At 56.8% G+C, this 56,978-nt stretch carries 55 protein-coding genes, 2 tRNA genes and 2 riboswitches (2 of these 59 running past the window's edge); of the genes, 36 read left to right on the top strand and 21 right to left on the bottom strand.

Going from position 1 to position 56,978, the window contains the following annotated elements; translation table 11 throughout:
* The 3 genes from ade to ACP0GE_RS12600 form a co-directional block, all read left to right on the top strand.
* A protein-coding gene (gene ade, locus ACP0GE_RS12610; protein ID WP_424832287.1) for an adenine deaminase crosses the window boundary here: on the top strand, window positions 1–983 show its 3' portion. It extends 820 nt beyond the left edge of the window; 983 of the gene's 1,803 nt are visible here — the last part of the coding sequence; its start codon lies beyond the left edge, outside the window; its stop codon occupies window positions 981–983.
* Window positions 980–2,443: an AMP nucleosidase gene (locus ACP0GE_RS12605; RefSeq protein ID WP_424832286.1), complete on the top strand. Its 1,464-nt coding sequence runs from the start codon at window positions 980–982 to the stop codon at window positions 2,441–2,443. Before ade ends, ACP0GE_RS12605 begins: the two co-directional genes overlap by 4 nt.
* A gap of 130 nt (window positions 2,444–2,573) precedes the next feature.
* Window positions 2,574–2,861, top strand: coding sequence for an HU family DNA-binding protein (locus ACP0GE_RS12600; protein ID WP_170453278.1), 288 nt, complete (start codon window positions 2,574–2,576; stop codon window positions 2,859–2,861).
* Between the two features lie 126 nt (window positions 2,862–2,987).
* Here ACP0GE_RS12600 and ACP0GE_RS12595 read toward each other — a convergent pair whose 3' ends face one another.
* A complete protein-coding gene (locus tag ACP0GE_RS12595) occupies window positions 2,988–3,476 on the bottom strand; it encodes an NUDIX hydrolase (protein WP_424832285.1) in 489 nt (162 codons plus the stop codon).
* A 222-nt stretch (window positions 3,477–3,698) separates the two neighbouring features.
* Here ACP0GE_RS12595 and ACP0GE_RS12590 point away from each other — a divergent pair, with 222 nt between their 5' ends.
* From ACP0GE_RS12590 to msrA, 3 genes are all read left to right on the top strand, one after another.
* Window positions 3,699–4,577, top strand: coding sequence for a DMT family transporter (locus ACP0GE_RS12590; protein ID WP_424832284.1), 879 nt, complete (start codon window positions 3,699–3,701; stop codon window positions 4,575–4,577).
* Between the two features lie 95 nt (window positions 4,578–4,672).
* Window positions 4,673–5,119, top strand: coding sequence for a peptide-methionine (R)-S-oxide reductase MsrB (msrB, locus tag ACP0GE_RS12585; protein ID WP_424832283.1), 447 nt, complete (start codon window positions 4,673–4,675; stop codon window positions 5,117–5,119).
* A complete protein-coding gene (msrA, locus tag ACP0GE_RS12580) occupies window positions 5,119–5,631 on the top strand; it encodes a peptide-methionine (S)-S-oxide reductase MsrA (RefSeq protein ID WP_424832282.1) in 513 nt (170 codons plus the stop codon). The genes msrB and msrA overlap by 1 nt, the downstream gene beginning before the upstream one ends.
* A 9-nt stretch (window positions 5,632–5,640) precedes the next feature.
* On the opposite strand, the gene ACP0GE_RS12575 is transcribed toward msrA, so the two are convergent.
* From ACP0GE_RS12575 to ACP0GE_RS12540, 8 genes are all read right to left on the bottom strand, one after another.
* Complete coding sequence (locus tag ACP0GE_RS12575; RefSeq protein WP_424833850.1) at window positions 5,641–7,644, bottom strand: hydantoinase/oxoprolinase family protein; 2,004 nt, start codon at window positions 7,642–7,644, stop codon at window positions 5,641–5,643.
* Between the two features lie 71 nt (window positions 7,645–7,715).
* A complete protein-coding gene (queG, locus tag ACP0GE_RS12570) occupies window positions 7,716–8,753 on the bottom strand; it encodes a tRNA epoxyqueuosine(34) reductase QueG (RefSeq protein ID WP_424832281.1) in 1,038 nt (345 codons plus the stop codon).
* A gap of 75 nt (window positions 8,754–8,828) precedes the next feature.
* Complete coding sequence (locus tag ACP0GE_RS12565) at window positions 8,829–9,494, bottom strand: glutathione S-transferase family protein (RefSeq protein WP_424832280.1); 666 nt, start codon at window positions 9,492–9,494, stop codon at window positions 8,829–8,831.
* 59 nt (window positions 9,495–9,553) lie between these two features.
* Window positions 9,554–10,294, bottom strand: coding sequence for a monofunctional biosynthetic peptidoglycan transglycosylase (mtgA, locus tag ACP0GE_RS12560; RefSeq protein ID WP_424832279.1), 741 nt, complete (start codon window positions 10,292–10,294; stop codon window positions 9,554–9,556).
* A gap of 39 nt (window positions 10,295–10,333) precedes the next feature.
* The gene (locus ACP0GE_RS12555; RefSeq protein WP_424832278.1) at window positions 10,334–11,287 is read right to left on the bottom strand and encodes a Hint domain-containing protein; all 954 of its coding nucleotides are present in this window, start codon (window positions 11,285–11,287) and stop codon (window positions 10,334–10,336) included.
* 185 nt (window positions 11,288–11,472) lie between these two features.
* Complete coding sequence (gene gltB / locus ACP0GE_RS12550; RefSeq protein ID WP_424832277.1) at window positions 11,473–16,005, bottom strand: glutamate synthase large subunit; 4,533 nt, start codon at window positions 16,003–16,005, stop codon at window positions 11,473–11,475.
* A complete protein-coding gene (locus ACP0GE_RS12545; protein WP_424832276.1) occupies window positions 16,002–16,436 on the bottom strand; it encodes a GFA family protein in 435 nt (144 codons plus the stop codon). Before ACP0GE_RS12545 ends, gltB begins: the two co-directional genes overlap by 4 nt.
* A gap of 29 nt (window positions 16,437–16,465) precedes the next feature.
* Window positions 16,466–17,899, bottom strand: a complete 1,434-nt coding sequence (locus ACP0GE_RS12540) for an NAD(P)-dependent oxidoreductase (RefSeq protein WP_424832275.1) — start codon at window positions 17,897–17,899, stop codon at window positions 16,466–16,468.
* 231 nt (window positions 17,900–18,130) lie between these two features.
* On the opposite strand from ACP0GE_RS12540, the gene ACP0GE_RS12535 reads away from it, so the two are divergent.
* On the top strand, window positions 18,131–18,934 hold the full coding sequence (locus tag ACP0GE_RS12535) for an undecaprenyl-diphosphate phosphatase (protein ID WP_424832274.1): 804 nt from the start codon (window positions 18,131–18,133) through the stop codon (window positions 18,932–18,934).
* On the opposite strand, the gene ACP0GE_RS12530 is transcribed toward ACP0GE_RS12535, so the two are convergent.
* Entirely contained in the window at window positions 18,935–19,918 is a 984-nt protein-coding gene (locus tag ACP0GE_RS12530) for a complex I NDUFA9 subunit family protein (RefSeq protein ID WP_424832273.1), read from the bottom strand.
* A 200-nt stretch (window positions 19,919–20,118) separates the two neighbouring features.
* Here ACP0GE_RS12530 and ACP0GE_RS12525 point away from each other — a divergent pair.
* The 11 genes from ACP0GE_RS12525 to ACP0GE_RS12475 all read left to right on the top strand — a co-directional run bounded on the left by ACP0GE_RS12525 (window position 20,119) and on the right by ACP0GE_RS12475 (window position 28,926).
* Window positions 20,119–20,205 (top strand) — tRNA-Leu (locus ACP0GE_RS12525).
* Between the two features lie 133 nt (window positions 20,206–20,338).
* Window positions 20,339–20,546, top strand: a riboswitch (cobalamin riboswitch).
* Between the two features lie 240 nt (window positions 20,547–20,786).
* Complete coding sequence (locus ACP0GE_RS12520) at window positions 20,787–21,143, top strand: DUF1636 family protein (RefSeq protein WP_424832272.1); 357 nt, start codon at window positions 20,787–20,789, stop codon at window positions 21,141–21,143.
* Window positions 21,140–21,946 carry an ABC transporter ATP-binding protein gene (locus ACP0GE_RS12515; RefSeq protein ID WP_424832271.1) on the top strand — a complete coding sequence of 269 codons (807 nt, stop codon included), beginning with the start codon at window positions 21,140–21,142 and terminating at the stop codon, window positions 21,944–21,946. The genes ACP0GE_RS12520 and ACP0GE_RS12515 overlap by 4 nt, the downstream gene beginning before the upstream one ends.
* Window positions 21,943–22,890: an ABC transporter substrate-binding protein gene (locus ACP0GE_RS12510; protein WP_424832270.1), complete on the top strand. Its 948-nt coding sequence runs from the start codon at window positions 21,943–21,945 to the stop codon at window positions 22,888–22,890. Before ACP0GE_RS12515 ends, ACP0GE_RS12510 begins: the two co-directional genes overlap by 4 nt.
* A gap of 1 nt (window position 22,891) precedes the next feature.
* Window positions 22,892–23,905: a FecCD family ABC transporter permease gene (locus ACP0GE_RS12505; protein ID WP_424832269.1), complete on the top strand. Its 1,014-nt coding sequence runs from the start codon at window positions 22,892–22,894 to the stop codon at window positions 23,903–23,905.
* Window positions 23,906–24,184: 279 nt separating this feature from the next.
* The gene (locus tag ACP0GE_RS12500) at window positions 24,185–25,369 is read left to right on the top strand and encodes a tyrosine-type recombinase/integrase (protein ID WP_424832268.1); all 1,185 of its coding nucleotides are present in this window, start codon (window positions 24,185–24,187) and stop codon (window positions 25,367–25,369) included.
* Between the two features lie 216 nt (window positions 25,370–25,585).
* Window positions 25,586–25,951, top strand: coding sequence for a hypothetical protein (locus ACP0GE_RS12495; RefSeq protein WP_424832267.1), 366 nt, complete (start codon window positions 25,586–25,588; stop codon window positions 25,949–25,951).
* Window positions 25,952–26,239: 288 nt separating this feature from the next.
* The gene (locus ACP0GE_RS12490) at window positions 26,240–26,908 is read left to right on the top strand and encodes a hypothetical protein (RefSeq protein ID WP_424832266.1); all 669 of its coding nucleotides are present in this window, start codon (window positions 26,240–26,242) and stop codon (window positions 26,906–26,908) included.
* A 103-nt stretch (window positions 26,909–27,011) separates the two neighbouring features.
* The gene (locus tag ACP0GE_RS12485) at window positions 27,012–27,236 is read left to right on the top strand and encodes a helix-turn-helix transcriptional regulator (RefSeq protein WP_117871481.1); all 225 of its coding nucleotides are present in this window, start codon (window positions 27,012–27,014) and stop codon (window positions 27,234–27,236) included.
* 132 nt (window positions 27,237–27,368) lie between these two features.
* Window positions 27,369–27,593 carry a hypothetical protein gene (locus tag ACP0GE_RS12480; protein ID WP_424832265.1) on the top strand — a complete coding sequence of 75 codons (225 nt, stop codon included), beginning with the start codon at window positions 27,369–27,371 and terminating at the stop codon, window positions 27,591–27,593.
* 181 nt (window positions 27,594–27,774) lie between these two features.
* The gene (locus ACP0GE_RS12475; protein WP_424832264.1) at window positions 27,775–28,926 is read left to right on the top strand and encodes a hypothetical protein; all 1,152 of its coding nucleotides are present in this window, start codon (window positions 27,775–27,777) and stop codon (window positions 28,924–28,926) included.
* 145 nt (window positions 28,927–29,071) lie between these two features.
* Here the strand turns inward: ACP0GE_RS12475 and ACP0GE_RS12470 are convergent, their stop codons facing one another.
* Entirely contained in the window at window positions 29,072–29,482 is a 411-nt protein-coding gene (locus ACP0GE_RS12470) for a hypothetical protein (protein ID WP_424832263.1), read from the bottom strand.
* Between the two features lie 315 nt (window positions 29,483–29,797).
* Window positions 29,798–31,291 carry a hypothetical protein gene (locus ACP0GE_RS12465; protein ID WP_424832262.1) on the bottom strand — a complete coding sequence of 498 codons (1,494 nt, stop codon included), beginning with the start codon at window positions 31,289–31,291 and terminating at the stop codon, window positions 29,798–29,800.
* A 321-nt stretch (window positions 31,292–31,612) separates the two neighbouring features.
* Between ACP0GE_RS12465 and ACP0GE_RS12460 the strand changes: the two genes are divergently transcribed.
* On the top strand, window positions 31,613–32,197 hold the full coding sequence (locus tag ACP0GE_RS12460) for an antibiotic biosynthesis monooxygenase (RefSeq protein WP_424832261.1): 585 nt from the start codon (window positions 31,613–31,615) through the stop codon (window positions 32,195–32,197).
* Window positions 32,198–32,492: 295 nt separating this feature from the next.
* Here ACP0GE_RS12460 and ACP0GE_RS12455 read toward each other — a convergent pair.
* Window positions 32,493–32,568, bottom strand: a tRNA-Lys gene (locus ACP0GE_RS12455).
* Window positions 32,569–32,779: 211 nt separating this feature from the next.
* On the opposite strand from ACP0GE_RS12455, the gene dapF reads away from it, so the two are divergent.
* A complete protein-coding gene (dapF, locus tag ACP0GE_RS12450; RefSeq protein WP_424832260.1) occupies window positions 32,780–33,622 on the top strand; it encodes a diaminopimelate epimerase in 843 nt (280 codons plus the stop codon).
* Entirely contained in the window at window positions 33,619–34,875 is a 1,257-nt protein-coding gene (gene mtaB / locus ACP0GE_RS12445) for a tRNA (N(6)-L-threonylcarbamoyladenosine(37)-C(2))-methylthiotransferase MtaB (protein ID WP_424832259.1), read from the top strand. Before dapF ends, mtaB begins: the two co-directional genes overlap by 4 nt.
* Before the next feature lie 138 nt (window positions 34,876–35,013).
* Here mtaB and ACP0GE_RS12440 read toward each other — a convergent pair whose 3' ends face one another.
* Genes ACP0GE_RS12440 through petA form a run of 3 tightly spaced genes read right to left on the bottom strand, consistent with a single transcriptional unit; the run spans window position 35,014 to window position 37,744 of the window.
* A complete protein-coding gene (locus tag ACP0GE_RS12440) occupies window positions 35,014–35,796 on the bottom strand; it encodes a cytochrome c1 (protein WP_424832258.1) in 783 nt (260 codons plus the stop codon).
* 17 nt (window positions 35,797–35,813) lie between these two features.
* Window positions 35,814–37,145 carry a cytochrome b gene (petB, locus tag ACP0GE_RS12435; RefSeq protein WP_424832257.1) on the bottom strand — a complete coding sequence of 444 codons (1,332 nt, stop codon included), beginning with the start codon at window positions 37,143–37,145 and terminating at the stop codon, window positions 35,814–35,816.
* Window positions 37,146–37,159: 14 nt separating this feature from the next.
* Entirely contained in the window at window positions 37,160–37,744 is a 585-nt protein-coding gene (gene petA, locus ACP0GE_RS12430) for a ubiquinol-cytochrome c reductase iron-sulfur subunit (protein ID WP_424832256.1), read from the bottom strand.
* 490 nt (window positions 37,745–38,234) lie between these two features.
* On the opposite strand from petA, the gene ACP0GE_RS12425 reads away from it, so the two are divergent.
* Window positions 38,235–38,681: a c-type cytochrome gene (locus ACP0GE_RS12425; protein WP_424832255.1), complete on the top strand. Its 447-nt coding sequence runs from the start codon at window positions 38,235–38,237 to the stop codon at window positions 38,679–38,681.
* A 43-nt stretch (window positions 38,682–38,724) separates the two neighbouring features.
* Here the strand turns inward: ACP0GE_RS12425 and ACP0GE_RS12420 are convergent, their stop codons facing one another.
* Both ACP0GE_RS12420 and ACP0GE_RS12415 read right to left on the bottom strand, forming a co-directional pair.
* Entirely contained in the window at window positions 38,725–39,333 is a 609-nt protein-coding gene (locus ACP0GE_RS12420) for a glutathione S-transferase (protein ID WP_424832254.1), read from the bottom strand.
* A 55-nt stretch (window positions 39,334–39,388) separates the two neighbouring features.
* Window positions 39,389–40,015 (bottom strand): FMN-binding negative transcriptional regulator, encoded by a 627-nt coding sequence (locus ACP0GE_RS12415; RefSeq protein ID WP_424832253.1) that lies wholly within the window; start codon window positions 40,013–40,015, stop codon window positions 39,389–39,391.
* 53 nt (window positions 40,016–40,068) lie between these two features.
* Window positions 40,069–40,218: riboswitch (FMN riboswitch) on the top strand.
* Between the two features lie 128 nt (window positions 40,219–40,346).
* On the opposite strand from ACP0GE_RS12415, the gene ACP0GE_RS12410 reads away from it, so the two are divergent.
* The 5 genes from ACP0GE_RS12410 (at window position 40,347) to cobO (ending at window position 44,317) form a co-directional block, all read left to right on the top strand.
* Complete coding sequence (locus tag ACP0GE_RS12410) at window positions 40,347–40,784, top strand: 6,7-dimethyl-8-ribityllumazine synthase (RefSeq protein WP_424832252.1); 438 nt, start codon at window positions 40,347–40,349, stop codon at window positions 40,782–40,784.
* A 140-nt stretch (window positions 40,785–40,924) separates the two neighbouring features.
* Window positions 40,925–42,025, top strand: coding sequence for a chorismate synthase (aroC, locus tag ACP0GE_RS12405; RefSeq protein WP_424832251.1), 1,101 nt, complete (start codon window positions 40,925–40,927; stop codon window positions 42,023–42,025).
* The gene (locus ACP0GE_RS12400; RefSeq protein ID WP_424832250.1) at window positions 42,009–42,671 is read left to right on the top strand and encodes an HD domain-containing protein; all 663 of its coding nucleotides are present in this window, start codon (window positions 42,009–42,011) and stop codon (window positions 42,669–42,671) included. The genes aroC and ACP0GE_RS12400 overlap by 17 nt, the downstream gene beginning before the upstream one ends.
* A gap of 54 nt (window positions 42,672–42,725) precedes the next feature.
* Window positions 42,726–43,661: a DMT family transporter gene (locus tag ACP0GE_RS12395; RefSeq protein ID WP_424832249.1), complete on the top strand. Its 936-nt coding sequence runs from the start codon at window positions 42,726–42,728 to the stop codon at window positions 43,659–43,661.
* A gap of 56 nt (window positions 43,662–43,717) precedes the next feature.
* On the top strand, window positions 43,718–44,317 hold the full coding sequence (gene cobO / locus ACP0GE_RS12390; RefSeq protein WP_424832248.1) for a cob(I)yrinic acid a,c-diamide adenosyltransferase: 600 nt from the start codon (window positions 43,718–43,720) through the stop codon (window positions 44,315–44,317).
* Between the two features lie 455 nt (window positions 44,318–44,772).
* Here cobO and ACP0GE_RS12385 read toward each other — a convergent pair whose 3' ends face one another.
* Both ACP0GE_RS12385 and ACP0GE_RS12380 read right to left on the bottom strand, forming a co-directional pair.
* On the bottom strand, window positions 44,773–46,341 hold the full coding sequence (locus tag ACP0GE_RS12385) for an alkaline phosphatase D family protein (protein WP_424832247.1): 1,569 nt from the start codon (window positions 46,339–46,341) through the stop codon (window positions 44,773–44,775).
* A gap of 155 nt (window positions 46,342–46,496) precedes the next feature.
* Window positions 46,497–47,363 carry a branched-chain amino acid aminotransferase gene (locus ACP0GE_RS12380; RefSeq protein ID WP_424832246.1) on the bottom strand — a complete coding sequence of 289 codons (867 nt, stop codon included), beginning with the start codon at window positions 47,361–47,363 and terminating at the stop codon, window positions 46,497–46,499.
* Between the two features lie 158 nt (window positions 47,364–47,521).
* Here ACP0GE_RS12380 and ACP0GE_RS12375 point away from each other — a divergent pair, with 158 nt between their 5' ends.
* The 6 genes from ACP0GE_RS12375 (at window position 47,522) to dxs (ending at window position 52,774) form a co-directional block, all read left to right on the top strand.
* Window positions 47,522–48,031 carry a MarR family winged helix-turn-helix transcriptional regulator gene (locus tag ACP0GE_RS12375; protein ID WP_424832245.1) on the top strand — a complete coding sequence of 170 codons (510 nt, stop codon included), beginning with the start codon at window positions 47,522–47,524 and terminating at the stop codon, window positions 48,029–48,031.
* Entirely contained in the window at window positions 48,028–48,729 is a 702-nt protein-coding gene (locus ACP0GE_RS12370; RefSeq protein WP_424832244.1) for a response regulator, read from the top strand. The genes ACP0GE_RS12375 and ACP0GE_RS12370 overlap by 4 nt, the downstream gene beginning before the upstream one ends.
* Before the next feature lie 69 nt (window positions 48,730–48,798).
* Window positions 48,799–49,725, top strand: coding sequence for a histone deacetylase family protein (locus tag ACP0GE_RS12365; protein ID WP_424832243.1), 927 nt, complete (start codon window positions 48,799–48,801; stop codon window positions 49,723–49,725).
* The gene (locus tag ACP0GE_RS12360) at window positions 49,722–49,964 is read left to right on the top strand and encodes an exodeoxyribonuclease VII small subunit (protein ID WP_424832242.1); all 243 of its coding nucleotides are present in this window, start codon (window positions 49,722–49,724) and stop codon (window positions 49,962–49,964) included. Before ACP0GE_RS12365 ends, ACP0GE_RS12360 begins: the two co-directional genes overlap by 4 nt.
* Window positions 49,965–50,831, top strand: a complete 867-nt coding sequence (locus tag ACP0GE_RS12355) for a polyprenyl synthetase family protein (RefSeq protein ID WP_424832241.1) — start codon at window positions 49,965–49,967, stop codon at window positions 50,829–50,831.
* Between the two features lie 14 nt (window positions 50,832–50,845).
* Entirely contained in the window at window positions 50,846–52,774 is a 1,929-nt protein-coding gene (dxs, locus tag ACP0GE_RS12350) for a 1-deoxy-D-xylulose-5-phosphate synthase (protein WP_424832240.1), read from the top strand.
* 55 nt (window positions 52,775–52,829) lie between these two features.
* Here the strand turns inward: dxs and ACP0GE_RS12345 are convergent, their stop codons facing one another.
* On the bottom strand, window positions 52,830–54,581 hold the full coding sequence (locus ACP0GE_RS12345; RefSeq protein ID WP_424832239.1) for an ABC transporter ATP-binding protein: 1,752 nt from the start codon (window positions 54,579–54,581) through the stop codon (window positions 52,830–52,832).
* Window positions 54,582–54,979: 398 nt separating this feature from the next.
* On the opposite strand from ACP0GE_RS12345, the gene ACP0GE_RS12340 reads away from it, so the two are divergent.
* From ACP0GE_RS12340 to glf, 3 genes are all read left to right on the top strand, one after another.
* A complete protein-coding gene (locus tag ACP0GE_RS12340; RefSeq protein ID WP_424832238.1) occupies window positions 54,980–55,780 on the top strand; it encodes a glycosyltransferase family 25 protein in 801 nt (266 codons plus the stop codon).
* Window positions 55,777–56,658: a hypothetical protein gene (locus tag ACP0GE_RS12335; protein ID WP_424832237.1), complete on the top strand. Its 882-nt coding sequence runs from the start codon at window positions 55,777–55,779 to the stop codon at window positions 56,656–56,658. Before ACP0GE_RS12340 ends, ACP0GE_RS12335 begins: the two co-directional genes overlap by 4 nt.
* A gap of 94 nt (window positions 56,659–56,752) precedes the next feature.
* Window positions 56,753–56,978 carry the 5' portion of a UDP-galactopyranose mutase gene (gene glf / locus ACP0GE_RS12330; protein WP_424832236.1) on the top strand. 932 nt of this gene lie beyond the right edge of the window, so only the first 226 of its 1,158 coding nucleotides appear in the window; its start codon is at window positions 56,753–56,755; its stop codon lies beyond the right edge, outside the window.

The raw sequence follows: 56,978 nt of genomic DNA, 5'->3' as shown, positions 1-56,978 counted from the left end.
CGGAAAAGGGTCTGGACCCGCGCAATTTCATCCTGTGCACTGATGATTGCCATTCTGGAACACTGGTAAATGAGGGGCATATGAACCGTGTCGTCCGGCACGCGATTGCCTGCGGGTGCGATCCGCTGATCGCCCTTCAGATGGTCACGATCAACACCGCCACCCATTTCGGGCTGGAGCGCGAAATCGGATCAATCACCCCGGGGCGGCGCGCCGATGTCATTTTGTCTTCGGATCTAAAGAAGCTGCCGATTGAAACAGTTATCGCCCGAGGCCAAATCGTGGCCGAAAACGGTGCCATCACAGTCGAGTGCCCGCATTTGAACTGGCCCGAAAGTGCCCGAAACACGGTACATCTGGGTCATACTCTTGGCGCTTCGGATTTTGAAATCCCGGCACCTTCCGGGGCAAATCGCGTACGCGCAAATGTGATCGGTGTCGTTGAAAATCAGGCTCCAACAAAGGCTCTAAAGGCAGAATTACCCATAATCGAAGGTCTTGCCGAAGGCGACGGAGATGTCTGTCAGATCGCCCTTGTCGAACGCCACCGCGCGACCGGAGGGGTTACGAACGCCTTTGTCTCAGGGTTTGGCTATCAGGGTAAAATGGCCATGGCCTCGACCGTGGCGCATGACAGCCACCATATGATTGTCGTTGGCACCGACCGCGAGCAGATGGCCTTGGCGGCCAACCGGCTTGCCGAAGTCGGAGGCGGCATCACCATTTTCCGTGACGGGCAGGAACTGGCGATGGTCGAATTGCCCATCGCCGGCCTGATGTCCGACAGCCCCGCTGCCGAGGTTGCCGCCAAGGCTGATGCCATGGTCGCGGCGATGCAGGCCTGCGGCTGTACGCTCAACAACGCATATATGCAGCATTCGCTGCTGGCCCTTGTCGTGATTCCGGAACTGCGAATCTCGGACCTAGGGCTGGTGGATGTGCGCACTTTTGAAAAGATCGATCTTTTGGAACCCCTTGCATGACAACAACAAAAACACCAGACGCGCCAAAGCCCGAACAGTTTACCGATCCCAAGGCCGCCGTTGCTCGGTTGGAAGACCTTTATAAGCAGGCCACCGAATTCCTGTGCGATTGCTTCGCCGACGCACTGAAGAATGGCACGTCCAGCACACGGTTCAGAGCATACTACCCGGAAATACGCATCAAAACTGCCTCATATGCTCAGGTTGATAGCCGGTTAAGCTTTGGCCATGTATCCGAGCCAGGCGTGCATGTCACAACTGTCACCCGCCCTGATCTGTTCCGGTCCTACCTGACGCAGCAGATCGCCTTGCTTATCAAAAACCACGATCAGCCGGTCACTATCGGCGCATCGGATACGCCAATTCCGGTACATTTCGCCGTCGCCAATAACCCTGACCTGGTGGTCCCCCATCAGGGCGCGGCCGGGTTCACTCTGCGCGACGTGTTCGACGTACCCGACCTGACGACCACAAATGATGACATCGTCAACGGAGTCCACGACGCCGAGGACGAGGTTGGCCCCCTGGCCCTGTTCACCGCCCAGCGCGTCGACTATTCACTGGCCCGCCTGGCGCACTATACCGCGACCGATCCCAGCCATTTCCAGAACCACGTGCTGTTCACCAACTACCAGTTCTATGTCTCGGAATTCGAATCCTATGCGCGGGAACAGCTGGCCGACCCAACCAGCGGCTACACCGCTTTTGTTTCCACCGGGAATGTTGAAATCACGGACCCGAAGGCGACGCTGGAACAACCGCTCAAGCTACCACAGATGCCGACCTATCATCTCAAGCGTGCGGATGGATCTGGTATCACTCTGGTCAATATTGGCGTTGGCCCGTCCAACGCCAAAACTGCAACTGACCATATCGCGGTGCTGCGCCCCCATGCGTGGCTGATGGTCGGCCATTGCGCCGGTCTGCGCAACACACAAGCCCTTGGCGACTTTGTCCTCGCCCACGCTTACCTGCGCGAAGACAAGGTGTTGGATGATGATCTACCAGTCTGGGTGCCGATCCCGCCATTGGCCGAGGTTCAGGTCGCACTGGAACAGGCCGTGGCCGAGGTCACCGAACTGGAAGGCTATGAGTTGAAGCGGATCATGCGCACCGGCACCGTCGCTTCGGTCGATAACCGTAACTGGGAGTTGCGCGATCAATCCGGCCCGGTGCAGCGGCTCAGCCAGTCGCGCGCCATCGCACTGGACATGGAAAGCGCCACCATCGCCGCGAACGGTTATCGGTTCCGGGTTCCTTATGGCACTTTGCTATGCGTTTCAGACAAACCATTGCATGGAGAATTGAAGTTGCCAGGCATGGCGTCATCCTTCTATACCACACAAGTCAGCCGTCATTTGGCGATCGGAATACGGGCGATGGAGCACTTGCGCGGCATGCCGTTAGAGCGTCTGCACAGCCGGAAATTGCGTTCATTTGATGAAACAGCCTTCCTCTGAAGCAAAAAAGCAACGATTTCCCCATATTTTTAGGGTTTTCCACGCTACTATTCGTTGTGTTCGCCCACAATATCCCGTTACAGTTACGCGGTGAGGCCCTATGTATCGGGCACGTTAAGGAGACCAAGAAATGGCAAAGCCTATGACAAAGACTCAGCTGGTTGCTGCTCTCGCTGAGGAAATGGGAACCGACAAGAAATCCGCGAACTCCGCGCTGGAGGCCATCACCGGCCTGATCACACGCGAAGTTTCGGCTGGCGGTGCTGTGACCCTGCCCGGCGTTGGCAAAATCTACTGCCGCGAGCGCCCCGAGCGCATGGTGCGCAACCCCGCCACCGGCGAGCAGTTCAAGAAAGAAGCGGACAAAGTGGTCAAGATGACCATTGCAAAAGCTCTGAAGGACAGCGTGAACGGCTGATTTCAGCTTTCACCGCGACATGATTGAGGGCCGCCGTTTGGGGGCCCTTTTTCTTTGCGCGTTTGAATGACAAAGTCGGCGTTCTCTGAACTGTCTTTTCGGCGCCGATGATGTCGTGCAATTCGATCAGCGCGCAGCTTTTGTACCCGCCTTGGAAATATCAATTTCGAAATGCTTGCTTGGGGAACGTTTCGAGAAATCCTCTTCAATCTGGCGCAGAATTCGCCTCTGACCACCATAGGGGACCATCTCAACAGCATCCTCAAATCGCACCCAGCGATAAGCGCTGTGTTCAAAGTTCAGGGTGACCTTGGCAGTTTCGTCGACGTAGGCAACAAACACAGGTGCGATGTTGATGACATTCTGGGTCGCCCCGTAGTATGTTTCGCAAATATCGCTGGAATAGAACCTTTGCGCCTCAAGCCCGGTTTCTTCCTTTAGCTCACGCAAAGCAGTTTCCCAGGCCTTTTCGTGATCCTCCATGCGCCCGGAGATATGCGACCATTCACCAGCCAATGTCTGAGTTCGCTTCAACAGCAATACTTCATGACCGTGATCACAGGCCCGCAAGGCAAAAAGAAATATGAGTGAAGACCGTACAGGAATTTCCGCCAACTTATTTCCTCACGTTGAGAAATCGCTTGAGCATTGCCTAGCTTGCGCTGGGGCAAACCTCAATGTCGGCTTTGCTCGCAAAACAATGAGCATTTGATCCTCGTTGGCAGCACCGCTTAGTGAAAGTTCAAACTCCGGTCTTCTTGCAGCCCATTTGCGCGCCATACTTGCGGCTTGTCGGAAAATCAGGAACAGTCCCGGCGACGGGACAAGGGGGGCTCCATGGATCTGCGCGCTATCGCCATGGGGCTGAGCTTTGCCCTGATCTGGTCTTCTGCATTTACGTCGGCACGCATCATTGTTGCAGATGCCTCGCCGCTATTTTCGCTGGCGCTTCGGTTTCTGATTTCAGGCGTGATCGGCGTCGCGATCGCACGGGCTATGGGGCAAAGCTGGCATCTGACGCGGGATCAATGGCGGGCCACGATCCTATTTGGAATTTGTCAAAATGCCCTGTATCTGGGTCTGAACTTCTATGCGATGCAAACCGTCGAGGCTTCGGTCGCAGCAATAATCGCCTCAACCATGCCTCTACTGGTGGCTCTGACCGGTTGGCTGCTGCTGGGTGAGAAGTTGCGTGCGATGGGAATCGCGGGCCTTTTGGCAGGCTTTGCAGGCGTTGCACTGATTATGAGCAGCCGAATCAGCGCCGGGGTCGACATGTTCGGTGTCGCGCTTTGCGGCATGGCAGCTTTGGCCTTGACCTTCGCCACGCTGGCAGTGCGCGGAGCGACATCAGGCGGGAATTTCATGATGGTAGTGGGCCTGCAGATGTTCGTGGGCTCAGCCACGCTGTTTGTCGCTGCTCCGCTGTTCGAGACGATCTATATCCATCCAACCGTTCCGCTTGCGCTGGCCTTCATCTACACGACGCTGTTTCCGGGCCTGTTGGCCACGCTGATCTGGTTCACGCTGCTGAACCGAATTGGCGCGATACGTGCCGCGACCTTTCATTTTTTGAACCCTGTGTTCGGTGTTGCCATAGCTGCCGCCCTGTTGGGTGAAAAGCTGGGTCCAATGGATGTAATCGGTGTTGGAATAACAACGCTGGGCATTCTTGCGGTACAACTTTCGCGGCAACCTGCGGCAAATCCTGCCTGACGATACGCACGACTCCGCGAGGCACCTGAAACAAGCCTTTGCTTTCAGCGCGCAATCACCATCTACTGTGCCAACCCAAATTCACCGGAGGAGCCATGACCCAGTATACCAAAGACCCCGAGGCCATCGCCGCCCTCTCACCCGAAGAGTTTCACGTCACCCAGCGCAGCGGCACCGAACGCCCCGGCACCGGGAAGTATCTGAACAACAAAGAACCGGGCATTTACGTGGACATCGTCTCAGGCGAACCGCTGTTTGCCTCGACCCATAAATACGAATCCGGTTGCGGCTGGCCCAGCTTTACCAAACCCATCATCCACGCGCATGTGGAAGAGTTTCGCGACGCCACCCTTGGCATGATCCGGACCGAAGTCCGCTCGAAACATGGCGACAGCCATCTGGGGCATGTGTTTCCGGACGGTCCGCGCGAACACGGTGGGCTGCGCTATTGCATTAACTCTGCCGCCCTGCGGTTCATCCATCGTGACGAGATGGAGGCCGAAGGTTACGGCGAATACCTGATCCATGTGGAGGATATCTGATGACCGAAGAACGCGCTGTTCTGGCCGGTGGCTGCTTTTGGGGCATGCAGGACCTGATCCGCAAACTTCCCGGCGTCTCGCGCACCCGCGTCGGCTATACCGGCGGTGACGTGCCCAATGCCACCTATCGCAACCACGGCACCCATGCCGAGGGGATCGAGATCTGGTTCGACCCTGCGCAGATTTCATATCGCAAATTGCTGGAGTTCTTCTTCCAGATTCACGACCCGACGACGGTAAATCGTCAGGGCAATGATCGTGGAATGAGTTATCGGTCCGCCATTTACTATGTGGATGACGCACAGAAACAGGTCGCTCTGGACACCATCGCAGACGTAAATGCCAGCGGCCTCTGGCCCGGCAGGGTCGTAACCGAACATGAGCCCGTCGGCGAATTCTGGGAAGCCGAGCCCGAGCACCAGGATTATCTTGAACGCATCCCCAACGGCTATACCTGCCACTTCCCTCGCCCCGATTGGGTTCTGCCCAAACGGGTGGACGCAGCCGAGTAAGGCCTGAAATCAACCGGCGGCCACCCTCGGGCGGCCGCTGGCTTCGATTGTAACAAGTGCTTCGACAAACACGTCTTTGCCTTCGATCTGTGCGGTACGAATATCCCGATCCACAATCACGTGGATGTCCTCGGCCCCCGCCTCGCGCACAGATTTCTCGGTTTCGTGGCGCAATACGGTTTCCAGCATATCAAGCGCCGAGTCCGCATCACCGAAATCCTGCGGGCCATCCTCAAGATGAACGCGAAAACGACCTTCGGACGGCACCGTGACCGTACCCGCGCGCCGCAAAGTCAGCCGCCCCACAACCGCCCCAATCGCGTTGGCCACCCCGGCATGTTCGGGAAGGATCATGTTGCAACGCAACCGATTGCCAACGGCCGTGTAATAGCTGGGGGCAGACGCGCCCAAACCCACCACATCCACATTCAGGGCCGCGTCCAGCGCCAGCAAACCGCGATGCCGCACCAAACCACGCTGCGTCAGCACATGGCGCGCCAATTCATGAGGATCGACGCCAAAATTGTCTGTTTCTTCGGAAAAAGCAGCCTCTAATAAGGTCAAACTGGTTTGCTCTGTAAGCTGATCAATGATCATCTGCGCCAATTGCTCTGGCGATTTCGCCAACAACTCACCCGAACCAACCCGCTTGCGCGCGATCAATTCCAGCGCTTTGGTTGCAGCCGCGCCATCCCATTCCGCTAAACGCCCCAGAACGTGGCTGGCATCCGATGGCGTCACACCCGAAACCTGCACAATCCCCCGATCCACCAACCGGTTTAACGCTCCGTTCTCCATGCGATTCTGCAACAGCTTGCTCAGCGGCAAGACTCGATCTCCGATGCGTTCCAGCAACATGGCTTCGCGGGCACCCACACCGTCGGCTGATACGCCCGGGACACAGCGCGCAAAGCGGGTATCATGCTCTCCTACCGTGGTCGCACGCAGTTGTTCATCCAGTGCGGCATGCACAACCTCGGGCGCCTCTACCGCAATCAGCGACACGGGCAGAACCCGGCGAGGGCCAAGAAACAAGCCCCCATTCAGACCCTGAACCTCAACATGGACCTGACTGTCGCCCCCCAGACCGTGCGTGCGCATCGCGACCGCTTCGACCATGGTGCGGAACCCACCTACCCGAGCTCCTGCCGGATCAATCGCCGGCTTGCCATCCCGGATCAAGGCCACGTCAGTGGTGGTCCCACCGATATCGGATACCAGAGCGTTCTCGACCCCGGTTAACCATCGCGCCCCGACAATCGAGGCCGCAGGCCCGCTTAGAATGGTCTCAATCGGGCGTTCCCGGGCCTGCTCGGCGCTCATCAGCGCGCCGTCGCCACGCACGACCATCATCGGTGCGGTGATTCCAAGCTCGTGCAACCTGTCCTGCGCCCGCCCGATCAATCGGTCGATCATCCCAATCAGGCGCGCATTCAACACCGCAGTCACAGCCCGTTTTGGTCCGTTCAACTTGGCCGACAATTGGTGTGAACAAGTGACCGGAACGCCCGTATGCTCTGCAATAATCCGAGCAACCTCTAACTCATGCGACGGATTCCGCGTCGCAAACTGCGCCGCGACGGCATAACCGGATATCCCAGAATGTGAGTCTAAAAAAGCCAACAAGGCAGCTGTATCCAACGACGCCGCCTCATTTCCCGCATGGTTATGGCCGCCCGACAAGATCAAAGCCGGGTCGCCCTTCAACGCATCCTTCAAGCCATGCTTTTCCAGATCACCGTCCCGGAAACCGACATAAACCAATGCCACGCGCCCGCCTTGCCCCTCGACCAAAGCATTCGTGGCCAATGTGGTCGACAAGGATGCCAACGCAATCTTGTCTGGCGCAACCTTGGCGTCCTCCAACACAGCAGAAATGGCATTGCCGACCCCGATCGCCAGATCTTCTCGCGTCGTCAAAGACTTGGCCGATGCCACGACCTCTTCTTCATCCCGAACCAGAACGGCGTCCGTATAGGTTCCGCCGGTGTCCACACCCAAAGCCAAAGCCATAGGGTCCTCCATCCATTCGCCTGGATCGGGTGTAGCGGCTAAACGCAGCGCGTCCAGCCTGTTTGCGGCATTTATTCCAGCTGTTCCACCGCCCAGCGTGCTGCATCAGCAACAGCCGGATCCCCGTCTTCGGTCAAACCCTGCGCAACAGGCAAAAGGCCGCGCTTGCCCGAGTTCCCAATCGCATACAGCACATTGCGCACAAATCGGTCCCGCCCAATCCGCTTGATTGGCGACCCCGAGAATTTCGCCCGAAACCCCGCATCATCCAAAACCGCAAGCTCAGAAAGCCTAGGCGCGATCAAATCCTCACGCGCCGCATAGCGCATGTCGCTGGCCTTGACGGCAAACTTGTTCCACGGACACGCGGCCAGACAATCATCGCAGCCGTAAATCCGGTTTCCCAGCTTGCCGCGTAACTCTTCGTCCACAGGCCCCTTATGTTCGATCGTCAGGTAGGAAATACAACGTCGCGCATCCAACTGATAAGGCGCCGGAAATGCATCTGTCGGGCAGACATCCAAACAGGCACGGCACGACCCGCAGTGATCCACCTCTGCCATGTCAGCAGGCAAATCCAAAGTGGTAAAAACAGACCCTAAAAAGGCCCAATTTCCCCAATCGCGGCTGACAAGGTTCGTGTGTTTACCTTGCCACCCCAACCCCGCCGCGTGACCCAGTGCCTTTTCGGGCACCGGCGCAGTGTCCACAAACACTTTCACCTCACCCCCGGCCTCGGCGATCAACCACCGCGCCAGCCGCTTGAGCCGCTTCTTGACCAGATCGTGATAGTCCTTGTTCTGCGCATAAACAGAAATCGCGGCGCGGTCCGGGTAGTCCAACACCTCCAGCGGGTCATGCTCAGGCGTATAGCTTTCGGCCAACATCACGACCGAGCGCGCCTCGGGCCACAACGCAGCAGGATCTCCGCGCCAATGCATCCGCTCAGCCATCCACCCCATCTGGCCGTGGAATCCGGACGCAACAAACGCCGCCAATCGTCTCGGAACCTCGGGCACATCCCATGGCCTGCACACCCGGCACGAGACAAACCCCTCGGACAGCGCCTGCTCCACAAGCCTGTCCTTCAACTCCGATCCATTCTTCATCTGGCCCAAAATATCCTCAGGGGTGAATTGGCCCAATGGGCCAAGAGGGGGCAGACAGCCCCCTCTACCACCCTATCAAAAATCAAGATCCGCGTAATGGGGCGGTGGCCGAAAGCCAGGCACCTGATCTGCCAGAATAGCCCGAAACGCCGGGCGGGACTTGATCTTGGCGTACCAATCCTTGACCGCGATATTCCGGTTCCAATCCACGTCAGATATGTAATCCAACGCCGACAGATGCGCGGCGGCAGCAAAATCCGCCAATGTCATCTGGTCTCCTGCCAGCCAACGCCGGTGATCCAGCAGCCAGGCCATGTAGTCCAGATGATACTTTATCGCCCGCGCGCCTTCCTTAACGTTCTTGCTGTCCGGATAACCCTGACCGGTTACTTTCTTGTTAACCCGCTCATATAGCAGCTTCGAGGTCACCTCGTGGTGAAACTTGTCATCAAACCAGCCCACCAGGCGCCGAACTTCGTACCGCGCTTCCGGCTGTTTCGGCATCAAAGGGGGCTCAGGGCGGGTCTCTTCAATATACTCACAAATCGCAGCGCTTTCCGACATGACACGCCCATCCAGGCGCAAAACCGGAACCTTTCCAGCCGGATTCCGGCGTAGAAAATCCGGATCCTGTTCCCAATACCTTTCCTCCACCAGTTCGACCTCGATCTTTTTCTCAGCCAGAGACAGGCGCACTTTGCGGCAATAGGGGGACAGGGGGACGTGAAACAGACGCGCCATGGATTTCCAATCGAACCAGAGACTACCTTTTCAGCTTTAGCCTCGGTCGGGGCCAGGTTTCAATCCTCGAAACAATCTGCGCGACCATCTGCGCGGATGGTGGCCGCCCCTTCCAGTATGGATGCAGCCCGCCTTCGCGTGAAAACCGAGGGGTCGGTCACCGACCGATTGCGCGGCGACGGTAGGATAGCTGCGATCCGGGCCGCCTGTGTTGGCGTCATATTCTCAGCACTGACACCGAAATTTTGCTGTGCCGCAGCCTCGACCCCAAAGACGCCATTCCCGGTCTCGGCCACGTTCAAATAGACCTCAAGAATGCGCTGTTTACTCCAAAACAGTTCCACTACCGGAGTCATCGACGTTTCCAGCGCCTTGCGTATCCAACTGCGCCCCTGCCACAGGAACACGTTCTTGACCACCTGTTGCGACAGCGTCGATGCCCCACGCGTACCACCATCCTCCAGCGCGTCCCGGATGGCCTCGACGTCAAATCCCCAATGCAGACAGAAATTCGCATCCTCGGCCGCGACAACCGATCGCGCCATGATGGGGGATATCTGTTCGATAGGCACCCAGTCCCGTTCAACCTTGCCAAGGCGGCGCCATTCCGTCCAGATCGTATGCGTGACCGGAGGGTTCACAACCGAATACAGTAAAACCAGCGCGACAAACACGGCAGCCACACCCAATACAGCCCGAATGGCCCAGCGCCGAATCCGTTGGCCAAGCGGCAGGGTCGATTTTGCCTTTGATGCCTTGTTTTTCTTTCCGCTTTTCTTGCGGACTGCTTTCTTTGCCATACCCAAGCTATACGCCGCACCGCGCCCGTTTGAAACGGCTTATATCGCGATCAACCGCCCCTCGCGCGGGTGAACAACCGGACGTGCGGTTTTCAGCTCTTGAACGCCATCCCGGTCGAGTTCCGGAAATAGCGCCAGAATTTCAGCCTGCGTTCTGCGTTCGGATTGCGTGACCGCATGACCGGGGAAATAGCTTTCGGTTTTGGCACCGTTGGCCGTAATGATTTCGTGCTGTGCAAACAGCAAATGAAAATACTCGACTGTGCCGCCTTCCACCCGAGTCACCGTTTCCCCGTTTACCATGCAATGAGCAGCGATCAGAACTTCCGGCTGGCCATAAAGATACTGCGCACGCCAGTCATCGACCAACATCCTATGTTGCGGAGACACCAATAGTGGCTCGGTCAAACCAAACATCCCGGCCTGAAACTGAATCGGCGCAAATTTCCCTTCGGCCGCAACGGTTGTGCTGCCGACCCATAGCAATGGCTGCGCCCCACGATCCTGAGTGATCACCAGATCCCCGACATTCAGCTCTTCGACCGCACGCGGCCCCTCGGGCGTATCGATCAGCGTGCCAGCGGTAAAGCAAGGCGGACCCAGATCGCCGCCGGTGGTGGGGTCAATCGACCCGAATGAACCACCGGAATCGCTGGTATCGGTAAAGGACGAGGATACAAACGTACCGTCCTGCAACACCGATCCATCCGTCGGCGTAAAGACTTCGCGACCATCCGCTAGATAGAAAGTTACCCCTGTATAGGTAACCTGGGTGCCGTTGGCCAATTGGATGGTGACCATGTCATTGAAATAGGACGCGGTGATGTCCGAGCCGTCGACCGAGTCGTTGTTCAACCGATTGATCAAGCCGTCATCGTTTTCATCAACAAGATTCAGGCTTGTGACACTCAGCGTCGATCCAGGCACCGTGCCATTGGCCCCCGGATTGGCAGGGTCAATGAGAAAGAACTGGTCCGTATAGGTGGTGGGCACTTGAATACTCCACTTCTATAACATCTCCCAGCACATAGAATGCCGGGAACTTCACAAGAAACTGTAAACGAAATTAGGCGGATTTTGCTCTGCCGGGCAAGAAATTGCGTGGAACGCCGCCAAAATGACCAAGCCCCGCGTGTCGATCAGGACACGCGGGGCCACAATTTTCAGCTAGGACAAGCTTATTCTGCCGGTACGGCCGCCGTTTCCACCGCCAAAGGATGAGGCAGCTTATTTAGCATCTCCTTCGGGCAGACCTGCAGGAAGTTGCTTTTCTCAACTTCCCAATGCTGCAGAATGTCAGCCGCCTTCCGGCTGCCGGTCTCTGCGGCGTGACGTTCGATGAGGGCTTTCAACTGGCCTTCCCAATGATCCACCGTCACCGGGCAGGTCACCAGTGTCTCCGTGTTCATCAGCCTTTCGGCCAATTCACCGGGGTCGTACAGATAGGCCATTCCGCCTGTCATGCCGGCCCCGAAGTTTGCGCCAATCTCTCCCAGAATGACCGCAATACCGCCGGTCATGTATTCGCACCCGTTCGAGCCGCAGCCCTCGATCACAACCGTCGCACCCGAGTTCCGTACCGCAAACCGCTCACCCGCGCGGCCCGCCGCAAACAGATGGCCATCGGTAGCGCCATAAAGAACCGTGTTGCCAATGATTGTGTTGTCATCCGCCTTCAGCGGGCTGACCTGCGGTGGGCGCACCACAATGGTACCGCCCGACAGGCCCTTACCGACATAGTCGTTGGCATCGCCAGAGACCTCCAGCTTTAGGCCCGGAGCGGCAAATGCCCCCAGTGACTGACCAGCAGAACCTTGCAGTTTCACATGCAGGTGGTCGTCCTGGAACGTGTTCCGCATCCCGAAATTCTGCACGATATGGCTGGAGACACGGGTGCCCACGGTCCGGTGGGTGTTCTGGATCGCATAGGACAGCTGCATCTTCTCGCCGTCTTTCAGGAAGCGCGCCGCATCGCGGACGATTTCGGCATCCAAGGTATCCGGCACCGCATTTCGATCCTTGTCACGGTCATAAACAATGTCATGCGCCCCATCGACCGTGATCAGCAGCGGGTTGAGGTCCAGATCGTCCAGATGCGCCGAGCCCCGGCTGACCTGAGCCAGCAGATCAGCACGCCCGATGATCTCATCCACTGACCGCGCACCGAGGCTGGCGAGGACTTCGCGCACTTCCTGCGCGTAGAACGTGATCAGGTTCACAACTTTGTCCGCGTTACCGGTGAACTTGGCACGCAGGCTTTCGTCCTGCGTACACACGCCAACCGGGCAGGTGTTCGACTGGCACTGACGTACCATGATACAGCCCATGGCGATCAGCGCGGCGGTGCCGATACCGTATTCCTCAGCCCCCATCATGGCGGCCATGACGATGTCACGCCCGGTGCGCAGACCACCATCGGTCCGCAAGGTCACGCGGTCGCGCAGGTTGTTCATCGCCAGAACCTGATGCGCCTCGGTTAGGCCCATCTCCCACGGCAGACCCGCATATTTGATCGAGGTCGCGGGCGACGCCCCGGTACCACCGTTGTGGCCCGAGATCAGAATGACATCCGCCTTGGCCTTGGCCACACCGGCTGCAATCGTGCCAACGCCCGAAGACGCCACCAGTTTCACCGTAACCTTACAGCGCGGGTTGATCTGCTTGAGGTCATAGATCAGCTGCGCCAGGTCCTCGATCGAATAGATGTCGTGGTGCGGCGGCGGTGAGATCAGTGTCACACCCTTGGTCGAATGCCGCAGACGCGCGATCAGGTCGGTGACTTTCATTCCGGGCAGCTGACCGCCCTCACCGGGTTTCGCGCCTTGGGCGACCTTGATCTCCAGCTCTTCACACTGGTTCAGATACTCGGCGGTCACGCCGAAGCGGCCCGAAGCCACCTGTTTGATCTTGGCCGACGGGTTGTCGCCATTTGGCTCCGGTACGAAGTGCGCAGGATCTTCCCCACCTTCACCCGAGTCAGACTTTGCACCAATCCGGTTCATCGCCACGTTCAGCGTCTTGTGCGCCTCGGGGCTCAGCGCGCCCAGCGACATGCCCGGGGTGACAAAACGTTTGCGGATTGAGGTGATCGACTCGACCTCTTCAATCGGCACCGGCTTGCCCAATGGTTTGAAATCCATCAGATCACGCAGGTGGATCGGCGGGTTCGATTGCATCTTGGCCGAATATTGCTTCCACAGCTCGTATGAGGCTCTGTTACAGGCCATTTGCATCATATGCATCGAGGTCGCTTCCCACGCGTGGGTCTCACCCGACTTACGCGCCTTGTAGAAACCGCCGATGGGCAATACGTCCAGACCGCTGTCCCAGCCCTTGGCGTGAATCTCTTCTGCCTTGACCCGGATACCGTGGATACCGATGCCCGAGATGCGGCTGGTCATGCCCGGGAAATACTCGGCCACCATGGCGCGACTAAGGCCTACCGCCTCAAAATTCAGGCCTCCTCGGTAGGAGGAAATCACCGAAATCCCCATCTTGGCCATGATCTTGAGCAAACCCTGATCAATGGCCTCGCGATAGCGTGCAACGTTCTCGGTCAAGGAACCGTCCAGCAACCCCCTCTCGATCCGGTCAGCCAGCGAATCCTCGGCCAGATAAGCGTTCACCACCGTCGCACCACAGCCGATCAGAACGGCAAAGTAATGCGGGTCAATGCACTCGGCCGAACGCACGTTGAGCGAGCAGAACGTGCGTAGCCCCTGACGGGTCAGGTGTGAATGCACGGCACTTGTTGCCAATATCATCGGCACCGCAACCTTGCCGGGGCCGGAATACTGATCCGTCAGCACCAGATGCCCGGCGCCCGAGCGCACGGCTTCCTCTGCTTCGGCTCTAATACGGATCAAAGCGGCATCCAGGTTACCTGCGCCCGGTTCAAAGCTGCAATCGATCACGGCCAGCGGGGCATCGAAATTCTCAACCAGAGTTTCCCACTGAGAGTTCCCGACAAAGGGGCTTTCCAGCACGATGATCTCGGTCTGGCTGCTGTCTTCGTCCAGCACGTTCTTGAGATTGGCAAACCGTGTTTTCAGCGACATCACGCGGTATTCGCGCAGACTGTCAATCGGCGGGTTGGTCACCTGACTGAAGTTCTGGCGGAAGAAATGGCTAAGCGGGCGGTATTGCTTGGACAGAACTGCCGAAGGCGTGTCATCCCCCATCGAGGCCAGCGCTTCTTTGCCATCTTCGGCCATCGGGGCGAGGATCTGCTCCAGTTCCTCAACCGAATAGCCCGCCGCGATCTGCCGTTTACGCAACTCTTCACCCTTGAACATGGGCTTTTCGGTCACGCCAGCCAGCGTATCGTCCAGATCATTGATCTTGCTGACCCAGTTGCCAAACGGCAAGGCGCGCGCAAGTTTGTTCTTGATTTGGGTATCCCGGTACAGCTTGCCCTTTTTCATGTCGACGGCCAGCATCTGCCCCGGGCCAAGCGCGCCTTTTTCGGCCACGCTGGCCTCATCAATGGGCACCATACCCGCCTCGGACCCGGCGATGACCAGACCATCGCCTGTCACCACGTACCGCATCGGGCGCAGGCCGTTCCGGTCGAGCCCGGCACACACCCAACGACCATCGGTCATGGCCAGAGCGGCAGGGCCATCCCACGGCTCCATCACCGAGTTGCAGTAGGAATACATGTCGCGCCATGCTTGCGGCAGCTCGACCGCCTGCTTGGACCAGCTTTCCGGGACCAGCATGGTCTTCGCCATCGGGGCAGAACGGCCAGCGCGCACCAGAACCTCAAAAACCGAGTCTAATGCGGCCGAATCCGACGAACCGCCCGCGATAATCGGTTTGATATCTTCGGCGTGGTCCCCAAAGGATGCCGAGGCCATGCGGATCTCATGGCTTTTCATCCAGTTTACGTTGCCTCTCAGCGTGTTGATTTCCCCGTTATGGGCAAGCATCCGGAAGGGTTGAGCGAGCCACCATTGCGGGAACGTGTTGGTCGAATACCGCTGGTGATAGATAGCAAAGGCCGATTCAAAGCGTTCGTCCATCAGGTCGGGGTAGAAGACGGCCACCTGTTCGGCCAGCATCATTCCTTTGTAGATAATGGACCGGCAGCTGAGCGAGGCGATATACAATCCGCCGACACCCGCCGCAGCCGCAGCCTTTTCGATGCGGCGGCGGATGACGTAGAGCTCACGCTCGAACGTGTCCTCATCCACGCCTTTGGAATTCGAGATCAGAATCTGCTCGATCTCGGGCCGGGTCGCGTTGGCCTTTTCGCCCAAACAGGTCACATCGACAGGCACGTGACGCCAGCCATAGATGTAATACCCCATCCGCAGAACTTCGGTCTCAACAATAGTCCGGCAGGTCTCCTGCGCGCCGAAATCGGTGCGCGGCAGAAAAACCTGACCAACTGCGATCAATTCGTTCAGATTGGGCTCATGCCCGGTACGGCGGATCTGATCATAGAAGAAACGTACAGGGATCTGCACATGGATACCGGCCCCATCACCCGTTTTGCCATCCGCATCCACAGCGCCCCGGTGCCAGATCGCCTTGAGCGCATCGATCCCTGCGTCAACAACCTTGCGGCTTTTCTTGCCGTCAACCGACACCACAAGCCCGACACCGCAGGAAGAATGCTCTTCTTCCTCGGAATAGAGACCGTTTTCCGCCATCCATTTGCGCTTGGTTTCTTCGGCGCGCACCCAATCGGCATCATATTTGGTCATTGGTTGTCTCCTTCTTCCGGCAGGGCAAACATGGCTTCGACCTCTGCTTTGGTCATTTGCCTGCGCTCGCCTGCGAACGCATACCCGTCGGGCTTCTTGTCGATATAAAGTTCCAGTTGCAGCGGGTTGCCTGTGTCTTCGAACAGACCCGCTGCGATTTGAGTATGTCCGTGCATCTCACCCGGAAGCGTGATCCGGTACCACAGCGCCGAGCCGCAATCCGCGCAGAAAGCGCGCTCGGCCCAATCGGACGAGGTGAAGGTTTTGACCGGGCCCAAAGCGGCATAGCCAGGCTCGGCCTGAAAGGTCACCAGCATCGAGCTGGTCCAGCGGCGACACTGGTCGCAATGGCACGCACCCAGCGAGTCTTTCGCCGGGGTGGCGGTTACGGTGACCGCACCGCACATACATTGGCCTTGCAATTCGGGCATATCTGACCCTCCTGTCGCTGGGCGTTGGGCTACTCGGCTGCGATGGCTGCCTTGGTATTGAACCGGTCAATGACCGCTTCGGCACAATCCCGACCGTCGCGGATCGCCCAGACCACCAGAGAAGCGCCGCGCACGATGTCCCCAATGGCGTAGACACCGTCCATCTCGGTCTCACCGGTCTGGAACGCAGCCTTGACGGTGCCCCAACGGGTCACCGGCAGGTCGGGTTGACCAAACAGGGTGGGCAGATCTTCGGGCTCGAAACCCAGCGCCTTGATCACAAGATCCGCTTCTTCGACGTAGTCCGCGCCCTCAATGACTTCGGGGGCCTGGCGACCCGACGCATCGGGCTGCCCCAGACGCATCTTTTGCACCATCACGCCAGAGACCCTGTCATCGCCGGTGAACCCCTTGGGCGCGCTCAGCCATTCAAAGATCACGCCTTCTTCCTCGGCATTCTGCGTTTCGCGCTGCGAGCCGGGCATGTTGGCACGGTCGCGGCGATACAGGCATTTGACCGAGGTCGCGCCCTGGCGGACCGAAGTGCGCACGCAGTCCATCGCGGTATCACCGCCGCCGATCACCACAACTTTCTTACCGGCTGCATTCAGGCGTCCGTTGTCAAAATCCTCAACCGCATCGCCAAAACTTTTGCGGTTCGAGGCGGTCAGGAAGTCGATAGCCTTTTCAATCCCGCCCAGCCCGCTGCCGGGCATGGACAGATCGCGCGACTTGTAGACCCCCGTTGCAATGATAACCGCGTCATGTTTGGCGCGAATCTCTTCAAACTTGCTGGCATCCACGTCGCAGTTCAGAACGAATTCCACACCACCATCAGCCAGCAAGTCGTTGCGGCGCTGGACGATGTCTTTCTCTAGCTTGAAGCCCGGAATGCCATACATCAAAAGGCCACCGGCCCGGTCATAACGGTCATATACTGTGACCTGCACCCCCGCACGGCGCAGCAAATCTGCGGCTGCCAACCCGCCGGGGCCGCCGCCGATGATGCCCACGCTTTCTCCACGTTCGGCTGCGGGCGTGGCGGGCTTGACCCAACCTTTGTCCCAAGCGGTGTCGGTGATGTATTTCTCGATGGTGCCAATGGTGACAGTGCCATGACCTGACTGCTCAATCACGCAATTGCCTTCGCACAGGCGGTCCTGCGGGCAGATGCGGCCACAAATCTCGGGGAAGGTATTGGTCGCCTGACTGGTCTGATACGCCTCTTCCAGCCGGCCTGTCGCAGTCAGGTTCAGCCAATCGGGAATATTGTTGTGCAACGGGCAATGGGATTGGCAATATGGAACCCCACACTGGCTGCATCGGCTGGCCTGTTCCGCTGCCTTCTCAGCGGCGAACTCAGCGTAGATTTCGTCAAAGTCTTCCTTGCGGTCACGTGCGGCACGCTTTTCAGGCATGACGCGGTCGATCTGCACAAATTTCAGCATCGGTTGCTTGGCCACGGGTCAGACTCCATGAATTGGCTTGATCGGACCTCTTTACGAGATGACCTTACAGATGAAAAGTCATATATGCTGACCTAAATGCCTAAAATTTATGCTGGCGCCCGAAATTCTAAAGGAATTGCCTTCGAAATTATGTCCGATACGGACCTATTTGAGCACTTCCCTTTCGGTCATCACGCTTATACCCATAAAAATCAAAGAATGCATGACAACGGCACGGCAGAGCAGATGAGTCTATTCCAGCTGATTCTCGTGGCAATCATTCAGGGAATAACTGAATTTTTGCCGATCTCATCCTCGGGCCACCTGATCTTGCTGCCCAGCCTGACCGGCCTGGATGATCAAGGGTTGGCCATCGATGTGGCAGTGCATGTCGGCACCCTCGGGGCGGTTATTCTGTATTTCTGGACGGACGTGAAACAGGCGCTTATCGGATTACCCAAAGCGCTAACCGGACGGATGGACACACCGCAATCCCGCCTTGCCTTGTCCTTAATCATCGCAACGATTCCCACCGTCGTCGCTGGCGCGATCCTGCATACCACAGGTCTAAGCCATGCCATGCGCTCTGTCGCGGTGATCGGCTGGACGATGCTGGGGTTCGGCCTTCTGCTTTACTGGATGGACCAAAGAGGCGCTCAGACCAAGAAGGCCGAAGACTGGGGACCAAAAGATGCCGTGATCATGGGGCTGTGGCAGGTCCTGGCCCTGATCCCCGGCACATCCCGTTCAGGCATTACAATCACCGGCGCACGGCAGCTTGGATACACACGGGAAGACGGGGCCCGGATTGCCATGCTGATGTCGATCCCGACGATACTTGCCTCGGGGGCGCTGCTGTCGCTGGATGTGATCCGAGAAGCTGACGCGCAACTTGCCAAAGACGGTGCGATCGCGGCCATCTTCGCCTTTTTCTCGGCATTGCTGGCCCTTAGCCTGATGATGCGCCTGCTGCGCAGTGTCAGTTTCACACCCTACGTGATCTACCGGGTCATTCTGGGTGTGATACTGCTGACGATCGCCTATGGCTGATCAGATTTTCAGGTTCTTGGCCGAGTTCTGAATGTCGTCATACTGACCCGACGGGCGGAACTTCCAAAGATACTCTGGCAGGACCGATTCCAGCGCTGTCGGTTCAATTCCCAAGTCCGCAAATGTTCTGGCATCTTCGGAAACGACATTATCGCGGCGCAGGTTCTTCAGTTGGTCCTTGGTCAGGATGTGGTTCGGGAAAAGCTGAAAGCTGACAAACTTCACGATATCCAGAACGCCGGCCATGATTTTGCCAACCCAGAATGGCAGGCCAACAATAATACGACGCCGGTGAATGACATCCAGCATCTGCTGCATCAACGCGCGGAAACTTTTGGTTTCGGGGCCACCCAGCTCATAGATGCCCGCAGTCGCCTGACCCAATACACCTTGAACGGCAGCCTGCGCGACGTCGTCCACGTAAACCGGTTGGAACCGGGTCTCAGCCCCGACCAGGGGCAGTAACGGCCCAAAACGTGTCATTGTGGCGAAGCGGTTGAAGAACTGATCTTCCGTTCCGAAAATCACCGACGGGCGCAGAATGACCGCATTCGGCATATGCTCCAGAACACAGGCCTCACCGGCCGCTTTGGTGCGGGAATAGGTGCTATCCGACTCTGCGTCAGCTCCGATTGCCGAGATATGCACCATCCGGGCCACACCCTGCTGCGCGGCCAAACGCGCAACACGCTCAGCCCCTTCGGCCTGTACGGCGTCAAACTCGTTCTTGCCCAATTCGTTCAGGACACCCACGCAGTTGACCACCGCATCAACGCCGTGCATTGCCGCCGCGACAGAGGCATCATCACGGATATTGCACAGAACCGGCTCGACCTGGCCAACAACACCATAGGGCTTGACGAACATCGCCTCATTGGGCCGCCGCACAGCGACCCGCACACGCCAGCCTTCGTTTGCCATGCGCCGCGTGATGTAACGGCCGACAAATCCTGATCCACCGTAAATCGTGACCATTTTGGACATGATGGGGCTCCTGCTGAGTAGGTCTTAGTTCGATCTACCGCTCCAGAACGCAGGGAACAAGGCGCAATAACGCCGCGCGCGCTGGAAAATATCCATGCAGAGCGGGGGCTTTTACAGGCAGGTCAAAAAACTTTCAAAATTCTGTCCGAATCCTGTTGACGCTTCTGGCCGGTGGGCTTAAACGCCCCTCCACGACACCTGCCCAGGTGGCGGAATTGGTAGACGCGCTAGCTTCAGGTGCTAGTGTCCGTATGGACGTGGAGGTTCGAGTCCTCTCCTGGGCACCAAATCCCCGAAATATCACTGCAATCTGATCGCTTTGCGGCTGCGCATCTGTATACGTCCGCAACAGGCCGCGATGGGAAATGGGTTAAATCAGAACTCCTCCAGGATTTTGCGTTGACGCGTCGGGTTAACTCAGGCAAGCAATCCCTTGATGGTTCCCGATGGTGCGCCCAAGGGATGAAAAGGGAATACGGTGAGGTTTGCCGATTGGCGCCAAGTCCGTGACTGCCCCCGCAACTGTAAGCGGTGAGCGACGCCAAACACCCACTGGCCCAGAGGGTCGGGAAGGATGGCCGAGCATCGACCCGCAAGTCAGGAGACCTGCCATCACATGTTCAACCAACCCGGGGCGGGGCGTCCTGGAAGGAGGCTTTGATGGCACGTTGCATACGTGTTGACATAACCTGCACCTTCTGCCCGCGCTTGGTACCAAGCGGAGAGGGCGATGCTAAGGGCGACTGATCACCTCTATTCCTTTTGCATTATTGGCAATAATGGGACATCCCAATACGAACCTAGGCTGATGCTTTGGTTACGTTATAACATTGCAATACCTGTAAATCGACGGTAAGCGAAGCACATCATGTCGAGTATTCCCGATCACTACCTGCTTGTTTGTGCGGCCTGCAAAGGGACGCTTCCGGTTGAAAATCTGCGCGACGGGTTAGCCGCGAATTTGCCCTCGGGCTTCGCCATTCGCATGGTTGACTGCATGGCAGGCTGCGACACGCCTAGAACGGTTGGGTTTCAGGCCTCCGGAAAAGCGCAGTATCTGTTTGGAGATATTCAGGACGCGCGAGACCTTGATGCACTGGCTGAGTTCGCGCAGCAGTATTGCGACAGCGCGGATGGCTGGACCAGCGCGACCGAACGTCCTCGAGCCCTGTACACAAAAACTCTGTCGCGCATGCCCCCGCTGGAAATGGAGGAGCTTCCATGACGAACCCGGCTTTCCTGATTGCGCTCGACCTTGAATATTATGCACTAAACGGGGACATGCTTCTGCAAGGCGCATCTTTCGAACTGGATGAAGGGGCCATATTGGCCATCGCCGGACCAAACGGCGCGGGAAAGACAACGCTTTTGAACCTACTGTGTGGTGCGGCCGAGCTGTCTCAGGGGGATGTGCTCGTGAACGGGCGCAGCCTCAAAGAGATGTCGGCACATGAGCGCGCGCGGGTGATGGCCACCGTCAGCCAACAGGAATTTCCGGACGGCAGGCTGATGCTGCGAGACTATGTGGCTCTGGGGCAGATTCCCATCAGGGCAGACCGCTCGGCCGAGGAGCACGCTGAAGATCTGGACAGGATTTTACATCTTACAGGGCTTGACCTGCTGGCGGACAAACGGATGGCCGTGCTGTCGGGGGGCGAGCGCCAGCGGGCGCATATTGCGCGCGCATTGGCGCAAAACCCGTCGCTTTTGTTTCTGGACGAACCGACCAACCATCTGGATCCGGATGCCAAAGGGCGGATGCTGTCACTGGTTGCCGATCTGGGCATAACGGTGGTGATGATCGTGCATGATCTGGTAATGATCCCCGAATTCGCCACCCATGTGGCACTGATGAAAAGCACCCGGCTAACCGGCTTTGGCCCGGTTGCCGATGTGCTGACCGCTGACAGGGTTCGCGACACATTTGGCGTGGATTACTTGTGTTTTCACCACGAAGGCCGTGTGGTCCCGGCTCTGGATATCCGAAAAACTTCAATCACAAATCAAACAAGGAGCTTTACTGAATGAAACACCTCTGTTCCGCGGCTTTGGCCACAACCATGGCAACCGGTGCTTTGGCGCATGAGATCACGGTCGACAATTGCGGCGAACCTCTGGTTTTTGATGCCGCGCCCGAACGGATCGTTGTCCATGATATGAACATGACCGATATGGTCTTTGCCCTTGGTCTGCAGGACAAGGTTGTTGGCCTGACCGGCATCACCGGGTGGTATAAGACCAGCCCGGATTTCGACGAGATGCGTGGTGATATCCCCGAGCTTGCGCCGAAATACCCGACGGTTGAAAACCTTGTTGCAGTCGAACCGGATATGTTCTTTGCGGGCTGGTACTATGGAATGAAGCCGGGCGGTGACGTAACTCCGGACACATTGGCCCCGTTTGGCATCAAGACCATGGTCCTGACCGAAAGCTGTGTGCATCTGAACAAGGACCGCCCCGTTGCCAGCATGGACCTGTTGTTTGATGACGTCCTGCGCCTGGGCAAAGTTATGCATGTTGAAGACAAAGCCGAAACACTGGTAACCGGCTGGAAAGATGAACTGGGCAACATCGAAGCCCAAACCTCCAAGCTGGAAAAACCCCGCGTCTTCTTGCTGGACGGCCCTGCGGACGCGCCCTTTACGGCTGGCAAGTTCGCCATTCCCGACGCCATGATTTCCGCCGCGGGCGGTACAAATGTCACCCATGACATGGACACAAGCTGGGGTCGCACCTCGTGGGAGGCCGTCGCCGCCGCGAACCCGGAATTCCTTGTTCTGCTGGACTATCAGGGCGGTCAGAGCGCAGCGGATACGTTCCAGTTCCTCAAGGATCATCCCGTGATGTCGCAAATCGATGCGGTCAAGAACGAACGCTGGATCGGCTTGCGTTACGAAGAACTGACACCCGGGCCTGCAAATATTCAGGCAATTTCGAAAATGGCGCAGGCCATGCATCCGGGCCTGAACTGATATGGGCCGTTTTGGCCTGACACTCCTGCTGGGGGCGGCCGTTCTGGTCGCCCTCTTGCTGATCTCAACCGTCTACGGCACGACGCCCATCCCCACCTCTGACGCGTTCGATGCGTTCCTTTTGGGCACGGGCCTGACGGACGGAGAGATGTCGCCCCTCCACCGTATTGTCTTTGATCTGCGCTTGCCGCGTGCCCTGTTCGCCGCCGTGATTGGAGCTGGGCTGGGCATTGTGGGCGTTGTTCTGCAGACCACCACGCGCAACGATCTGGCTGACCCCTTTCTGTTCGGTCTGTCCTCGGGCGCGGCCGCCGGAGCCGTATTTGTGATTACGGTAACCGGCGACATCCTCGGGTTCTGGACATTGCCAATAGCGGCCTTTTGCGGGGGTCTCGTCGCGTCGGGGATCGTGCTGGCGCTGGTTCACGGGCTGCGGACCAGCGCGCCCGAAAAGCTGATCCTCGCAGGGCTCGCCGTTTCATTTCTGTTTTCAGCCATCACCAATTATCTGATCTTCGCGGGCGACAACAGGGCCGCACATTCGGTCATTTTCTGGATGCTGGGCGGCCTCGGCCTCGCCCGGTGGGAGACGTTCCCATTGGTTTGTGCCGGTCTGGCGCTGATCTTGTCATATTCGCTTTACCGCAGCCGCTGGCTCGACGCCCTTCTGACCGGTGACCTGACTGCGTCCACGCTAGGTGTGCCCGTGCAAGGCCTGAGGTTCGGAATGTTCTTCGCGGCAGCCCTTGCAACAGCAGCCTTTGTGTCAGTGGCTGGTGTAATCGGGTTTGTTGGTTTGATGGTGCCCCATATCGCACGCGGAATCGCGGGCCCCCTCCACAACCGCTTGCTACCCACAGCCGCGATTGTCGGTGCCGCGTTACTGACAGGCTCGGACATCCTGAGCCGGCTGTTGCTCGCGCCACAGGAACTGCCGGTCGGAATCGTGACCACTTCGATCGGATCGGTTTTCGTATTTCTACTGCTGTTCAGGACGGCAAAAGCCCGGCAGTGATTTCGGCGGTATACTACGCCAACCGCGCCCATTCGGTTTTATCAAAAATAAAGTGGTGAGCCGTGCAGGATTCGAACCTGCGACCCACTAATTAAAAGAACGGCCAGAGCCATTTCTCCGCATTTCGCCAGATTTCGCCACACTGACAAAAATGAAGCAAAAACAGTAATTTAAGTTGACCGCCGCTGCGCCTTGAATTCATGACTTACTCCAGAATTCGCCGCCATTTGCTTCCGTATAGCTTCCGGAAGCAGGCCGGAAGCAAGGAGTGTTCTGGATATGTTCAAACTGACCAAACGCGCTGTAGAGGGGCTTGCTGTAGAAGCCAAAGAATACCTTGTCTGGGACCGGGACATGCGCGGCTTTGGGCTGCGGGTCTATCCTTCCGGCAAAAAGACATATCTGGTTCAGTACCGCGCCGGACGCCGAACACGGCGGATCACCATCGGGCAGCATGGCGTCCTGACAGCCGAGGAAGCGCGGACACGAGCAAAGCAGCTTCTGGGCGACGTGGCGCGCGGGTCGGACCCTTCCGCCGAGAGACAGGCCAAACGGCGCGCGCCAACCGTGGCGGGTCTCTGTGACCGATTCCTTGAGGAATATGTCGGTCAGCATTGCAAGCCGACCACTGCCCGCGACTATCACAGTGTTATTCGCCGGTTCATCCGCCCCAAGCTTGGCCCCATCCCGATTGCAGAAGTTACCCGCGCCGATGTGGTGGCATTCCATCACGGATTGCGCGAAACGCCTTATCAGGCCAACCGGGCTGCGGCGATGTTGTCGAAGCTGTTCAATCTGGCCGAGGATTGGGGATTGCGGCAACCGGGATCGAACCCCGCGCGCCGGATCAAGAAGTTTCGCGAAGAAGAAAAGAAACGCTACCTGTCCGACGCGGAACAGATACGGCTTGGCGAAGTGCTAGCAGAGGCGTTGGAAGCCGGTACAGAGACCGTTTACGTGGGGTCGGCACTCTTGTTGCTGATTTACACCGGGTGCCGCCTCAGCGAGATTCTGACACTGCGCTGGGACTATGTTACGTCGCACCATCTGGAATTGCCGGACAGCAAGACCGGACGGCGGCGCATACCCCTGCCGAGGGAAGCCTATGACATCCTGATGGACCTGCCCCGGCAACCGGGAAACCCTTACGTCATATTAGGCGAGTCGGAGACCGGGCCACTCAACAACCTGCAAAAGCCTTGGCGGCGTATACGTAGGGCAGCAGGATTAGAAGATGTCCGTATACACGATCTCAGGCACACATACGCATCTGTGGCAATGAAAGACGGGATCGATCCGTTTACATTGAAAGAGATCATGGGTCACAAGAATCTAACCACAACCCTGCGCTATGCGCATCTGGCAGATGATGCGGTGCAACGAGCAGCAGGATCAGTGGCAGCGCGATTGGCACGTGCGGTGCGCAAGGACGCACGGTCCGCACCTCTAAGAGTTGTTGGATGAACTTCGCGGTAAGTGTTTCGACCAAGGTGAATTGGCACTTCATTCTGTCTCATCCTTGCAAACGCGGGGTTAAAAACCCCGCTTGAGTTCCAGCACGCAATAACATCCGCTGGCAGCATCCATCAGGACATCAAAAAGGACAGAGGTCGCCATGCTAAAGCCTCATTCCCATGGCGCTAACCCGACGGTAACCGCATGTATGTAAAGGAGTATTTCATGCGTAGGTTTCTAGCTTTTGTTTCTCTCTTACCGTTCGTAGCTGCCTGCGCGCAGTCGCCGGATAAGGTCGGTGCCACATATGTTAGCCCGGCAATCTTCGATGGGCGCTCATGCCAGCAGTTGCACGCCGAGCGCAACCAAATTGCAAGCAACGTAAACAAGTTGACGGCAGACCAAAAGAAAGCTGCTACGGATGACGCAGTCATTACAGGCGTGACGCTGGTTCTGTTCTGGCCTGCCGCGTTGGCTATGGCGGCGACACAGGATCACGCCGACCAATTGGCGGCAGCCAAAGGTAACTACGACGCCATCACGCAGGCCATGCAGACGAAGAACTGTCCGCAAATCGGCGTGACTGGTTAAGTCTTCCAAACAGCAATAAGAAAAGGGGACCATGAAGGTGTGTTCCCTTTTCTTACGGTGCTTTTCCACCACCAACTTTTTTGAGCAATGCGGCACACCTCAAAAACCGTGCTCAAGAAACTAAGCGTTCGCGGCCTTAAATAAAGGAACCGCAGCACTGCAGGTTGTTCTGTAACGTTACCTTACATAGGGAAAGCAGCAAGGGATTGAGCGCTCTACGTATAGGTTACGTTACATAGGGCACCAGACAGCAACCATACGTTAGATAAAATTGCAGGCTCAGGGTTTATGCTGGATAGTCAGAACAAGAAAAGCGAATTGGATTTCGAAAACATGTGGAAGCAGATGCAACTCCCCTTGCCAATCGCGGAAGGGTTTGTTGCGGACATTGGTTGGATTGCTCAGCACTACCATCCCAAACCCCGACGGATAGCACCACTGTCAGCGAAAGAGCGCAAAGCGATCTACGGCAAGCTGGACAAGACCATCAGTTCTTTGCTGGAGCAGCTTTCAAACCTGCCACCCTCTATCCAATGGGAGTTTGACGAGGTGGGTATGGGTAACGAGCCGGAAAACTACTTTGAAGACTCTTTGGGTTCTGATCACGAAGGTCTTGGCTACAGCGAACATCTCGTAGATGACGTTCAAGAAAAATTGCCGAAGATTCAGTTCCTGATCGGTGAGGCACTGGAACAGCACAAGCGTCCGCGCGCCAGACCGAAACAAAATGAAAGTTTGGAAGAAACGATCCAACAACTCGCGAAGGTCTTCCTGCACTACACCGGACGCAACCCGATGGAGACTTATCGCTACGACGAACTAGACGAAGACCAGCCCTATAAAAGCGATTTCTTTAGCTTTCTATATGCATTCTTCTGGGCGGATCAGAGCCACAAATTCCCGTCATCGCACACTATCGGGAATACGACATTCCGCGTGTTTGGCCTTAAGAAATAGAGGATGTCAAAAATGGACAGATTTTGAGCCATATATGACATTAGAATAGTCCGCGCCTACGCTGCATTCTGGTTGCAACGAAACGAAATGCAGCGAGGCGACCATGCAAGCACAGATTGATCCTGACTACTTCGACCGGCTTATCGACGAAAAAGAAGCCGCCAACTATCTTTGCTACTCCGTGCGTGCCTTGCAGAACTGGCGCGTCCGAGGCGGTGGGCCGATGTTCGTAAAAGTCTCCGGTCGCTCTGTCCGCTACACGCGCCGCGATCTGCAAAAGTGGATTGCTGAAAAGCGGGTCGCCAATACCAGCGCTGCACCTTCCTGATATTCGAGTTTTGCCCGCTCAGAGTTGGCAGCGCTGAGCGGGATTTTGGGGCCGAATGGCTCTTGGGGCGCGGGGTGTCGCCACCTCGCGCCCTTTTTGTGTCTGCCAAACGGTTCAAACAAGGAGTTCATCATGACACAGCAACCCGCATTCAAATTCAAAATCGGGCTTATTACCGCAACGATCTGGGACAATGACGGTTTCTTTTCCGTCGATATCTCACGGTCCTACAAGAACGGGGAAGGTGACTGGCGCACCACCAGCGCATTTTCTCACAGTGACCTTCTCAACGTTGCCAAATGCGCGGAACGTGCAGAGAATTGGATTTCCCGGAAACAGGCCGCAGCCAGCCAATGATATCCGCCGGGCGTTCAGCCCGGCCCCAAAATAATAGCTGCCCCGCCGGAGGCACTATCGAAGGGCGCGCCAGCGCCCGCCCCTTTTCCCAACCTCAACAAAATCGCGCGGTATCCGCCGAAAGAGGGGGGTGATTGTAGCACCCCCCTCTGGAAATACTGAAACCCAAGGAGACCAAAAAATGCACGTTGTACATCGAGGCTTCGACACTATCGCACTTTCGATTCAAGCGAATATCTCTCAGGAACTGTTTGACCTGCTGAACGCCGAACGAGAAAGAGCCGAAGAAGAGCGACACCCTGTTGCATTCAGTTACGGCGGCGCAGACTTTGACTTGTTGCCCCATGGTGGCAACGGGTATCGCTTTATCCTCAAAGGTGGCCCTTTGGATGTACATTGGTCTTTCAAGAAACCAAATGCACGCGACCCTTGGGGCATTCGGGTTTCTGTAGGGTCAACGCTTCTTGCGACACAAGGGCTCGGATACGCGCGTTCCTACATTGACAAGACCCTAACAAGGCTTGGAATCCGCTTTCAGTCGCATCAAGTTAGTATCGGTCGTGCGGATTTCTGCGTTGATATCCTCGCACCGGAATTCGAACTGGTTCCGGAAAACTTCGTCATTCACAGTCATACCAACCGCGCTGACTATCTCACTGCTCAAGATGATATACGCAGCAACGGTAAATCTGGTCAGTTCACATCCGTCACGGTCGGTAAAATGCCGGGACGGCAGGTCATCATCTATGACAAGCGTCGCGAAGTGATCGACAAGAAAAAGCCGATCTGGTGGGATATCTGGAACACCAACCTAGAGCGAGATGGTTTAACCCCTTTAGACCCTTCTGATCCGTCTCAGAGCCGCGTTTGGCGTGTTGAGGTGCGCGCCGGGAAGGACTTGCTCAAGGATCGTTGGCAGATCAGGACATGGCCTCAGTTCGATGCGATGTTTGGGGATGTCATTGCCGAGGCGCTAAAGAAAATACGATACTGCGAACCTGATCCTGACGATGGCAACCGCGCGCGTTGGTCAAACCATAAAATGTGGGACTTGGTTGCTGGATCATCAGAGGAAGACCTGTTGGAAATGCGCAGCCACGTCGATGCAACAAGCGTCAAGCACGTACATCGTCATGAGCAAGTTAGGTTAATAACGGCGCAACTGGCAGGCCTTGGAATTACACTGGCCGCACTTGAAGACATTCAGGAAAATGAGTTGAGTGATTTCATGGAAAGTGTTGGAGGCAAGCTCGCAGAGAACATACAGGCTGACCTTGAGCGCGCTGCAAACAAGCTGCATGAAGCCAAGAACAGATATCGGTTCATTGCGTAAACCACGGGCGAGCAACCGCATTCATTTGTGCTGTGTCCATTTGGGCAGTTGAGCCCATTGCCGCCATTACTTAACCATCTAAATGCTGCGTTGCAGTATGCCGTCTAGACGCTATCTCTTCGAGATTAAGTATAGCAGTCCGCAATCAAAACCCAAGATCGTGTTCATAAATGCCTTGCTCTTTCGCATAAGCGATCATGCACATTACGAGCTTGTTGTTTGGTGCTTGTGCCATGATGAACTTCTTTCCGTCAGCGAGTTCAACGCCGTAGTTGATTACTTTTGTTTTGCTACCGGCGGATAAAACACCAGCGACGGCGCCCACACCTCCGAGCAATAAACCACCAGCGACACCACGTGCAGCCCCGCTTAGGAATGATTTGGAGCTTTCGTCAGACAGATAAATCACTCGCCTCAAGTCGGACGGCGTATACTGGATGCCAGGTTGTAGCCGGAATCCTTTGAACTTACTGGCCTTTGGGCCAGACCATAGAACACCAATTTTGATTTCGACGCTGCCTTCAAAATCGCCTGCTACTATTTTGGGGAATATCACGGTTGCCTCTTTAGCGATTCTAGATAGAAAACTTTTGTTCAATCCTGTAGATGAGTTTGTGACGGAATTATGGTCATGCCCTCATTTTGAGCCCTGAGCTGCCGTCGATCACACTTCGGTCTTTTGTAAGTGCGGCACGTCGTGAACCGCGGAAACCGGACATTCGGCGCCAGTTGGTGTTTGGCCAGAGGGCGGATAGAGCTGTCTGTTTTTTTTTGAAGACCCTTCGCAAGCACACTAGACCGCAAACCCATTCCCAAGCGAATTTTGCGCTAACAAGTAGCGCCGGACGAATTGTGATTTGATGCGCGCCCCTCAGATTGCGACAGTCTCCGATTCTTCACCCTCGCCGCCCACATATTTGAACAGCATTGAGAAGGAACTCAACACAGCATCATTTGGTGAGTGGCTTTGGAGTTGCCCGTCCTCGAAGTAGTGATGTGTCGCCCCAAGCAAGGCATCGAACGGCAAGCGATACTTCGCATTTGGATTGTGAAACACCTGAATTTCTTGTGTCCAATACTCTGTATAATCCGGGTCGGATACGTTTACGCTAAACGCCTCGCCAACAACAGCATTTGGATCGGGGTTGGGCTTCAATCCAACCCGAAAATAGCCGTAACCCTCCGCACCATAGCCCGCCGCAACACCCATGCGGTCGAACTTTGCGAGGGTACCTGCATTTGAGAAGATCACCGCAGATACGTTCTCAGCATCAGGCAGGTCAAAGAAACCCGAAGGAATCTTTTTGCCGTTGTACTCGTGCTCGCCTATCTCATGGCTGTCGATGATCAGTTGGTCTTCTTCGAAACGCCAAGTCACCCGCGAACCATAGAGATACTGCCAAAGCGCAGACTGGGTATATGTCATCGGGCCAAGTTCTTCTTTGTCAGCCATCTTATGAAAATCTGCGATTGCTATCGCAAATGGCTTGCCCTTACTTTCCTCGCGTTCCCAATAACGCTGACCGTCCTTGTTGGTCTTGTTCAGTTTACTGGTCAGTGGACCGCCAAACTTCATAGGCATGTAATCTCGTAGAAACGCCTCATGTTCTTCAGGTGTTTTAGGGTTCGGATGGTCCTTTAGAATACCATTCTCCGATGGTGCGACAGTGGTTGCTTCAACTGTAAAATCAACCAAGTGGCTGCGACAGCGGAAATCAGGCGCTTCTAACTGCTCTACATCCAAGAAAAACTCTCGAAATGCACACCAAAGAAAGAGTTCCCATAGTCTTTGATCAAATCCCAACGTTTGGAATTCCCGCACAAAATGCGGGTCTTGCGGAGCAAGCCAGAGAGCCAGCTCTGTAATCACCTTCCGCGCTGGTGCGCGGCCAGGTTCCTCTGCAAGCATCTTAAAATACGGATGCAGCTTATCATCGGAAAGATTAGCAGGAATATCGAACGGGTCGAGAGGACTGTTCGTTTCATCGCCTTGCTCACCAAATTCGGCAATTTCGCCCTTTTCAATGATCTCCATCATCTCGACCCGCAGCATCTTCTCTGCATGACCTTGGTCGCGAAAGTCGGTTTCCAGCGAAGCGCAACGAAATCGTCCTATTTTGTCGCGGGCAAGAACCATCCAAAGATAATCATCGTCGGTTGTGTCGCGGGCAATCAGGCCCAGCAGTTCATCCCCTTCTGACGCCCACCAAGAAACTTCTTCGGACATAAACGCCGTCTCTGATCGTCGAGTTCCCATCGTCAGGACGTTAAAACGCGCACGCTTTATTGGTTTTGCAAACGCCTCCGCGCGTTTTTCCGCTTGTCGCCGCCGCTTCGCTTCGCCCACGTATTCACCTTTTAGCATGCCTCCAAGCAACCTGTGGTTCTCGCCTCAAAATTGCAAGTCGTCTGGAACAGGTCTCTCGGTAGTTTCATTCTCGGAATGAGGAGACACACTAGCATTTGGAAATCGGATTGCATGGTCGACCAGCAACAATAGCGTGGCTTCGCAAAGTCACCTGCCGCATCAAAGTTGCCATTTGAGGTGATCGATATTGCTAACGCAGCGAAGGTCCGCTTGGTGGCCGACTTTCCCACCTCCTTCTTCATATTGTTTTGAAGATTGGATCGAACTGCTGTCAAATGCGGTGACACCGAGGTGGCAAAGCTATTGAGGAGACTGGAAATGGTGAGCGATGACGCTGGCAATCGCCCCAGTGAGGGCGCAACGAAAATCATCGATCGAGTGCCAAAAACTGGCAAAGAACATCAACTTGAATCTGCGATCCGTGATATTACTGATGCGATGCGCAACGCTCCCGGGATCAACAGTGTCCATGTCGTTCGACCGACACCACCGCATCAGCCAGCATATCGAGTGATCTGTACCTTCGACAGCGATGAACATTTACATACCTGGGATGCATCTGACGATCACCTACGTCTCGTTGCAGCCGCTGATGAGTTTACGGAAGGCGAACCTCAGCGGACCTGGCTGACTGGGCTGGAAACGTGGTTTACCTTGCCTGTCTCAGTCAATGCAGAGACGAGGCCGCCAGCTTACAAGATGGCCATAACAACATACGTCGCACTATTTCCAACGATATTACTGGTGCATGCCGTACTTGGGTACGTTCCGGAATTCGGAGCAGTTCCAACAGTATTGGCAAATGGAATTGCAGTAGCCATCGTAGTAATCCTGATGACATACGTCATTATGCCAAGATTTACACGCCTCATGGCCTTTTGGCTTTACCCACACCAACACTGAAAAGGCGTTACTAAAGTAGCCAACGACAGCATCGGCCAAAATTGAAGTAGGCAAAGGTCTGTCTTGCCAGTGCAGCGAAGGTCAACTTGGTGGCTTGACCCGCTCAAGTCCCGCTTGAGTTTGTCCGGGAGATTGCACACCCGTGTCAGTGAGCTGCCACCGCGCTATCCTGTTGTGATCCAATAAGCACACTTCAATCTTGGTCACAGTGCTTCCGTATTGCTTCCGGCAAACCGCACGTCACGAAGCGCACTCTACACGGCTCCGAATAAGTATTTGTTTTCATTTAAAAAAGTGGTGAGCCGTGCAGGATTCGAACCTGCGACCCACTGATTAAAAGTCAGTTGCTCTACCAACTGAGCTAACGGCCCACTCTTTTGTCGGATCTTGGTGATCCATGGCGCTCTGTAAGGCATATTCCCAATCGGGTTCAAGACCTTATTTTACACCTCGTTTCGCCAGCCCCGAACTCAGGCCCGGCATCCCGATAGGCGGCCTAATTAGGCAGGTGGCGCGGGGGGGTCAACCCCTTTTTTAGGGAATCTTTCAGGCAGGGTGGATTCATGTCCCGAGCAACGTTATATGCCCGCCATGCAACAGATACCTCATTCCGATTTACCGTTCATGAAGATGCACGGACTGGGCAATGACTTTGTCATTGTGGACGCGCGGGCGCATCCGGTGAGGATCACTCCGGCACTGGCCAAAGGGATCGGGCATCGGCATTTCGGCGTCGGCTTTGATCAGTTGGCCGTGATCGAGAACGGCGATGCCGACGCGCATCTTGTATTCTACAACGCGGATGGTTCGACCTCTGCTGCCTGTGGAAACGCCACGCGATGCATCGCCCGATTCCTGATGGACGAGAAGGGCAAGGACGCCCTGACGCTCACCACAGGCCGTGGAAGGCTTTTGGCGCGGGACGCTGGCAATGGCCTGACCTCGGTCAATATGGGGCAGCCTCAGTTGGAATGGCAGGATATCCCGCTGGCAGAGTCGATGGAGACTCTGGAACTGCCAATTGAGGGTGGGCCAACGGCGACAGGCATGGGCAATCCACACTGCACCTTTTTTGTGGAAAATGCCGAGGCGATCCCGTTGGAGGAGTTCGGTTCACGATACGAACACCATCCGCTGTATCCTGAGCGCACAAATGTTCAGATCGCTCAGATTGTTGGCCCCGATCAAATCCGAATGCGCGTCTGGGAACGGGGCGTTGGGATCACGCTTGCCTCGGGCTCATCCTCCTGCGCAACGGCCGTTGCAGCCGCTAGACGGGGCCTGACGGGGCGCAAGGTGCAGATCGAGCTGGACGGCGGCACCATCTGGGTTGACTGGCGCGAAGATGGAGTCTGGATGACCGGGCCGACGCGCCATGTTTTCTCCGGCACACTGACGCCGGAATTTCTGGGGTCCTTGGAATGACGGCACCCAAATTCACCACTTTGGGTTGCCGCCTGAACGCCTATGAAACCGAGGCGATGAAAGAGCTGTCTACTCAGGCAGGTCTGCAGGACGCGGTGGTCGTGAACACCTGCGCTGTCACCGCCGAGGCTGTCCGCAAAGCCCGTCAGGAGATTCGCAAGCTGCGGCGCGAAAACCCGGACGCGCGCCTGATTGTTACCGGTTGCGCAGCGCAGACAGAGCCTCAGACATTCGCTGCAATGGACGAGGTTGATGCCGTCATCGGCAACACCGAAAAGATGCGGCCCGAGACATGGAAGGGCATGGCAGCGGATTTCATAGGCCAGACCGAGGCGGTGCAGGTCGATGATATCATGTCCGTCACTGAAACCGCCGGACACTTGATCGATGGGTTTGGCACCCGCTCGCGCGCCTATGTGCAGGTCCAGAACGGCTGTGATCACCGCTGTACCTTCTGCATCATCCCCTATGGCCGCGGTAACTCGCGCAGCGTACCGGCGGGCGTGGTCGTGGATCAGATCAAACGATTGGTGGACCGGGAGTATAATGAGGTAGTGCTGACGGGCGTCGACCTGACATCGTGGGGCGCGGACCTGCCGGCGCAACCCAAGCTGGGCGATCTGGTTATGCGCATCCTGAAGCTGGTGCCAGACCTGCCGCGCCTGCGCATCAGTTCGATCGACTCCATTGAGGTAGATGAGAACCTGATGCAGGCCATCGCAACAGAATCGCGCCTGATGCCTCATTTGCACCTATCGCTGCAACACGGGGATGACCTGATCCTGAAGCGCATGAAACGCCGCCACCTGAGGGATGACGCGATCCGGTTCACAGAAGAAGCCCGCAAACTGCGCCCCGACATGACCTTCGGCGCCGACATCATCGCAGGTTTCCCGACCGAGGACGAAGCCCATTTCGAAAACTCGCTAAAACTGGTCACGGACTGTGATCTGACCTGGCTGCACGTCTTTCCTTATTCCAAGCGCCAGGGCACGCCAGCGGCCCGAATTCCGCAGCAAGTGGATGGAAAGACTGTAAAAGCCCGCGCCGCCCGACTGCGTGCCGCCGGAGAGGCTCAGGTAACCAAGCACCTAACAGCGCAGATCGGAAAAACCCATCACATCCTGATGGAGAACCCGCATATGGGCAGGACAGAACAGTTTACCGAAGTCGCCTTCGACGCCCCCCAACCCGAAGGGCAAATCGTGATGGCCACCATCACCGAAACCACCGGCACCCAATTGCTGGCCTAATCCACTCTTCATCTGGCTAAAAATATCCCGGGGTGAATTGGCCGTAGGCCAAGAGGGGCTGGCCCCTCTTACACCTTCAGAAAGAAAAACCCCCGCAACCGTTAGGCGCGGAGGTTCAATTTCACAAAGACCGGTAGCTTAGTCTTTTCTGCCCTTCACACCGGCCCACAAGCGCTTGTTGACCAGATATAGCAGCACCGACAAAACGGTCAGGAAGATCACGCCGACAAAACCGGCATTCTTGCGATCCATCATCTTGGGTTCGGCTGCCCACATCAGGAACGCAGAGACATCTTCCGACATCGCCTCAACCGTGGCCGGATGGCCATCGGCGAATTCCACCTGATCTTCGGACAGCGGCGGTGCCATCGAAATCCAGCCACCGGGGAAGGCGGTGTTTTCGTACAGAATCGTACCCGCTTCTTCCTTTTCCTTACCGGTATAGCCGTCCAGCAACGAAGCGATATACTCTGCACCGCCCATGCCTTTGATCAGCTGGTTGATGCCCAGACCGTAAGGGCCGTGGAAGCCCGCGCGCGCCTTGGCCATCAGGCTCAGGTCCGGTGCGCCAACACCCGTGTTGGCTGGGAAGTGGTCGGTTGGGATCGCCGGGCGGAAATCGTCCAACTCGGGATCGAACACTTCAAAGTTGGCCGCCGAATAGGCGATGACTTCTTCTTCCGAATAGCCCAGCGCTTCCAGATCACGCAGAGGTACATATTGCAGGCCGTGGCAGGCTGCACAGACCTCGGTGTAGATCTGAAGTCCACGTTGCAGCTGGCCTTGGTCCCAGGTACCGAATGGCCCTTCGAATGAGAAGTGGAAGTCCTCGATATGCTGCTCGCCGCCACCTGCTGCGAAAGACGCAGCAGGGGTCAGAGCGATGGCAAACGCGGCACCGATTGCAAGTTTCTTGAACATGTTTCCGGTCCCTCTTCTTACTCGGCCGGCGTGGCGTCGGCGTCAGCCTTGCCATAATGCGCGTTGAAGTCTTCTTCGATGGTCTCGGGCTGGGCCAGAGGTTTCTCGATCACACCGAGGATCGGCAGGATCACGAAGAAATAGGCGAACCAGTAGGCGGACGCGATCAGCGAGAAGGTCGCATAGGGCTCCTCGGCAGGCATCGCACCCAGCCACATCAGGGCAAAGAAGTCGATGACCAACAGATAGAACCACCATTTGAACATCGGGCGATACTTGCCCGACCGCACGCTTGAGGTGTCCAGCCAAGGCGCCAGAGCCATGGCCAGGATCGCACCGAACATCGCGATCACACCAAAGAACTTGGCGTCGATGATGCCACCAGTGATGAAGCTGGCGAACTGAACGACCCAGACCTCACCGGTGAAGGCCCGCAGGATCGCGTAGAACGGCAGGAAGTACCATTCGGGCACGATATGTGCAGGTGTAACCAGCGGGTTGGCCTCGATGTAGTTGTCCGGGTGGCCCAGATAGTTCGGCATGAAGCCGACAACCGCCCAGAACACAACCAGGATCACGGCCAATGCGAACAGGTCCTTGATCACGAAGTAGGGCCAGAACGGCAGCGTGTCTTTCTCAGCCTCGGCTTTCGAGCCACGGCGCACTTCAACACCCGTGGGGTTGTTGTTGCCGGTGGTGTGGAAGGCCCAGATATGCACGATCACCAGCGCTGCGATTACGAACGGCAGCAGATAGTGCAGCGAGAAGAAGCGGTTAAGCGTGGCGTTGTCCACTGCGGGTCCGCCCAGCAGCCAGGTCTGGATCGCGTCACCTACAAATGGGATCGCGCCAAACAGGCCGGTGATCACAGTCGCACCCCAGAAGGACATCTGACCCCAGGGCAGAACGTAGCCCATGAAGGCGGTGCCCATCATCATCAGGTAAATCAGCATCCCGATGATCCACGTGATCTCACGCGGGGCTTTGTACGAACCGTAGAACAGGCCACGGAAGATGTGGATGTACACCGCAACGAAGAACAGCGACGCGCCGTTCATGTGCAGATACCGCAGCATATAGCCGCCGTTCACGTTACGCATGATGTGCTCGATGCTGGCGAAGGCCAGATCAACATGCGGAGTGTAGTGCATCACCAGAACGATACCGGTGACGATTTGCAGCGCCAGGCAGAACGCCAGGACGATGCCCCAGATCCACCACCAGTTCAGGTTCTTGGGGGTCGGGATCATCAGGGTGTCATACAGCAAGCCGACGATGGGCAGGCGGCTGTTCAGCCACTTTTCGCCGTTCGTCTTCGGCTCGTAATGATCGTGGGGAATTCCGGACATATGCTGGGTCTCCCTTAGCCGAGCTTGATGGTTGTTGCGTCGACCCACTCAACGGGCGGGATCGGAAGGTTTTCAGGCGCGGGGCCTTTGCGGATACGGCCAGCCAGGTCATAGTGCGAGCCGTGGCAAGGGCAGAACCAGCCGCCAAAGTCACCGGCATCACCCAAAGGCACGCAACCCAGGTGGGTGCAAACGCCCATCTGAACGATCCATGCACCGGGGGCCTCACCTTCGGGCGAAGGCAGAACGCGGTTTGCATCGGTTGCCGGAGCATCGGCATTGATGTTGGCATTGCGGGCCAGCGGATCGGGCAGATCACCTATCGCTTCTTCATCCTGCTGTTGCGCTTCGGCAATCTCGGCACCTGTGCGGTGGCGGATAAAGACGGGCTTGCCCAGCCATTTGACGGTCAACTGCGTGCCCGGCTCGACCCCGCTGACATCCTGACGAATCGAGGACAGCGCCTGAACGTCTGCCGAGGGGTTCATTTGGTTGATCAGGGGCCATACGGCTGCACCCGTCGCAACGACTCCTGCGCCGCCTGCGACGTAGTAGAGGAAATCTCTGCGGGTGCCTTCGTGGTCTTCTGCGTGGGACACGAGGTTTTCTCCGATTCCGGCGCCCGGGGATGATCCGGGCAAACATGCATCAGCACCGCATCAAAGCGGCGTCTCATCGCGGCTATCTATCCGGGAGAAATCGGTTCGTCCAGCGGTCATAGGCGCGCACTACGCCGCATCTGGGCATTCATGTCACAACAGAGGGCCAAAAATTCAAGATAAACGCAGGGTTTGACGTCACAATTCGACGATTGCCGCCGACTCGGGCCCATGTGATTCGGTTCGGGCGCACAGTTGGAACACACCGCCCCGATTCTGGCCTCCCTATACGTGCCAAAGACGCGCAGGCGGCATAGTCCTGACCAGATTTTGCCACGCAATTTTCCACTTTGGCGCGATTTCGATCTCTGTAAAATATTAGGCAAAAATAGATATTTTACAGTGCGTTAGATGCATCTGATTTCGATTGCACTTTTAACGGGAATGCCCGAAGCCCCTGTGAAACCGCAACCTCAGCAGGACGTTCCTCATGCCAAAGCTCTATGCCCCAATACTGACCCTCGCACTGGCCGTGTCGTCTCAGGCCGTAGCCGCCGGGGATCCGGCCAAAGGCGAAAAACTCTACAAACGCTGTTCTTCCTGTCATGCGATCATCAAAGATGGCGAGGTATTGGTCAAAGGCGGCGTCACCGGACCGAATCTATATGGCGTAATCGGTCGTGTCGCTGGGTCTGAAAACGACTATCGCTATGGAAGCGAGCGCTTACCCATTGGAATGTTCACCGACGACATGATCCGCGCGGGCGAGGAAGGCCTTGTCTGGACCGAAGACAACGTCGCCGACTACTCGAAAGACCCGATCACGTTCATCAGGGAATATCTTGGCGACGAGACCGCCCGACCGAACATGTCGGTCAAGCTCAAGAAAGGCGCGGATGACATCGCAGCTTACCTGGCCACGTTCAGTACCCAATAATTGAAATACGCCCCGGGGATATGCCGCCAGTGGGGGGCTTAACTCAACTGGGTGGGCGGGTCGCAACCATACTGGGCCGCTCACCAAACTCAGCGAACCACGCGGCCAGTGCCTCATTCCCATTGCGCCAGCCCCGGGCGTCATGGCGCAGATCAAGATAACCAAGCGCGCACCCGACAGCCACCTGCCCCATATCCAAAGAACCGGACAAATGGGCCATCCAACGCTGGTTCAGCGCGGCGCAGGCCCGCTCGACCTTGACCCACTGAGACTCCACCCACTCGTCCCATTGCTTGTCTTTGGGGCGCAAACGGCTTTCATAGGTCATCAGCAAGGCGGCATCCAGAATGCCATCGGCCAGCGCCTCAAGGGTCAGGACATCCCAGCGCCGCGGACCTTTGGGATAAAGCCCGGCATTGGCGCGGTCATCCAGAAACGCACAGATCACCCGGCTGTCGAACAAGGTCGGACCATCCGGGCGCTCAAGGGCCGGGACCTTGGTCAGCGGTGCCGTACCAATCAACGGCGCGGCGGGTGAAACCGGCGTGCCTGCAACGGTTTCCTGTTCAACATCCTGCAGCTGACCGGTTTCGTGAAGCACCACCACGACTTTACGCACATAAGGTGAAGTCGGACTGTAATAGAGTTTCATGTGCACGCTCCCTTTTTGCGCCGACCTTACAATACGGTGGCCGGAACGAAACCCGTCAATTCTCGCTATCAGCCGAACGCATCAACGCCTGCAATCCGGATACATCCATTCCAAACCCATCTTCAGCAAGCTGATCTGCCGCACGCAACCGCATGGCCTCTGTCTTGTTTTGGCCCAACTTCCAGGTCCCCTGGATGTCATCCACCTGCATCCGGCAAGGCACAATCATGCGCATCATCCGCGCCAGGGCCTCTTCTGACATCTTGTTTGTGACCCACGGTGGCTTGGGCAACAATCGCTGTTCATAGAATGCCGATTGCCGGTTCAGCAGATCAAGCAATTCCTCTTGCGGGCGCAGCTCCAAATACCCGACCAGATGCACTGCCACATAATTCCATGTCGGCACCTGATCTTCGGCCCCATACCAGTCGGGCGAGATATATCCGTCCGGTCCTTGCACCGCGAGTTTGGCCCGTTGCGGCATGCGCAGCGCCCGCACAATCGGGTTCGAACGCACCAGATGCAATTCGGCCACCGCGCCATCCTCGGACAGCAGAAACGGCACATGGCTCAGCAAAGGCGCCTTACTGGTCGACAGCGCCAATACGCCAAACGCGCGGTCACGGGCAAACTCGATATGGCGGTCGCGGTCTTCCGCACGAAATGAAGGATTTGGATGCATGTGAAACCTCCTGCCAAATCTCTTGCAGAGGGGACCGGTTCTTGGCAAGGTTCGCTCGTTCTCAGGGCGGGGCGGAATTCCCCACCGGCGGTATGCGGGCACCGACCCGTAAGCCCGCGAGCGGCCCCGGCTGATCCGGGGTGTCAGCAGATCTGGTGAGAAGCCAGAGCCGACGGTTACAGTCCGGATGAAAGAGAACGTGCAACGCGCCCAGGAAAGGGCGTGCTTGCTCGTGATCGCCTTGGGTGACGTGTCATGCCGGGCTGGCAGCGAAAAGTGGGAACCGGTTTTCGCGACCGCCAGCAGGCCACCGAATTGAAAGGAGATCATGATGACACACACCCGCTATGCTTTTGTCAAAGCCAACTGGCATTCCGACATCGTCGACCGCGCGCTCGATGGGTTCCTGGAACTCATCCCGGCCGAGCAGGTCGATATCTTCGATGTCCCCGGCGCGTTTGAAATGCCGCTGATTGCCCGCGACCTGGCCCAAACGGGCCAATACGCCGCCGTCGCCTGTGCCGCCTTCGTCGTGGACGGCGGGATCTATCGGCATGACTTCGTCGCACAAGCCGTGGTCGATGGCCTGATGCGCGCCGGGATGGATACCGGCATTCCGGTTCTGTCTGTCTCGCTGACCCCGCACCAGTATCAGGAAACCGACCACCACAACGCCATCTACTGCGAGCATTTCGTGCAAAAGGGCCGCGAAGCCGCCCAAGCCGCGCTCGGCATCACAAAAACCCGGCAAAACCTGAAGGCCGCCTGATCCTTCTTCTGTTCAAAAATACCTCGGGGGAGTCGCGCTTGCGCGACGGGGGCAGCGCCCCCTCCCCGACCTCCAAACGCAAATCCGCTTGAGGCCAAAGGCCCACAAGGCTAATCACATCGCTCAAAGGAGCACGCCCCATGTCGATGAACAGCTTTGGACACCTCTTCCGCGTCACAACCTGGGGTGAAAGCCACGGCCCCGCTTTGGGCGCCACCGTCGACGGATGCCCTCCGGGCGTCGCAATCGACGAGGGCATGATCCAGCACTGGCTGGATAAGCGTAAACCGGGGCAAAACAAGTTCACCACCCAGCGTCGCGAACCCGATCAGGTGAAAATCCTGTCCGGCGTATTCGAAGGTCAGACCACCGGCACCCCAGTGCAGCTGATGATCGAGAACACGGACCAGCGCTCGAAAGACTACGGCGATATCATGGACAAGTTCCGCCCGGGCCATGCCGACATCACCTACTGGCAAAAATACGGCATCCGCGACTATCGCGGCGGCGGGCGCAGCTCGGCCCGTGAAACCGCATCGCGCGTGGCTGCAGGCGGGCTGGCGCGTGAGGCGATCAAACAGATCGCACCCAATGTGCAGATCACCGGCTACATGACCCAGATCGGGCCGCATAAGATCGACCGCAATAACTTCGACTGGTCGCAGATCGAACAGAACCCGTTCTGGACCCCCGACGCGCAAGCGGCCGACGAGTGGGCCACCTATCTGGACGACCTGCGCAAGTCCGGCAACTCGGTCGGGGCGGTGGTCGAAGTGGTCGCGCGCGGCGTCCCCGCCGGAATCGGCGCGCCCGTATATGCCAAGTTAGACACTGATCTGGCCGCCGCGATGATGTCGATCAACGCGGTCAAAGGCGTTGAAATCGGTGAAGGCATGGCTGCCGCCGAACTGACCGGTGAAGCCAATGCGGACGAGATTTTCATGGGCCAGAACGGCCCGCAATACAGCTCGAACCATGCGGGGGGCATTCTGGGCGGTATCTCGACCGGGCAGGACATCGTTGTGCGCTTTGCGGTCAAACCAACCTCGTCGATTCTGACCACGCGCAAGACCATCACCAAATCCGGTGAAGAAACCGAGATCATCACCAAAGGCCGTCACGACCCCTGCGTCGGCATCCGCGCGGTCCCTGTGGGCGAGGCGATGATGGCCTGCGTAATCCTGGACCACCTGCTGCTGCATCGCGGTCAGATTGGCGAGAACCGTGGACATATCGGCTGATCTGCTCACCCGCTTACGCGCCATTGTTGCGCAGCGGATGGAGACCGATCCGGCGCATGATATGGCGCACCTGGACCGCGTCTGGCACAATGCTCAGGCCATTGCAGACGAACAGGCTGACATGCGGGTCCTTGTGGCCGCTTGCTATCTGCACGATCTGGTAAATTTGCCGAAAAACGATCCGGATCGCCATCTCGCGTCTCGTAAATCCGCTCGGGAATCAGAGCGTATTTTGAGGGATTTGGGTTTTGATGCCGCATCGCTGCATTCGGTGCAACACGCAATTGAGGCGCATAGTTACTCAGCCAAAATCCCACCACACTCGCCAGAGGCCCGCATCCTCCGCGATGCGGATCGGCTGGATGCGCTGGGCGCAATCGGCATTGCCCGCTGCTTTGTTGTCACCGGCGCCTTGGGTCGAACGCTCTATGATCTTGAGGATCCTTTCGCCGAATCCCGCGCGCTGGATGACCTGACGTTTGGGCTCGATCATTGGAGGGTCAAACTGCTGGATTTGCCAGCAGACATGCTCACCAGAGGCGGGCGGGATCTGGCGATCAAACGCGTGACACAAATGCTTGGGTTCCTTGAGGCTTTCGCGGAAGAAATCGGCCACCGCGTCCCTGATGGCTGGAAATCCACCTGATTGGTACAATCCTGTCGTTGATCTTTTCGCCGCGAAGGCGCAGGTTCGCGGCCAATGGCAAAATTGTTAACATCGCATCGACCCATGCTTGCCGTGGGATTGAAACTGACGGCTTTGATGCTGTTCACTTCGATGTCGGCGCTGGTCAAAGCCCTGTCCGAGGATTTCCCGTCAGGTGAGCTGGTTTTCTTTCGCTCACTCTTTGCCATTCCGGTCATCATCGCCTGGCTGATCTGGCGCGGAGAGCTGGCGCAAGGCTTTGTTGTCCAGAAACCTATGGGCCATTTCTGGCGCGGCCTAATGGGCACAAGCGCCATGGGATTGACCTTTACCGGTCTTAGCCTGCTGCCTCTGCCCGAGGTTACGGCCATAGGTTATGCCACCCCGATCTTCACCCTGATCCTGGCAGCCGTGATGCTGGGTGAACGCATTCGCATGATCCGAATCGGTGCCGTGGTTCTGGGGCTTCTTGGGGTTCTGATCATGATCTGGCCCCGGCTCGGCAGCACCCAGATGGAGATGACTGCAACTATAGGCGCGCTGTGCGTGCTGTGCGCGACCATGGCCCGTGCTTTTGTGCAAATCCACATCCGGCAATTGGTCAAAGTCGACCATCCCGCTGCGATTGCGTTCTACTTTTCGGTGACCGCCACTTTGTTGTCGGCCCTGACAGCGTTTTGGGGGTGGACCATGCCGACACTGAATCAGGCTCTAATACTGATTACAATGGGCCTTGTCGGAGGGGTCGCTCAGATTCTGGTCACCTCGGCCTATCGCTTCGGGCAGGCCTCGATGCTTGCCCCTTACGATTATACGTCGATGCTGTTTGCCATCGTCATCGGATATGTCTGGTTCGACGAATTGCCCACAATAGCCATCCTGATCGGTGCCGCACTGGTGATCGCAGGGAACATCGTGGTCATATGGCGCGAGCATCAGCTTGGGCTGGAACGTAGCAAAGCCCAGTCGTTGTCTGATCACAAGCCATGACTTTACCTTTCGCAAACTTCGCTTAGGTTGAGCCGGACAATCACAGAAGGTACCCCATGAGCGACGCGCAGGATCACAAGGAAAAGATGCAAAAGGTGCAGGCCAAGCACCGCAAGAAAGTGTCCGAGGCGACAGATCCCGGGCGGGGCCTTGTGCTGATCAATACCGGCAAGGGCAAAGGCAAGTCTTCGGCCGCCTTCGGGGTGGTGATCCGCGCCCTGGGCTGGGGTCAGAAAGTGGCCGTGGTGCAGTTCATCAAAGGCAAGTGGAAAACCGGCGAGCGACGCTTTTTCGAAGATCATGATCTGGTAACCTGGCACACCATGGGAGAAGGCTTCACCTGGGATACTCAAGACCGGGAACGTGACATCGCGGCGGCCACGGCGGCTTTTGGTAAAGCCTGTGATCTGATGGCCAGCGGCGAATATGATCTGGTCGTTTTGGATGAGATCAACATCGCACTACGCTACGAATACCTTTCAGTAGACACTGTTTTAGAGGGTCTGCGCGCCAGATCTGACAAGACAAGTGTCTTCCTGACGGGCCGCGACGCGCCACAGACGCTGCGGGATTACGCCGATCTGGTGACCGAGATGAACGAGGAAAAGCATCCCTTCAAGGCCGGAATCAAGGCCCAGCGTGGGGTGGATTTCTAAAATCCGGTTTCGCGGTTTCTGAGCTGGGCTGCGGGTTCCTATCGGCAAGCCGGTTTTCAAACACATACCGAACCGATCCACGTCGGCATGCAGCGCTGGGCGGCAGGGTTTCTACGCGCTTGTCGTCGTCCGTATTCCTTTTGGGTTTGCACTGGTCGACATAAGCTGAAAAATCATCATCGCACCCGCAGCCACAACATGTAGCTGCGTCATGTCTGACAAGGATTTCGTCGAGTGGATCGCTCATCCTTCGACCTCTTTACCACAAGTTCACTCGTTTCCGAGGTGGCGGCAAGCCCTCGCCAGTTCTAAAGCTAGGCCCGCAAACCGCCCCGAAACTCTGCGCCGATTTTGATTCATCGGGCGCTTAGGGTTATCTGATTATTTTAGTCGGAAATATCAAGTCAAAAAAGCGCCCGCAGGTCTGCTGGGCGCAGTGACGTTGCTTTGGACCTTCAGATCGCGCGTGGCTTGGGGTCCAGTGTGACCGACCACAATTCGGTATCGGCGCGATCCATCAAACGCACGGTCATCTGTTCCGTCGCGCCGTCGATGTCGACAAGGCCAAAGAACTGAAGACCCGCGCTGGGCGGTAAATTCACGCCCTGCCCTTCGGCAGGAGCTTTGACGAACTTCACTTCAGGACCAAAGGTTCCGTCCAGCCCGTTCGGACCAAAAGTACCAGCGTGCAGTGGGCCGGACACGAACTCCCAAAATGGCTCGAAATCCTGAAATTGCGCCTTGTTAGGGTCGTAGTAGTGGGCCGCAGTATAGTGTACATCGGCCGTGAACCAGACCGTATTCACAATTCCGGCCGTTTTGATAAAGCGCAGCAATTCGGCAACTTCCAACTCGCGCCCCTTGGCCGGGCCGCTGTCGCCATTCGAGATCGCTTCGGCGCCTGCCTGTTCTCTCCAGTTATCCCAGACAATCAGCCCGATTGGCATATCCGATGCGATGACTTTCCAAGTGGCCTCGGATGCGGCCAGTTCGCGCTTGAGCCAGGCCAACTGTTCAGCCCCCAAAATACGGGACTGTTCGGTGATCTCGTCCTCCATCGACGGGCCATTCGGACCACGATAGCTGCGCAAGTCCAGAAAGAAGACATCCAGCATCGGACCATAAGCGATTTTGCGGTACACGCGCCCTGGTTCGGCCGGTGTAATGCGCATCGGTGTCATCTCATGAAATGCGCGGCCTGCGCGGGATTGCAGGACGTGCACCGACTTTTCACTGTAGCGGTCATCCGAAATCAGATCCTTGGAATCCGACCAGTTGTTGACGACTTCATGATCATCCCACTGGAAGAACGTCGGGCAGACGGCGTTCATGGCCCGAACGTGATCATCCATCAGATTGTATTTCCACTGGGCGCGAAATTCGTCCAGAGTCTCGGCAACTTTGCGCTTTTCATCGATCAGGCTCGTATTTTTCCAGATCACCTGACCGTCTTTTTCCACCTCGTCTTTCATTGGGCCATCGGCATAGATCGTGTCGCCCGAATGAATAAAGAAGTCCGGCTTATGCTGCGCCATGGTGGCATAGGTGCGCATGCCTTCATCATCGATCCCCCAGCCCTGGCCCGCGGTATCGCCGGACCAGGCAAATCGAATGTCCCTGCGCGACGTTGGTGCAGTGCGGAATTGGCCAATAATAGGCTCTGATCTAACGTTAATGTCGCTCAGATCCGCCGCTACAAACCTATAGAAGATATCCTGATCAGAAGGCAGCCCGTCGACCAACCGTTTCACAGCAAAGTCGCCATTGGGAATTGCATCCATCGGCGTCAACATCCGCGCATCGGCAAAGCTCTCTGTGGTCGAAACTTCCATCATGACGCGCGCAGGGCGATCTGTGCGCGTCCAGATCATGCCCGAGCTTGTGTCCACGTCACCGGATTGAACACCATGGGTGAACACAGGGCGGGACGCGGCCCGGCTGATGGCCGGCATAGAAAGAGAGGCGGCAAAGGCGGTGCTGCCTGCCAAAAAGGTTCGGCGCGAAGGACGAATGAAGTTGGTCATAAAGGCTCTCCTGTCTGGTGACCGACGACCGGCCACTCGGTTGGCGAGCGAAAGTGAGCCGCCGTTTTGTAAAAGAGGCGGCTCAGATTCGTGAATGTATCACGATGATATTATGACGGTTGTGGATGGTTTGGCGAATTTCTACGCCCGTCAGCTCAGCTGCGCACCAATTGCTCGTATTCTTCGGCGATCTCGCGGGTCAGGTCGCCGACCTCGAATGTGTAGTCGCCAATTTGTCCAACCGGCGTAACCTCAGCAGCCGTGCCGGTCAGCCAGCATTGTTCGAAATCGGCCATTTCCTCGGGCTTGATGCGGCGTTCATGCACCGTGATGCCCTTGTCCTTCAGCATCTGAATGACGGTCTGGCGGGTAATGCCGTTCAGAAAGCAATCGGCCAGCGGTGTGTGTACCTCACCATCTTTTACGAAGAACACATTGGCACCAGTCGCCTCGGCCACATAGCCGCGCCAGTCCATGAACAGCGCGTCCGAGCAGCCTTTGGCTTCGGCTTTATGCTTGGAAATGGTGCAGATCATGTAAAGACCCGCCGCCTTGGCATGCACCGGAATGGTTTCCGGGCTGGGCCGCTTCCATTCGGCAATATCCAGTTTTGCGCCCTGCATCTTGGCATCGCCGTAATAGGCTCCCCAAGGCCAGACCGCGACAGCCATACGCACCGGGTTCTTGGCCGAGGCAACGCCCATATCGTCCCCCGAACCACGCCAGACCAATGCCCGGATGTAGGCATCCTGCAGACCGCTGGCTTTCAGCGCCTCTTCCTTGGCGGCCTCGATTTCATCCACCGTGTACGGGATCGGCATGTCCAACGCCTCGGCCGAGGCGATCAAACGCTGTGAATGTTCGCGGCTTTTGAAGATCTTGCCGTTATAGGCGCGTTCACCTTCGAAAACCGACGAGGCGTAGTGCATGGCATGTGTCAGGATGTGAACATTGGCTTCGCGCCACGGTACCAGTTTGCCGTCCAACCAGATAACACCGTCACGATCATCATATCCCGCCATACTAGCCCTCCTGCCCCTGGATGATTTTTCGCATGTTGCGCAATAACCCCAAGATTTCGGGGAAAAATTGCGTAAAATCGGGTTTTCGATACTCCTCCGCCCTTGGAATGTCAACAACGCTGACTTAAACTCGACCCAGGCAAAACATGAGGCAAAACATGTCTGAATCCCGGCCCGTTCCGGCCTTTGGAGAAAGCCTGCTGTTTCTGACGGATGAACAGCTGCGGCAGGGCATCGAGGCGATGTTCTTTGCCTATCGCGGTTTCACCGCCGATCCGGACCGCATTCTGGCTGAATTGGCTTACGGCCGGGCGCATCACCGGGCCATCCATTTCATAAACCGCGCGCCGGGGACAACGGTTAATAATTTGCTGGCCATTCTTGGCGTCACCAAACAGTCTCTGAACAGGGTCTTACGCAGCCTGATCGACGACGGGCTGGTCGAAAGCCGGGTTGGAACGGTGGACAAACGGGAACGCCACCTATTTCTGACGGATAAGGGCAAGGCGCTGGAGGCCAAGTTGTCGGACGCCCAGCGCGCACGGATGCGTGCAGCCTACAAAGAGGCCGGACCCGAAGCGGTGGCCGGATTTCGCAAAGTGCTTGAAGCAATGATGGATGCTGATATGCGTCATGCCTACACAAAACTGCGGGATACGACTTTATGAGCGATATGGACGCCCATCTTCTGATCGTCGATGATGACGAGCGCATTCGCGATCTGCTCAAGAAATTTCTGATGCGCAGCGGGTTTCTGGTTACTTCGGCCCGCGATGCGGCCCATGCCCGGCGGGTGTTGTCCGGGTTGGATTTCGATCTGATCGTGCTGGACGTGATGATGCCGGGCGAGGATGGTGTGAGCCTGACCCGTGCGCTGCGCGAGACGCATACAACTCCGATCCTGCTGTTGACGGCCAAGGGTGAGACGGAACACCGGATTTCAGGACTTGAGGCCGGGGCGGATGACTATCTGGCCAAGCCGTTCGAGCCGAAAGAGCTGTTGCTGCGGATCAACGCTATTTTGCGGCGGATGCCGGAAACGCCAGCGCAGGACACGGCGGCCAAGATCATTCATCTGGGGCCGATCCGTTATGATATCGAGCGTGGCGAGATGTGGCAGGGCGAAGACCCGGTGCGCCTGACGGCTACGGAAAGCCAGTTGATGAGAATTTTCTCGGCCCAGCCGGGCGAGCCCATTAGCCGGGCCAAGCTGGTTGAGGATTTGGGCCGCGACAAAGGACAGGCGCAGGAACGTGCGGTGGATGTCCAAATCACCCGCCTGCGTCGAAAGATTGAACAGGACCCGAAACAGCCGCGTTATTTGCAGACTGTTCGAGGCGCCGGATATATGTTGGCGCCCGATTGATTTTGCCGCTGCGCGGCGGTTTTATGCCTTCGGCGAGGATATTTTTAGCCAGATGAAGAAGGGATCCCGATGACAACCGCGCTTTTGACTCATGCCGATTGTCTTGGTCATGTGACGCCAGGGGGCCATCCTGAGCGCGTGGCGCGGTTGGAGCATGTATTGCACGCGTTGGAAGCGTTGAATCTGAAGCGGGTGGCGGCACCTCTGGTCGCGGATGACGATCTGCTGAGGGTGCATCCGGAAGGGTATATTCGTGACATTCGCGGTGCCCGGCCATCAGACGGATTTGCGCAGATCGACGGAGACACGTTCATGTCACCGGGTTCGGTCGACGCGGCTTATCGGGCGGCGGGCGCTGCTGTGCGGGCGGTGGATATGGTACTGGGCGGCGAGGTCTCGAATGCGTTTTGCGCCACGCGTCCACCTGGCCATCACGCGGAAAGTGAAACCGCAATGGGGTTTTGTCTGTTCGGCAACGCAGCGCTGGCCGCCAAACATGCGCTCGATCATCATGGTTTGAAACGCGTGGCTGTGGTGGATTTTGACGTGCATCATGGCAATGGCACGCAGGATTTGTTGTGGGATGAGAGCCGTGCGCTGGTGATCACCAGCCAGCAGATGCCGCTTTGGCCCGGGTCGGGCCGGCCGGACGAGACCGGGGCTTATGACACTGTCCTGAATATCCCGCTGGCTCCGGGATCCAGTGGCGCCGAGATGCGCGCGGTCTATGAGGCGCAGGTATTTCCACGCCTTCGGACATTCAGGCCGGAGTTGATTATCATTTCTGCCGGGTTCGATGCCCATCAGGACGATCCGCTGGCCAATCTGAACTGGTCGACGGGCGACTTTGCGTGGATCACCGCCGAACTGTGCAAGATTGCCGACGAAGTTTGTGAAGGCCGTATCGTCTCGACTCTGGAAGGCGGGTATGATCTGAACGCACTGGCCGAGGCGACACGCGCCCATGTGGAAGAACTGATGAAGGCAGCACGATGAGTGATACACCCGTTGAACAGATGACGTTTGAACAGGCGATGAAAGAGCTGGAGGCGGTCGTGGGCCAGTTGGAACGCGGGGACGTGGCGCTGGATCAGTCGATTGCGCTGTATGAACGAGGTGCTGCGTTGAAAAAGCGCTGCGAGGATGAGTTGAAGCGCGCCGAGGAAAAAGTGGCCGCGATCACTCTGGATGCAGACGGTCAGCCGACCGGGACGACGCCTGTTGAAGGTCAGTGAATGTTTCGCGAACAACTGGCGCAGGATGCGGCGCGGATTCAGGATCATTTTGACCTGATTCTGGGGGGCCTGGGTGATCTGGATGTGGCCCGGGCGATGGCTTACGCCACGAAGGGCGGCAAGCGTCTGCGCGGGTTCTTGGTGTTGGAAAGCGCGCGCCTGCATGGCGTGGATCAGGCTCAGGCGATTTGGCCCGCTGCCGGGATCGAAGCTCTGCACGCATATTCGTTGGTACATGACGATCTGCCCTGCATGGATGATGACGATCTGCGGCGCGGGCGGCCCACTGTGCATGTGAAATGGGATGAAGGTACTGCCGTATTGGCCGGGGATGCGTTGCAGGCACTGGCATTTGAGCTGTGTACGCGCCCTGAGGTCGGTGAAGCAGAGATTCGCGCGGAATTGGCCCTGACTTTGGCCAAGGCAAGTGGCGCGCAAGGTATGGTTCTGGGGCAGGCGCTGGATATTGCGGCGGAAACTGCGGCCACACCCCTGACACTGGATCAGATCACACGGCTTCAGGCGGGCAAGACCGGCGCGTTGATTGAATGGTCTGCCTGTGCCGGTGCCGTGTTGGCACGAACCGATCCGGCCCCATTGCGCCAATATGCCCAAGCCCTTGGCCTTGCTTTTCAAATTGCTGATGACATCTTGGATATTGAGGGCGATGCCGAAAAGGCCGGAAAGCGGCTGCAGAAAGATGCTGATGCGGGCAAGGCGACCTTTGTCTCGCTTCTGGGTCTGGATGCCGCCAAATCCCGCGCCGCCGAGCTGATGGAGAATGCTTGCGCGGCACTGGATGGGTACGGACCAAAGGCTGAAACCTTGAAGCAGGCTGCTCGCTTCGTTATTGCCCGGGACAGCTAAGCCAGGAACGCCAAATGTCAGACCGCCCGAATACGCCTCTGCTGGATCTTGTGAACCGCCCTGCGGACCTCAAGCAGTTCTCGGATGCGGAGTTGCATCAACTGGCCAACGAGCTGCGGGCCGAGACGATTTCTGCCGTGTCCGTCACCGGTGGCCATCTGGGTGCCGGGCTGGGGGTGGTTGAGCTGACCACGGCGCTGCATGCAGTGTTTGACACGCCGCGCGACAAGATCATCTGGGATGTCGGGCATCAGTGTTATCCCCATAAGATCCTGACGGAACGGCGTGACCGCATTCGTACCTTGCGTATGAAAGATGGTCTGAGCGGTTTCACCAAGCGCAGCGAAAGCCCCTATGACCCGTTTGGGGCGGCGCATTCCAGCACCTCGATCAGCGCCGCGCTGGGCTTTGCCGTCGCGCGTGATCTGGGTGGCGTGACGCCCGAAGGTCTGGGCGACGCGATTGCGGTGATTGGCGATGGGTCGATGTCGGCTGGCATGGCCTTTGAGGCGATGAACAATGCAGGCCATTTGAAGAAACGCCTGATTGTCATCCTCAACGATAATGAGATGAGCATTGCGCCACCGGTCGGCGCCTTGTCGACCTACCTATCGCGCATCTACGCCGAAGAACCGTTCCACGACCTGAAGGCGGCTGCGAAAGGTGCGGTCTCTCTGCTGCCCGAACCCTTCCGCGAAGGCGCCAAGCGCGCCAAGGAGATGCTGAAGGGCATGGCCGTGGGCGGGACGCTGTTCGAAGAGCTGGGCTTTTCCTATATTGGCCCCATTGACGGCCACGACATGGATCAGCTTCTGCCGGTTCTGCGTACCGTCAAGGCGCGGGCGACCGGACCAATCCTGATTCACGTTCTGACGAAAAAGGGGAAAGGGTACGCCCCGGCAGAGCAAGCCCGCGACAAGGGCCATGCCACGGCGAAGTTCGATGTTGTGACAGGTGAGCAGAAGAAGACGCCCTCGAACGCACCCTCCTATACATCGGTATTTGGCAAGACGTTGGTGGAAGAAGCCGCGCGCGACGACAAAATCGTTGCCGTGACCGCCGCGATGCCGGATGGCACAGGGCTTAACCTTTTTGCCGAACGCTACCCGTCACGCTGCTTTGACGTGGCGATTGCCGAACAGCATGGGGTGACATTTTCGGCTGCGCTGGCTGCGGGTGGTATGAAACCGTTTTGCGCGATGTATTCAACGTTTCTGCAACGCGGCTATGACCAGGTGGTGCATGATGTGGCGATCCAACGCCTGCCGGTGCGTTTTGCCATCGACCGTGCGGGACTGGTTGGGGCCGATGGCGCCACCCATGCGGGATCGTTTGACATCGCGTATATGGCCAACCTGCCCGGAATGGTGGTGATGGCCGCCGCAGATGAGGCCGAGTTGATGCACATGGTTGCCACCGCCGCGGCGCATGATGAAGGTCCCATCGCCTTCCGTTATCCACGCGGCGAAGGTGTGGGCGTTGATCTGCCCGAACGGGGCCAAGTTATGGAAATCGGCAAGGGCCGCATGATCCAGAAGGGCGCGCGGGTGGCGTTACTGTCGTTTGGCACACGGCTGTCCGAGGTGCAAAAGGCGGCTGAGGCCCTGTCTGCGAAAGGCATCACGCCAACCATCGCAGATGCACGATTTGCCAAGCCACTGGATCGTGACCTGATTCTGGATTTGGCCACCAACCACGAAGCGCTGATCACCATTGAAGAGGGTGCCATTGGCGGTTTTGGCAGCCACGTGGCGCAGCTACTGGCGGATGAGGGCGTGTTCGATTACGGGCTGAAGTATCGGTCAATGGTGCTGCCAGATACCTTCATTGATCAGGCAAGCCCGGCGGATATGTATGACGTGGCCGGCATGAATGCTGAACAGATCGAAGCCAAAGTTCTTTCGGTTTTGGGTATCGCCTCGATCGGTGAGAAACGGGCGTGACGCCTTACTGAACCAGCCGCGGGCGCGTAACCATTTCCACAAGCCAGAGGCGCCTTCACTCGGCGACTTCTCTTTCTTTTTCTGTGGTTTTGAACTGTTGATCAAAAAGCTTTCGGAACTGGCCATTGCTCTGGATCAGCTGGTCCAGATCTCCTTGTTCTATCACCGCGCCATCCTGCACGACCATAATCTTGTCGGCCTCAAGAACTGTCGCCAAACGGTGCGCAATGATGATTACCGTCATGTCCCTGGTCAACGCATCAAGGGCATTTTTCACCAAGTTCTCTGACTCTGCGTCCAAAGCGCTGGTCGCCTCATCTAACAGCAGAATTTCCGCGTTGCGAAGAATTGCGCGGGCAATAGCAATCCGTTGCTTTTGCCCGCCAGACAAGAAGGTTCCGTTTTCGCCGACCTGCGTGTCATACCCATTGGGCAGTTCAGAGATAAACTCGTGTGCGTGTGCCGCGCGGGCAGCATCCATGACTTCCTCGTCCGACGCATTCGGCGCGGAACATCGCAAGTTCTCTATTACCGAAGCCGAAAACAAAAAGGTGTCTTGGCCAACATAGGATACCTTGCGGCGCAGAGAGGAAAAGCTGACCTCCTGCAAATTCTGCCCATCGATTTCAACGCTGCCCATGTCAGGGTCATAAAATCGCATAATCAGGCCGAATATCGTCGACTTGCCGCCACCCGACTGCCCGACCAAGGCCGTTGTTTTCCCCGCTTCAAAGGTCACACTCATGCCTTCGATCACGGGCAGAGTACCATGATATCCAAATGTCACGTCACGCAGAGCAATTTCACCCGGACCATCCGTCAAGTCATGTGCATCCGGGCTTTCCCGCATGGTATCTTCCTGATCCAGCAACCCAAACAGCATGCCGACACCGACCATGCAAGTCTCAATCTGCACACGCATTTTGGACAGGCGTTTTGCGGGCTCGTAAGCCATCAACAATGCGGTAATAAACGACATCAGCTGTCCAGCCGTCGGCTGTTCGCTACCCGCAAGCCCCATCGTGCTGACGACCAAAACGCCCGCGACTGCCAAACCGGCCAGAAATTCCATCAAGGGGCTCGCGATGGACTGCAAGCGGGCAATTTCGTTTGAACGTTCCTCGACCTTCAGGATTGCCGTTTCCATACGATCGATCATCCGATCCTCGAGAGAAAATCCCTTGATCACTTTAATGCCTGCGGAAGTCTCCTGAATCACACGGATAATTTCGGCCAGAGACTTGAACTCGGCCTGCATGATGGATCGTACACTTTTTGGCAGATATCTGATCCCAGGCAGTACCAACGGCCCGACTATTGAGAACACCACCGACAGCACGGGCTGCTGATAGACCATGACAATGACTAGACCCAAAAGTGTCATTGCATCACGTACAAACCCGGTGACAATGACGTCGATCAACTGCCTGGGCGCCGTATGTGGTCTCATCAAAAGATCTGACGATTCGTTATCCAAAAAAACAAAACACCGTGCCGAAGTGGCTTGCGATACACCCGGCCCTGCTGTGCGGTGACTATCTAAATTTCCCGCGTGGGCGAGGTAAATCGACTGAGCATAAGTCGCCAATGCCTTCATCAGGAACAGGCACACAACACTCAGCGCAATCACGACAGCCCAGTCACGCATCTCTGGGCTTGTCATCGCGTCGACGATGTACTCCATCATGTAGGCCGAGCCTGCCGTCGTCGCTGCAACTGCGATCATCGCAATGATCGCAACCCCGTACAGCCGCCCCTGCACATATGACTGTCGACAATGAGGCGGCCCATGTAGCCTGATCGCCATTCATCCCAGGCGCGGATTATCATAGCGGTCTCCGGATAATGAACCCCTGCTTTCGCTCAGATAACGTATTTTTGTTTCTGCCAAAAATGGAGAGAATGCAGTGCCGCAGTTCCGTTGGGATGGGGAAAGGCGGCAAAGGGGTCCGTTTGGTTTTGCAGTGCTTGTTAGAAAGGCCAAATGTCACACTCTTATCGGAAAGGCGCGCTTTCTTTGCGTCTGAATAATCGATATTGTGTCAATACTGGTCATTAAAATACCTTTCTTGGTTTTTTGGCGCGGGAAGCACGCGGCAGCGAAATACTGCTGATTTTGTAAGCATGTGTGAAATATAAGTGTTTTACTGTTGTTCGCCTTTGAAGTGCTGCCTACAACGAGAAAAATTATTGCGGTAGAATAAAGTGTCAATCAAGGCGACCATTCTCAGCTTACCAAAAGACGCAGCGCGTCGGAATGCTTGTGGGAGCGAACTGGCACAGCTGGGTTTGTCCTTTGAGTTCATCGACGGAATCGCTGGCAGCCAGCTGGCGGAAGAGGTGTTTGATGGCATTTATGACGCCGAGTTAAACCGCAGCGTTTTCAAAAGGCCTCTAAACAGGAATGAGGTTGCGTGCGCCCTAGGACACCGCAAAATTTGGCGAAAGATAGCCGACGGAGAACAACCCATTGGCTTCGTCCTGGAAGACGATGCCACATTTTTACATGATCCCAGGCCATTTCTGACAGCGTTGATGCAGAACGCCGAGCAGTTCGAGGGCGTCATGATCAAGATGGAAGGGGTGTCCCGTAGTGCAGGCAGGGTTGTGGGTACAGTTGCCGATCAAAGCCTGATTTTGTCTGACCGTCTGCCTCCGCGGACAACCGGTTATATTATTGGCCGCCAGGCCGCGAAGAACTTGCTAAGTTTCACGGAAACAATTGCCAGGCCTATCGATATCAACCTGAAGTTCTACTGGGAACATCGTGTCCCAATTCTGACACTGACAAAGCAACTGGTTAACGAGCGCGAGTTTACAAAAAGCAACATCGAAAGCCCGCGGCGTGATATCAAACCCGGATCACCGCTCAGCCGGTTTGCCCGAAATCTGATATATCAGGCAAACTTTACTTACGGGCGCCTGACTCATCCGCTTAATCCGGACTCGATGGACGATCTTGCCCCTTTGCGCCACGTCGAAGGTCAAATACGGGCCAGCGTATGAAAAAGAACCTTGTGGTCATTCGTGCCGGGGACTCCTCGTTGCATCATCGTTGGCTGGAGATGGACTACGATGATCGGCACTTTGACTTGGTGGTCAGCTATTTTTCCGAGGAAGCTTTTGCAAACTTTGTTCCGGAACCCGGAGTCGAAGCCGTTCTGATTAAGGGTGGCAAGTGGGACGGGCTGTATGAAACCATCGTCGATCGTGACTTGAACCGGTACGAGTTCTATTGGCTTCCCGACGATGATCTGGATATCTCTGCGAGCGATGTGAACGCCCTGTTCGCCGCCATGGAACAGCATGGGCTTAGTGTGGCGCAGCCGTCCCTTACTCCCGATAGCTATTTCTCGCATTTTGTGTTTAGTCAGTGTCCTGATTTCATCCTGCGATATACTAACTATGTTGAGATCATGGCCCCCTGCCTTCATCATGATATTCTGGCCAGGGCTTTGCCGCTGTTCAAGGATACGATGAGCGGCTATGGGTTGGACTATATATGGTGTCGATGGCCCGAAGCTGGTGCTTTTCGCGCTGCCATTCTGGACCAGATTGCCATGCACCATACCCGCCCGATCGGAAAAAACCTCAAGGTAGCAATGGCGGCAAAAAACAATCTCAGCTCAGAGCAGGAAGAAGCTGCGTTGAAAGAGGCGTTCAACCTGACCGATCGTACCGTTCCCCTGGTATTTGCCGGGATCCTTGTAGGAGGTCAGCCGCTTTCCGGGCGTATTCAGATGGGATGGCGTATGTGTCGATGCTGGTTGTCGGTTCTTTCCGGATTTCGATGTAAACGGGAAGCAAGGGCTGGAATTGTCAAAGTAGCCAGGCGCCAGATCAGTAAGCCTCTGGACATGACAACAATATCATCAAGCAGATAGGTCTCTGCCATGCGAGTTGCTCTTCAAATCTGCGCATCGTGTATAGGTTCCCGAGAAGGTTGGGCCCTAATTGCCGAAACGAAAAGGTAGCCAAATGATTAAGGGTCGTTTCTTGATGGTGGGCGCGGGCCTTTCAGGGGCCGTTATCGGGCGGGAGCTTGCAGAGCAAGGCCACGAGGTCACCATTCTGGACAGTCGCAATCATATCGGTGGCAATTGCCACACGGCGCGCGATGCAGAAACTGGTGTGATGGTACATGTGTATGGGCCGCACATTTTTCACACGGACGATGAAGGCGTTTGGGACTATGTCAACCGCT

The sequence above is a fragment of the Ruegeria sp. genome, assembly GCF_965243365.1.
GTDB lineage: Bacteria > Pseudomonadota > Alphaproteobacteria > Rhodobacterales > Rhodobacteraceae > Ruegeria.
This window is presented reverse-complemented; position numbering and strand designations above follow the sequence as displayed.

Excerpts from the sequence above, each read along its gene's own strand:
- ACP0GE_RS12590 (WP_424832284.1), top strand. The coding sequence starts at position 3,699 with ATGGATCTGCGCGCTATCGCCATGGGGCTGAGCTTTGCCCTGATCTGG.
- ACP0GE_RS12395 (WP_424832249.1), top strand. The coding sequence starts at position 42,726 with ATGGCAAAATTGTTAACATCGCATCGACCCATGCTTGCCGTGGGATTG.
- ACP0GE_RS12485 (WP_117871481.1), top strand. The coding sequence starts at position 27,012 with ATGCAAGCACAGATTGATCCTGACTACTTCGACCGGCTTATCGACGAA.
- ACP0GE_RS12410 (WP_424832252.1), top strand. The coding sequence starts at position 40,347 with ATGACACACACCCGCTATGCTTTTGTCAAAGCCAACTGGCATTCCGAC.
- mtaB (WP_424832259.1), top strand. The coding sequence starts at position 33,619 with ATGACGGCACCCAAATTCACCACTTTGGGTTGCCGCCTGAACGCCTAT.
- ACP0GE_RS12365 (WP_424832243.1), top strand. The coding sequence starts at position 48,799 with ATGACAACCGCGCTTTTGACTCATGCCGATTGTCTTGGTCATGTGACG.
- ACP0GE_RS12605 (WP_424832286.1), top strand. The coding sequence starts at position 980 with ATGACAACAACAAAAACACCAGACGCGCCAAAGCCCGAACAGTTTACC.
- ACP0GE_RS12385 (WP_424832247.1), bottom strand. The coding sequence starts at position 46,341 with ATGACCAACTTCATTCGTCCTTCGCGCCGAACCTTTTTGGCAGGCAGC.
- ACP0GE_RS12520 (WP_424832272.1), top strand. The coding sequence starts at position 20,787 with ATGTCGAGTATTCCCGATCACTACCTGCTTGTTTGTGCGGCCTGCAAA.
- ACP0GE_RS12510 (WP_424832270.1), top strand. The coding sequence starts at position 21,943 with ATGAAACACCTCTGTTCCGCGGCTTTGGCCACAACCATGGCAACCGGT.
- ACP0GE_RS12575 (WP_424833850.1), bottom strand. The coding sequence starts at position 7,644 with ATGGCTTTGGCTTTGGGTGTGGACACCGGCGGAACCTATACGGACGCC.
- ACP0GE_RS12425 (WP_424832255.1), top strand. The coding sequence starts at position 38,235 with ATGCCAAAGCTCTATGCCCCAATACTGACCCTCGCACTGGCCGTGTCG.
- ACP0GE_RS12535 (WP_424832274.1), top strand. The coding sequence starts at position 18,131 with ATGAGTCTATTCCAGCTGATTCTCGTGGCAATCATTCAGGGAATAACT.
- ACP0GE_RS12465 (WP_424832262.1), bottom strand. The coding sequence starts at position 31,291 with ATGCTAAAAGGTGAATACGTGGGCGAAGCGAAGCGGCGGCGACAAGCG.
- ACP0GE_RS12440 (WP_424832258.1), bottom strand. The coding sequence starts at position 35,796 with ATGTTCAAGAAACTTGCAATCGGTGCCGCGTTTGCCATCGCTCTGACC.
- ACP0GE_RS12370 (WP_424832244.1), top strand. The coding sequence starts at position 48,028 with ATGAGCGATATGGACGCCCATCTTCTGATCGTCGATGATGACGAGCGC.
- ACP0GE_RS12415 (WP_424832253.1), bottom strand. The coding sequence starts at position 40,015 with ATGCATCCAAATCCTTCATTTCGTGCGGAAGACCGCGACCGCCATATC.
- ACP0GE_RS12475 (WP_424832264.1), top strand. The coding sequence starts at position 27,775 with ATGCACGTTGTACATCGAGGCTTCGACACTATCGCACTTTCGATTCAA.
- ACP0GE_RS12505 (WP_424832269.1), top strand. The coding sequence starts at position 22,892 with ATGGGCCGTTTTGGCCTGACACTCCTGCTGGGGGCGGCCGTTCTGGTC.
- msrB (WP_424832283.1), top strand. The coding sequence starts at position 4,673 with ATGACCCAGTATACCAAAGACCCCGAGGCCATCGCCGCCCTCTCACCC.
- ACP0GE_RS12600 (WP_170453278.1), top strand. The coding sequence starts at position 2,574 with ATGGCAAAGCCTATGACAAAGACTCAGCTGGTTGCTGCTCTCGCTGAG.
- cobO (WP_424832248.1), top strand. The coding sequence starts at position 43,718 with ATGAGCGACGCGCAGGATCACAAGGAAAAGATGCAAAAGGTGCAGGCC.
- ACP0GE_RS12355 (WP_424832241.1), top strand. The coding sequence starts at position 49,965 with ATGTTTCGCGAACAACTGGCGCAGGATGCGGCGCGGATTCAGGATCAT.
- mtgA (WP_424832279.1), bottom strand. The coding sequence starts at position 10,294 with ATGGCAAAGAAAGCAGTCCGCAAGAAAAGCGGAAAGAAAAACAAGGCA.
- gltB (WP_424832277.1), bottom strand. The coding sequence starts at position 16,005 with ATGACCAAATATGATGCCGATTGGGTGCGCGCCGAAGAAACCAAGCGC.
- aroC (WP_424832251.1), top strand. The coding sequence starts at position 40,925 with ATGTCGATGAACAGCTTTGGACACCTCTTCCGCGTCACAACCTGGGGT.
- queG (WP_424832281.1), bottom strand. The coding sequence starts at position 8,753 with ATGAAGAATGGATCGGAGTTGAAGGACAGGCTTGTGGAGCAGGCGCTG.
- ACP0GE_RS12500 (WP_424832268.1), top strand. The coding sequence starts at position 24,185 with ATGTTCAAACTGACCAAACGCGCTGTAGAGGGGCTTGCTGTAGAAGCC.
- ACP0GE_RS12420 (WP_424832254.1), bottom strand. The coding sequence starts at position 39,333 with ATGAAACTCTATTACAGTCCGACTTCACCTTATGTGCGTAAAGTCGTG.
- ACP0GE_RS12380 (WP_424832246.1), bottom strand. The coding sequence starts at position 47,363 with ATGGCGGGATATGATGATCGTGACGGTGTTATCTGGTTGGACGGCAAA.
- ACP0GE_RS12360 (WP_424832242.1), top strand. The coding sequence starts at position 49,722 with ATGAGTGATACACCCGTTGAACAGATGACGTTTGAACAGGCGATGAAA.
- ACP0GE_RS12530 (WP_424832273.1), bottom strand. The coding sequence starts at position 19,918 with ATGTCCAAAATGGTCACGATTTACGGTGGATCAGGATTTGTCGGCCGT.
- ACP0GE_RS12345 (WP_424832239.1), bottom strand. The coding sequence starts at position 54,581 with ATGGCGATCAGGCTACATGGGCCGCCTCATTGTCGACAGTCATATGTG.
- ACP0GE_RS12515 (WP_424832271.1), top strand. The coding sequence starts at position 21,140 with ATGACGAACCCGGCTTTCCTGATTGCGCTCGACCTTGAATATTATGCA.
- ACP0GE_RS12460 (WP_424832261.1), top strand. The coding sequence starts at position 31,613 with ATGGTGAGCGATGACGCTGGCAATCGCCCCAGTGAGGGCGCAACGAAA.
- dxs (WP_424832240.1), top strand. The coding sequence starts at position 50,846 with ATGTCAGACCGCCCGAATACGCCTCTGCTGGATCTTGTGAACCGCCCT.
- ACP0GE_RS12375 (WP_424832245.1), top strand. The coding sequence starts at position 47,522 with ATGTCTGAATCCCGGCCCGTTCCGGCCTTTGGAGAAAGCCTGCTGTTT.
- ACP0GE_RS12495 (WP_424832267.1), top strand. The coding sequence starts at position 25,586 with ATGCGTAGGTTTCTAGCTTTTGTTTCTCTCTTACCGTTCGTAGCTGCC.
- msrA (WP_424832282.1), top strand. The coding sequence starts at position 5,119 with ATGACCGAAGAACGCGCTGTTCTGGCCGGTGGCTGCTTTTGGGGCATG.
- dapF (WP_424832260.1), top strand. The coding sequence starts at position 32,780 with ATGCCCGCCATGCAACAGATACCTCATTCCGATTTACCGTTCATGAAG.
- ACP0GE_RS12335 (WP_424832237.1), top strand. The coding sequence starts at position 55,777 with ATGAAAAAGAACCTTGTGGTCATTCGTGCCGGGGACTCCTCGTTGCAT.
- ACP0GE_RS12565 (WP_424832280.1), bottom strand. The coding sequence starts at position 9,494 with ATGGCGCGTCTGTTTCACGTCCCCCTGTCCCCCTATTGCCGCAAAGTG.
- ACP0GE_RS12490 (WP_424832266.1), top strand. The coding sequence starts at position 26,240 with ATGCTGGATAGTCAGAACAAGAAAAGCGAATTGGATTTCGAAAACATG.
- ACP0GE_RS12480 (WP_424832265.1), top strand. The coding sequence starts at position 27,369 with ATGACACAGCAACCCGCATTCAAATTCAAAATCGGGCTTATTACCGCA.
- petB (WP_424832257.1), bottom strand. The coding sequence starts at position 37,145 with ATGTCCGGAATTCCCCACGATCATTACGAGCCGAAGACGAACGGCGAA.
- ACP0GE_RS12545 (WP_424832276.1), bottom strand. The coding sequence starts at position 16,436 with ATGCCCGAATTGCAAGGCCAATGTATGTGCGGTGCGGTCACCGTAACC.